At 68.4% G+C, this 54,973-nt stretch carries 58 protein-coding genes (2 of these 58 only partly in view); 31 read left to right on the top strand and 27 right to left on the bottom strand.

The annotated features are described in order from the left end of the window. Positions 1–198 carry the 5' portion of a DedA family protein gene (locus FHS97_RS01815; protein WP_184032724.1) on the bottom strand. 366 nt of this gene lie to the left of the window's left edge, so 198 of the gene's 564 nt are visible here — the first part of the coding sequence; it begins with the start codon at positions 196–198; the stop codon falls past the left edge of the window. A 7-nt stretch (positions 199–205) separates the two neighbouring features. Further along, a complete protein-coding gene (locus tag FHS97_RS01810; protein ID WP_184032723.1) occupies positions 206–2,266 on the bottom strand; it encodes a S9 family peptidase in 2,061 nt (686 codons plus the stop codon). Positions 2,267–2,341: 75 nt separating this feature from the next. Here FHS97_RS01810 and gluQRS point away from each other — a divergent pair, with 75 nt between their 5' ends. From gluQRS to egtD, 5 genes are all read left to right on the top strand, one after another. Then, positions 2,342–3,145 carry a tRNA glutamyl-Q(34) synthetase GluQRS gene (gene gluQRS / locus FHS97_RS01805; RefSeq protein ID WP_184032721.1) on the top strand — a complete coding sequence of 268 codons (804 nt, stop codon included), beginning with the start codon at positions 2,342–2,344 and terminating at the stop codon, positions 3,143–3,145. 259 nt (positions 3,146–3,404) lie between these two features. Then, the gene (locus tag FHS97_RS01800; protein WP_184032720.1) at positions 3,405–3,632 is read left to right on the top strand and encodes a twin transmembrane helix small protein; all 228 of its coding nucleotides are present in this window, start codon (positions 3,405–3,407) and stop codon (positions 3,630–3,632) included. Continuing rightward, on the top strand, positions 3,632–4,189 hold the full coding sequence (locus FHS97_RS01795; RefSeq protein ID WP_184032719.1) for a cob(I)yrinic acid a,c-diamide adenosyltransferase: 558 nt from the start codon (positions 3,632–3,634) through the stop codon (positions 4,187–4,189). Before FHS97_RS01800 ends, FHS97_RS01795 begins: the two co-directional genes overlap by 1 nt. Before the next feature lie 54 nt (positions 4,190–4,243). Then, complete coding sequence (gene egtB, locus FHS97_RS01790) at positions 4,244–5,503, top strand: ergothioneine biosynthesis protein EgtB (protein ID WP_184032718.1); 1,260 nt, start codon at positions 4,244–4,246, stop codon at positions 5,501–5,503. Then, a complete protein-coding gene (gene egtD, locus FHS97_RS01785) occupies positions 5,503–6,480 on the top strand; it encodes an L-histidine N(alpha)-methyltransferase (RefSeq protein WP_184032717.1) in 978 nt (325 codons plus the stop codon). Before egtB ends, egtD begins: the two co-directional genes overlap by 1 nt. A gap of 215 nt (positions 6,481–6,695) precedes the next feature. Here the strand turns inward: egtD and FHS97_RS01780 are convergent, their stop codons facing one another. Together FHS97_RS01780 and sppA are read right to left on the bottom strand one after the other, a co-directional pair. Continuing rightward, positions 6,696–7,259: a GNAT family N-acetyltransferase gene (locus FHS97_RS01780; RefSeq protein ID WP_184032716.1), complete on the bottom strand. Its 564-nt coding sequence runs from the start codon at positions 7,257–7,259 to the stop codon at positions 6,696–6,698. Further along, on the bottom strand, positions 7,259–9,127 hold the full coding sequence (sppA, locus tag FHS97_RS01775) for a signal peptide peptidase SppA (RefSeq protein ID WP_184032715.1): 1,869 nt from the start codon (positions 9,125–9,127) through the stop codon (positions 7,259–7,261). The genes FHS97_RS01780 and sppA overlap by 1 nt, the downstream gene beginning before the upstream one ends. A gap of 269 nt (positions 9,128–9,396) precedes the next feature. Here sppA and FHS97_RS01770 point away from each other — a divergent pair, with 269 nt between their 5' ends. From FHS97_RS01770 to FHS97_RS01750, 5 genes are all read left to right on the top strand, one after another. After that, entirely contained in the window at positions 9,397–10,800 is a 1,404-nt protein-coding gene (locus FHS97_RS01770) for an MATE family efflux transporter (protein ID WP_184032714.1), read from the top strand. A gap of 145 nt (positions 10,801–10,945) precedes the next feature. Beyond that, positions 10,946–11,233, top strand: coding sequence for a co-chaperone GroES (gene groES, locus FHS97_RS01765; protein ID WP_028966046.1), 288 nt, complete (start codon positions 10,946–10,948; stop codon positions 11,231–11,233). Positions 11,234–11,286: 53 nt separating this feature from the next. Further along, positions 11,287–12,930: a chaperonin GroEL gene (gene groL, locus FHS97_RS01760; protein ID WP_184032713.1), complete on the top strand. Its 1,644-nt coding sequence runs from the start codon at positions 11,287–11,289 to the stop codon at positions 12,928–12,930. Between the two features lie 191 nt (positions 12,931–13,121). Next, a complete protein-coding gene (locus FHS97_RS01755; RefSeq protein ID WP_184032711.1) occupies positions 13,122–13,682 on the top strand; it encodes a Uma2 family endonuclease in 561 nt (186 codons plus the stop codon). A gap of 25 nt (positions 13,683–13,707) precedes the next feature. Beyond that, positions 13,708–14,160 carry a DUF3429 domain-containing protein gene (locus FHS97_RS01750; protein WP_184032709.1) on the top strand — a complete coding sequence of 151 codons (453 nt, stop codon included), beginning with the start codon at positions 13,708–13,710 and terminating at the stop codon, positions 14,158–14,160. Between the two features lie 34 nt (positions 14,161–14,194). Here the strand turns inward: FHS97_RS01750 and FHS97_RS01745 are convergent, their stop codons facing one another. Next, on the bottom strand, positions 14,195–15,223 hold the full coding sequence (locus FHS97_RS01745; protein ID WP_184033032.1) for a mannose-1-phosphate guanylyltransferase/mannose-6-phosphate isomerase: 1,029 nt from the start codon (positions 15,221–15,223) through the stop codon (positions 14,195–14,197). A 140-nt stretch (positions 15,224–15,363) separates the two neighbouring features. Between FHS97_RS01745 and FHS97_RS01740 the strand changes: the two genes are divergently transcribed. Next, positions 15,364–16,176 (top strand): DUF815 domain-containing protein, encoded by an 813-nt coding sequence (locus FHS97_RS01740; protein ID WP_184032707.1) that lies wholly within the window; start codon positions 15,364–15,366, stop codon positions 16,174–16,176. Positions 16,177–16,186: 10 nt separating this feature from the next. On the opposite strand, the gene FHS97_RS01735 is transcribed toward FHS97_RS01740, so the two are convergent. The 3 genes from FHS97_RS01735 to FHS97_RS01725 form a co-directional block, all read right to left on the bottom strand. After that, a complete protein-coding gene (locus tag FHS97_RS01735) occupies positions 16,187–17,110 on the bottom strand; it encodes an alpha/beta hydrolase family protein (RefSeq protein ID WP_184032705.1) in 924 nt (307 codons plus the stop codon). A gap of 421 nt (positions 17,111–17,531) precedes the next feature. Further along, the gene (locus tag FHS97_RS01730) at positions 17,532–18,983 is read right to left on the bottom strand and encodes a globin-coupled sensor protein (protein ID WP_184032704.1); all 1,452 of its coding nucleotides are present in this window, start codon (positions 18,981–18,983) and stop codon (positions 17,532–17,534) included. 68 nt (positions 18,984–19,051) lie between these two features. Next, the gene (locus tag FHS97_RS01725) at positions 19,052–20,836 is read right to left on the bottom strand and encodes an ABC-F family ATP-binding cassette domain-containing protein (RefSeq protein WP_184032703.1); all 1,785 of its coding nucleotides are present in this window, start codon (positions 20,834–20,836) and stop codon (positions 19,052–19,054) included. A 115-nt stretch (positions 20,837–20,951) separates the two neighbouring features. Between FHS97_RS01725 and FHS97_RS01720 the strand changes: the two genes are divergently transcribed. The 3 genes from FHS97_RS01720 to FHS97_RS01710 all read left to right on the top strand — a co-directional run bounded on the left by FHS97_RS01720 (position 20,952) and on the right by FHS97_RS01710 (position 23,378). Beyond that, positions 20,952–21,248 (top strand): hypothetical protein, encoded by a 297-nt coding sequence (locus tag FHS97_RS01720; RefSeq protein ID WP_246346363.1) that lies wholly within the window; start codon positions 20,952–20,954, stop codon positions 21,246–21,248. A 98-nt stretch (positions 21,249–21,346) separates the two neighbouring features. Further along, on the top strand, positions 21,347–22,012 hold the full coding sequence (locus tag FHS97_RS01715; protein ID WP_022686661.1) for a response regulator transcription factor: 666 nt from the start codon (positions 21,347–21,349) through the stop codon (positions 22,010–22,012). A 58-nt stretch (positions 22,013–22,070) separates the two neighbouring features. Further along, positions 22,071–23,378 (top strand): sensor histidine kinase, encoded by a 1,308-nt coding sequence (locus FHS97_RS01710; protein WP_184033031.1) that lies wholly within the window; start codon positions 22,071–22,073, stop codon positions 23,376–23,378. A 132-nt stretch (positions 23,379–23,510) separates the two neighbouring features. Here the strand turns inward: FHS97_RS01710 and FHS97_RS01705 are convergent, their stop codons facing one another. The 8 genes from FHS97_RS01705 to FHS97_RS01670 form a co-directional block, all read right to left on the bottom strand. Next, positions 23,511–23,930: a SufE family protein gene (locus FHS97_RS01705; protein WP_184032701.1), complete on the bottom strand. Its 420-nt coding sequence runs from the start codon at positions 23,928–23,930 to the stop codon at positions 23,511–23,513. Between the two features lie 40 nt (positions 23,931–23,970). After that, entirely contained in the window at positions 23,971–24,204 is a 234-nt protein-coding gene (locus FHS97_RS01700) for a hypothetical protein (RefSeq protein WP_184032700.1), read from the bottom strand. Positions 24,205–24,233: 29 nt separating this feature from the next. Continuing rightward, the gene (locus FHS97_RS01695; RefSeq protein WP_311770236.1) at positions 24,234–24,479 is read right to left on the bottom strand and encodes a hypothetical protein; all 246 of its coding nucleotides are present in this window, start codon (positions 24,477–24,479) and stop codon (positions 24,234–24,236) included. Between the two features lie 30 nt (positions 24,480–24,509). Further along, positions 24,510–24,791: a hypothetical protein gene (locus FHS97_RS01690; RefSeq protein ID WP_184032699.1), complete on the bottom strand. Its 282-nt coding sequence runs from the start codon at positions 24,789–24,791 to the stop codon at positions 24,510–24,512. Between the two features lie 26 nt (positions 24,792–24,817). Beyond that, positions 24,818–25,198: an envelope stress response membrane protein PspC gene (gene pspC / locus FHS97_RS01685; protein ID WP_184032698.1), complete on the bottom strand. Its 381-nt coding sequence runs from the start codon at positions 25,196–25,198 to the stop codon at positions 24,818–24,820. Further along, on the bottom strand, positions 25,198–25,479 hold the full coding sequence (pspB, locus tag FHS97_RS01680; protein ID WP_159759638.1) for an envelope stress response membrane protein PspB: 282 nt from the start codon (positions 25,477–25,479) through the stop codon (positions 25,198–25,200). The genes pspC and pspB overlap by 1 nt, the downstream gene beginning before the upstream one ends. Before the next feature lies 1 nt (position 25,480). Beyond that, positions 25,481–26,143 carry a phage shock protein PspA gene (gene pspA, locus FHS97_RS01675; protein WP_184032697.1) on the bottom strand — a complete coding sequence of 221 codons (663 nt, stop codon included), beginning with the start codon at positions 26,141–26,143 and terminating at the stop codon, positions 25,481–25,483. 86 nt (positions 26,144–26,229) lie between these two features. Then, positions 26,230–26,367 carry a hypothetical protein gene (locus FHS97_RS01670; RefSeq protein ID WP_184032695.1) on the bottom strand — a complete coding sequence of 46 codons (138 nt, stop codon included), beginning with the start codon at positions 26,365–26,367 and terminating at the stop codon, positions 26,230–26,232. Positions 26,368–26,523: 156 nt separating this feature from the next. Between FHS97_RS01670 and pspF the strand changes: the two genes are divergently transcribed. The 5 genes from pspF (at position 26,524) to FHS97_RS01645 (ending at position 32,437) form a co-directional block, all read left to right on the top strand. Next, on the top strand, positions 26,524–27,585 hold the full coding sequence (gene pspF / locus FHS97_RS01665; RefSeq protein ID WP_184032693.1) for a phage shock protein operon transcriptional activator: 1,062 nt from the start codon (positions 26,524–26,526) through the stop codon (positions 27,583–27,585). Positions 27,586–27,646: 61 nt separating this feature from the next. Next, entirely contained in the window at positions 27,647–28,258 is a 612-nt protein-coding gene (locus FHS97_RS01660) for a superoxide dismutase (protein WP_184032691.1), read from the top strand. Between the two features lie 250 nt (positions 28,259–28,508). Then, a complete protein-coding gene (locus tag FHS97_RS01655) occupies positions 28,509–30,620 on the top strand; it encodes a TonB-dependent siderophore receptor (protein ID WP_184033028.1) in 2,112 nt (703 codons plus the stop codon). A 69-nt stretch (positions 30,621–30,689) separates the two neighbouring features. Further along, a complete protein-coding gene (locus FHS97_RS01650) occupies positions 30,690–31,112 on the top strand; it encodes a DUF2231 domain-containing protein (RefSeq protein ID WP_184032690.1) in 423 nt (140 codons plus the stop codon). Beyond that, a complete protein-coding gene (locus FHS97_RS01645; RefSeq protein WP_184032688.1) occupies positions 31,109–32,437 on the top strand; it encodes a PQQ-dependent sugar dehydrogenase in 1,329 nt (442 codons plus the stop codon). The genes FHS97_RS01650 and FHS97_RS01645 overlap by 4 nt, the downstream gene beginning before the upstream one ends. Positions 32,438–32,516: 79 nt before the next feature. Here the strand turns inward: FHS97_RS01645 and FHS97_RS01640 are convergent, their stop codons facing one another. The 3 genes from FHS97_RS01640 to FHS97_RS01630 are packed head-to-tail and all read right to left on the bottom strand — an operon-like array spanning position 32,517 to position 35,325. Beyond that, positions 32,517–33,221: an inner membrane-spanning protein YciB gene (locus FHS97_RS01640; RefSeq protein ID WP_184032686.1), complete on the bottom strand. Its 705-nt coding sequence runs from the start codon at positions 33,219–33,221 to the stop codon at positions 32,517–32,519. After that, positions 33,218–34,150, bottom strand: coding sequence for a signal recognition particle-docking protein FtsY (ftsY, locus tag FHS97_RS01635; RefSeq protein ID WP_028966018.1), 933 nt, complete (start codon positions 34,148–34,150; stop codon positions 33,218–33,220). The genes FHS97_RS01640 and ftsY overlap by 4 nt, the downstream gene beginning before the upstream one ends. Continuing rightward, positions 34,147–35,325 (bottom strand): MiaB/RimO family radical SAM methylthiotransferase, encoded by a 1,179-nt coding sequence (locus tag FHS97_RS01630; protein WP_184032684.1) that lies wholly within the window; start codon positions 35,323–35,325, stop codon positions 34,147–34,149. Before FHS97_RS01630 ends, ftsY begins: the two co-directional genes overlap by 4 nt. A gap of 16 nt (positions 35,326–35,341) precedes the next feature. On the opposite strand from FHS97_RS01630, the gene FHS97_RS01625 reads away from it, so the two are divergent. The 5 genes from FHS97_RS01625 to rimM all read left to right on the top strand — a co-directional run bounded on the left by FHS97_RS01625 (position 35,342) and on the right by rimM (position 38,941). After that, positions 35,342–35,896, top strand: coding sequence for a DUF924 family protein (locus tag FHS97_RS01625; protein ID WP_246346362.1), 555 nt, complete (start codon positions 35,342–35,344; stop codon positions 35,894–35,896). A gap of 331 nt (positions 35,897–36,227) precedes the next feature. Further along, entirely contained in the window at positions 36,228–37,736 is a 1,509-nt protein-coding gene (ffh, locus tag FHS97_RS01620) for a signal recognition particle protein (RefSeq protein ID WP_184032680.1), read from the top strand. A 121-nt stretch (positions 37,737–37,857) separates the two neighbouring features. Continuing rightward, positions 37,858–38,283, top strand: coding sequence for a 30S ribosomal protein S16 (gene rpsP / locus FHS97_RS01615; protein WP_184032678.1), 426 nt, complete (start codon positions 37,858–37,860; stop codon positions 38,281–38,283). A gap of 54 nt (positions 38,284–38,337) precedes the next feature. Next, complete coding sequence (locus tag FHS97_RS17335) at positions 38,338–38,478, top strand: hypothetical protein (protein WP_246346361.1); 141 nt, start codon at positions 38,338–38,340, stop codon at positions 38,476–38,478. Position 38,479: 1 nt separating this feature from the next. Continuing rightward, positions 38,480–38,941: a ribosome maturation factor RimM gene (gene rimM, locus FHS97_RS01610; RefSeq protein ID WP_343053344.1), complete on the top strand. Its 462-nt coding sequence runs from the start codon at positions 38,480–38,482 to the stop codon at positions 38,939–38,941. A 124-nt stretch (positions 38,942–39,065) separates the two neighbouring features. Here rimM and FHS97_RS01605 read toward each other — a convergent pair whose 3' ends face one another. Continuing rightward, positions 39,066–39,974 carry an NAD(P)/FAD-dependent oxidoreductase gene (locus FHS97_RS01605; RefSeq protein WP_184032673.1) on the bottom strand — a complete coding sequence of 303 codons (909 nt, stop codon included), beginning with the start codon at positions 39,972–39,974 and terminating at the stop codon, positions 39,066–39,068. A gap of 63 nt (positions 39,975–40,037) precedes the next feature. Between FHS97_RS01605 and FHS97_RS01600 the strand changes: the two genes are divergently transcribed. Genes FHS97_RS01600 through rplS form a run of 4 tightly spaced genes read left to right on the top strand, consistent with a single transcriptional unit; the run spans position 40,038 to position 41,807 of the window. Beyond that, positions 40,038–40,307: an antitoxin gene (locus tag FHS97_RS01600; protein ID WP_184032671.1), complete on the top strand. Its 270-nt coding sequence runs from the start codon at positions 40,038–40,040 to the stop codon at positions 40,305–40,307. Further along, positions 40,304–40,696, top strand: coding sequence for a type II toxin-antitoxin system VapC family toxin (locus FHS97_RS01595; protein ID WP_184032669.1), 393 nt, complete (start codon positions 40,304–40,306; stop codon positions 40,694–40,696). Before FHS97_RS01600 ends, FHS97_RS01595 begins: the two co-directional genes overlap by 4 nt. Then, on the top strand, positions 40,693–41,427 hold the full coding sequence (trmD, locus tag FHS97_RS01590; RefSeq protein ID WP_184032667.1) for a tRNA (guanosine(37)-N1)-methyltransferase TrmD: 735 nt from the start codon (positions 40,693–40,695) through the stop codon (positions 41,425–41,427). Before FHS97_RS01595 ends, trmD begins: the two co-directional genes overlap by 4 nt. Beyond that, positions 41,424–41,807, top strand: a complete 384-nt coding sequence (rplS, locus tag FHS97_RS01585) for a 50S ribosomal protein L19 (protein ID WP_159759602.1) — start codon at positions 41,424–41,426, stop codon at positions 41,805–41,807. The genes trmD and rplS overlap by 4 nt, the downstream gene beginning before the upstream one ends. 327 nt (positions 41,808–42,134) lie before the next feature. Here the strand turns inward: rplS and FHS97_RS01580 are convergent, their stop codons facing one another. The 4 genes from FHS97_RS01580 to FHS97_RS01565 all read right to left on the bottom strand — a co-directional run bounded on the left by FHS97_RS01580 (position 42,135) and on the right by FHS97_RS01565 (position 46,394). Then, positions 42,135–43,223 carry an NAD(P)/FAD-dependent oxidoreductase gene (locus tag FHS97_RS01580; RefSeq protein WP_184032665.1) on the bottom strand — a complete coding sequence of 363 codons (1,089 nt, stop codon included), beginning with the start codon at positions 43,221–43,223 and terminating at the stop codon, positions 42,135–42,137. Beyond that, positions 43,205–43,891 carry a methyltransferase domain-containing protein gene (locus tag FHS97_RS01575; protein WP_311770238.1) on the bottom strand — a complete coding sequence of 229 codons (687 nt, stop codon included), beginning with the start codon at positions 43,889–43,891 and terminating at the stop codon, positions 43,205–43,207. The genes FHS97_RS01580 and FHS97_RS01575 overlap by 19 nt, the downstream gene beginning before the upstream one ends. Next, positions 43,888–44,943, bottom strand: coding sequence for a type III polyketide synthase (locus FHS97_RS01570; RefSeq protein ID WP_184032664.1), 1,056 nt, complete (start codon positions 44,941–44,943; stop codon positions 43,888–43,890). Before FHS97_RS01570 ends, FHS97_RS01575 begins: the two co-directional genes overlap by 4 nt. A 122-nt stretch (positions 44,944–45,065) precedes the next feature. Then, positions 45,066–46,394, bottom strand: coding sequence for a replication-associated recombination protein A (locus tag FHS97_RS01565; RefSeq protein ID WP_184032663.1), 1,329 nt, complete (start codon positions 46,392–46,394; stop codon positions 45,066–45,068). 125 nt (positions 46,395–46,519) lie between these two features. Between FHS97_RS01565 and FHS97_RS01560 the strand changes: the two genes are divergently transcribed. Next, entirely contained in the window at positions 46,520–47,146 is a 627-nt protein-coding gene (locus tag FHS97_RS01560; RefSeq protein ID WP_184032662.1) for a PadR family transcriptional regulator, read from the top strand. Beyond that, the gene (locus FHS97_RS01555) at positions 47,143–47,433 is read left to right on the top strand and encodes a DUF2218 domain-containing protein (RefSeq protein WP_184032661.1); all 291 of its coding nucleotides are present in this window, start codon (positions 47,143–47,145) and stop codon (positions 47,431–47,433) included. The genes FHS97_RS01560 and FHS97_RS01555 overlap by 4 nt, the downstream gene beginning before the upstream one ends. Positions 47,434–47,620: 187 nt before the next feature. On the opposite strand, the gene FHS97_RS01550 is transcribed toward FHS97_RS01555, so the two are convergent. Continuing rightward, positions 47,621–48,796 carry a glycosyltransferase family 4 protein gene (locus tag FHS97_RS01550; RefSeq protein ID WP_184032660.1) on the bottom strand — a complete coding sequence of 392 codons (1,176 nt, stop codon included), beginning with the start codon at positions 48,794–48,796 and terminating at the stop codon, positions 47,621–47,623. A 48-nt stretch (positions 48,797–48,844) separates the two neighbouring features. After that, positions 48,845–50,626: a cation:proton antiporter domain-containing protein gene (locus tag FHS97_RS01545; RefSeq protein ID WP_184032658.1), complete on the bottom strand. Its 1,782-nt coding sequence runs from the start codon at positions 50,624–50,626 to the stop codon at positions 48,845–48,847. 143 nt (positions 50,627–50,769) lie between these two features. Here FHS97_RS01545 and FHS97_RS01540 point away from each other — a divergent pair, with 143 nt between their 5' ends. Then, entirely contained in the window at positions 50,770–52,584 is a 1,815-nt protein-coding gene (locus FHS97_RS01540; protein ID WP_184032656.1) for a DUF885 domain-containing protein, read from the top strand. A 148-nt stretch (positions 52,585–52,732) separates the two neighbouring features. On the opposite strand, the gene FHS97_RS01535 is transcribed toward FHS97_RS01540, so the two are convergent. Further along, positions 52,733–54,973: the 3' portion of a TonB-dependent receptor gene (locus tag FHS97_RS01535; protein ID WP_184032654.1), read on the bottom strand. Its footprint extends 486 nt past the window's final position; 2,241 of the gene's 2,727 nt are visible here — the last part of the coding sequence; its start codon lies off the right edge, out of view; the stop codon is at positions 52,733–52,735.

Here is a 54,973-nt window from a genome sequence, read left to right as displayed (position 1 = left end):
GAAACGGCGGCCGGCGTAGAACCACGCCTGATCCGCTGTGTACGAACCCAGTCCGGCGGCGAGCATCGCGAGCGGGAGCGACAGCAGCCCCTTATGCGCGAGTATACCGCCCGCCATCACCGCAGCCTCGCCCTCCAGCGCCGCACCCGCGAAGAGGGCGGCGAGCCCGTAGCGCGCGACGATCGCCTCGATCGTCATGCGGGGGTCACGCCTCGACCCCCAGCTGCCACAGCACGAAGGCATGTTCCTCGGCTGCTTCGCGCAGGCTTTCGAAGCGGCCGGACTTGCCGCCATGGCCCGCGCCCATGTTGGTCTTGAGCAGCAGCAGGTTGGTGTCGGTCTTGGTCGCGCGCAGTTTCGCGGCCCATTTGGCGGGCTCCCAATAGGTCACGCGCGGATCGTTGAGACCGCCCGAGATGAGCATTGGCGGATATTCCTGAGCCCTTACATTGTCATATGGCGAGTAGCTGCGGATCAGTTCGAATGCTGCCCTGTCCTCGATCGGGTTGCCCCACTCGGGCCATTCGCCGGGCGTGAGCGGCAGCGTCTCGTCGAGCATCGTGTTGAGCACGTCGACGAACGGCACGTCGGCGATCACCGCGCCCCACAGCTGCGGATCGGAATTGACGACCGCGCCCATCAGCTCGCCGCCCGCCGAGCGTCCCGCGATCGCGATCCGTCCTGCACTGGTCCAGCCCTGTTCGACCAAAGCCTTCGCGACATCGACGAAGTCGTTGAAGGTATTGGCGCGCTTTTCGAGCTTGCCGTCGTGGTACCATTGCTGGCCAAGGTCGTCGCCGCCGCGGATGTGCGCGATCGCATAGGCGAACCCACGGTCGAGCAGGCTGAGGATGCCGGTCGAGAAGCCCGGCGCGATCGCATGGCCGTAGGCGCCATAAGCATAGAGGAACAACGGGCGCGAGCCATCGCGCGGGAAGTCGCGCGGGTAGACGATCGAGACCGGCACCGCGGTGCCGTCACGCGCGGTGATCTTCAGCCGCTGCGTGTCGTATTTGCCCGCGTCATAGCCGCTGGGGATTTCCTGCACCTTCAAGGTGGTGAGGTCGCCAGTCGCAGTATCATAGTCGTAGACGGTGCCCGGGGTTACCATCGATTCATAGCCGAGCCGCAGACCCGTCTGTTCATACTCGGGATTATCACCGAGCCCCGCGGCGTAGCTTGCTTCCGGGAAGGGGATGCGGCGCGGTGTGGCGGCGGGGTCGTAGGCGTGGATCTCGATCTGGTCGAGCCCGTCCTCCCGCCCCTCGACGATGAAGAAGTCGCGGAAACATTCGACCCCGGTCATGTAGAAATGCGGGCTCGGCGCGATCCGCTCGGTCCATTCGCCGGGCGACGCGATCGGCGCGGTGACCAGCCGCCACATCGGATCGGTGTCGTTGGTGTGGATGAACAACGTGTCGCCGTGCGTGTCGACGTCATATTCGCGCCCCGGCTGGCGCGGCGCGATCAGGATCGGGGAGGCGAACGGATCGCTTGCCGGCAGGAGCCGGATCTCGCTGGTGACGTGATCGCCGGTGCCGATCACGATCCACTTGCGGTCGCTGGTCTCGCCGACCGCGACGCGATAGCCCTCGTCATCCTCGTGATACAGCTCGACGTCCTCCGCCGGGTCGGTGCCGAGCCGGTGGAAGCGGGCATTGTCCGTGCGCCATTCCTTGTTGGCGAGCCCATAGAGAAAACCGCTGTCGTCTGCGGTCCAGACGATCTCGGACAACATGCCGGGGATCGTGTCCGGGAGCAGGGCGCCGGTGATCAGGTCCTTGACGTGGATCGTGAACCGCTCGGAGCCGTTGTCGTCGATGGCATAGGCCAGCTTGCTTGCATCGTTCGAGATCGAGAACGCGCCGAGCCGGAAATATTCCTTGCCCTCCGCCAGCGCGGGTTCGTCGAGCAGCAGTTCGTCGGGGCCGCCCGCGACGGGCTTGCGCCACCATTTGCGATACTGGCCGCCCGTTTCGAACGCGGTCCAGTAGAGATGGTCGCCATCCTTTTGCGGGACGCTGCTCTCGTCCTCCTTGATGCGCCCCTTCATCTCTTCGTAGAGGCGGTCGATCAGGGGGCGGTGCGGTGCCATCTGCGCCTCGAAATAGGCGTTCTCTTCCTCGAGATAGGCGAGCACGTCCTTGTCGGTGACGTCGGGATAGTTCGGGTCCTTCAGCCATGCCCAGGGATCGTCGATCGTGATGCCATGCATCGTGAAGCTATGCGGGCGGGTGGCGGCGACGGGGGGCGTGGGTTCGGTCATGGCGCTTCCTAACGCGCGATATTGCCAAACGTCACCCTCTTGTCGGCACGCGCGGCACGGCGCACATCGCGCGGCATGAGCGTCGTCACCCGTTTTGCGCCTTCGCCGACCGGGCGGCTGCACATGGGGCACGCGTTTTCGGCGATCCGGGCGCACGATGTCGCGCGTGAGCGGAACGGGCGGTTTCTGCTGCGGATCGAGGATATCGACGGCACGCGGAGCCGGCCGGAGCATGTCGCGACGATCGTTGATGATCTGCGCTGGCTGGGGCTGACGTGGGACGGCGAGGTGGTCTTCCAGTCGGCACGCTTGTCCAACTATGCCGCCGCACTTGAGCAATTGCGTGAGATGCGACTGCTATACCGTTGTTATTGCACGCGTGCGGAGATTGCGGAGGCGCTCAGCGCGCCGCACGGCGCGGTGGCGGTCTATCCGGGGACGTGCCGTCATTCGCCGGCGCGTGACGCGCCGCATTGCTGGCGGCTCGACATGGCGGCGGCGTTGGCGCGCTGCGGCGACTTGTCGTGGACCGACCACGGGCGGGTGGTGGCGAACGAAGCGCTGGCGCAGGGCGACGTGGTACTGGCGCGCAAGGATGCCCCGGCCAGCTATCACCTCGCGGTGACGGTTGACGATGCTGCGCAGGGGGTGACCGACGTGGTGCGCGGGCGCGACCTGTTCGAGGTGACGCATGTGCACCGGGTGGTGCAGGCGCTGCTGGGGCTGCCGGTGCCGAGATACTGGCATCACGAGTTGCTGGTCGGGGCGGATGGCGAACGGCTGGCGAAGCGGCATGGTGCGCCGACCCTGGCGGCGCTGCGCGAGGCTGGGGTGGACGGGCGCGAGGTGGCGGCGAGGTTGCGGGCGGGGGTGGTGTAGCGCCTGTCACTCGCGCGTCGCCCCTGCGGGGGCAGGGGCCTATGGCTGTGTCGGCGTGGCGGGCGGTCTGACACAGGGGTGGACCGATGTGTGTCGGCCGATTTTCTTCGACTGGACAGACATGGGCCCCTGCCTGCGCAGGGGCGACGGCGTTCGGAAGTGGCGGCGTTGGCGGTCGAGGCGTCGAGGGGCGGCGGCGGGCGACGGACGCGCCGCGACGGCCATTGCCGTTTGCCCTTTCGCGTCTTAGCTTCGCTTCATGAATACCTTTCTCGTCATCCTGCTGGTCGCGGCGATGATCGCCACGGTGGTCGCGCTGGTGCGCGGCATCGTCTCCTTCCTCCAAAGCGCCACCGCCGAGGCGCGCGGCGAGGGGCCGACCGCAGCGCAGCTCAAATCCAACCGGATGATGCAGATGCGCATCTTCTATCAGACACTGGCGGTGCTGATCGTCGTCGTCATCCTGTTCGCCGCCGGGCGCAATTGATGGTCCGGCTCAACCGCATCTACACGCGCGCCGGCGACGAGGGCACGACCGGGCTGTCGGACGGCAGCCGCGTCGCCAAGACCGATGCGCGGATGCAGGCGATCGGCGATGTCGACGAGGCGAACAGCGCGATCGGGGTGGCGATTGCAGGGCTCGGCGACGCCGCGCTGGCCGAGCAGCTGACCCGCGTCCAGAACGATCTGTTCGACCTCGGCGCCGATCTCGCGACGCCGGGCGACGATTACGAGCCCGGCGAGATGACGCTGCGGATCGTGCCGGCGCAGGTCGCGCGGCTGGAGGCGGAGATCGACGCGCTCAACGAACATGTCCCGCCGCTGACCAGCTTCGTGCTGCCCGGCGGCGCGGCGGCGTCGCTGCATCTCGCGCGCGCGATCGTGCGACGCGCCGAACGCGCGGCGGTCGCGCTGGCGCCGCACGCCAACCCGCAGGCGCTGATCTATCTGAACCGCCTGTCGGATTTTCTTTTCGTCGCCTGTCGATCGGTGAACCTTAACGCAGGTGGGGACGTTCTGTGGGTAGCAGGGGCAAACCGATAACATAGGGCAGTCCCGTGCGCGCCCGATCTCCCGGGTGGCTGCAGGAGGACGACCATGGAAGCGCTCCCCCGGCCCGATGCCGGGCTTGATCCGCTGGCGCGGCGCTATGCGCAGGTGCGGCGGCTGAGCGAGGCGCTGGTCGCCCCGCTGTCCGACGCCGATGCCACCGTCCAGTCGATGGACGACGCCTCGCCGGCGAAATGGCACCTGGCGCATACGACGTGGTTCTTCGAGACCTTCGTGCTGCGCGACCATGTGCCGGGCTATGCGCTCCATGACGCGCGCTTCCCATTCCTGTTCAACAGCTATTACGAGGCCGAGGGGCGGCGGCACGCGCGCGGGCGGCGTGGCATGATCACCCGTCCGACACTGGACGAGGTGCTGGCCTATCGCCGCGCGGTCGATGCCGCGTTGCTGGCGAAGTTCGCCGAGCTGCCCGCGGCGGCGCTCGAGCTGGTCGCGCTCGGCTGTCATCACGAGGAGCAGCATCAGGAGTTGCTCGTCACCGACGTGCTGCATCTCTTTTCGGAAAATCCGCTGGAGCCGGCGGTGTGGCCGGCAGAGCGCAAGGTGCCGGTCGCGATGCCGGGGCCGATCGCGTGGATCGAGAGCGGCGAGCGCGTCGTCGAGGTCGGGCATAACGGCGGCGGCTTCGCGTTCGATTGCGAGGGGCCGCGGCATCGCACCTTGCTCCACCCCCATGCGATCGCCGACCGCACCGTCACCAACGGTGAATGGGCGGCGTTCATCGCCGATGGCGGCTATCGCGACGCGCGGCTGTGGCTGTCGGACGGCTGGGGATGGGTGCAGCGCGAGCGTGTCGGCGCGCCGCTCTATTGGGAGCATCGCGAGGGGGCGTGGACGCGCTTCGGGCTCGACGGGCGGCGCGCGATCGATCCGGCGGCGCCGGTGACGCATGTCAGCTTCTACGAGGCGGATGCCTATGCCACCTGGGCGGGCGCGCGGCTGCCGACCGAGTTCGAATGGGAAGCCGCCGCCGCACCGCACGACGCCAGCGCCGGCAACCAGCTCGACGGCGCGGGCGCGATCGAGCCGCGGCCGTTCGACGACGGGCCGGCGTTCTTCGGCGACGTCTGGGAATGGACCGGCTCGGCGTATCGCCCCTATCCGGGCTTCCACCCGGTCGAGGGCGCAGTCGGCGAGTATAACGGCAAGTTCATGAACGGGCAGTTCGTGCTGCGCGGCGGTAGCTGCGCGACCCCGCGCGGCCATGCGCGCGCCTGCTACCGCAACTTCTTCTACCCGCACCAGCGCTGGCAGTTCACCGGCGTGCGGCTGGCAAAGGACCTTTGATGCTGAAGCCTGAGATCGAGGACGGGCAGGTGACGCTCGCCGACCCGCAGTTCCGTGCCGACGTGCTCGCCGGGCTGGAACGCCGCCCGCGCGCGATCCCGGCGCGGTGGTTCTACGATCATCGCGGCTCGGAATTGTTCGAGCAGATCACCGATCTGCCCGAATATTATCCGACGCGGACCGAGACCGCGCTGCTCGAAGGACTGTGCCCCGAGTTGCGGGAGATCGTCGGCGAGGGGCGCGCGGTGGTCGAGTTCGGGTCGGGCTCGTCGACCAAGACGCCGATCGTGCTGCGCTGCGTGAAGCCCTCCTCCTATGTGCCGATCGACATTTCGGGCGACTTCCTGCGCCAGTCGGCGCGCGAGCTGTCGGATGCCTTCCCCGAATTGCTGGTGCTGCCGTTCGAGGCCGATTTCACGCGCCCGCTGACGTTGCCGCACACGATCAGCGACGCGCCCAAGCTGGGGTTCTTTCCGGGGTCGACGATCGGCAATCTGATCCCGCTGGCGGCGATCGACCTGCTGCGCGCGATGCGCGCGTCGCTGGGGGAGGGTGCGATGCTGCTGATCGGGATGGACCGGATCAAGGACCCGGCGGTGCTGGTTCCGGCCTATGACGATGCGCAGGGCGTCACCGCGGCGTTCAATCGCAATCTGCTCGAGCGGATCAACCGCGAGCTGGACGGGACGGTGCCGGTGGACGCCTTCGCGCACGAGGCGCGCTGGAACGACGATCGCGCGCGGATCGAGATGCATCTGGTCGCGACGCGCGATGTCGCCTTCACGGTCGAGGAGCGCGAGTTCGTCGTCGCGGCCGGCGAGACGATCCATACCGAGAACAGCCACAAATATGGCGAGCGCGACGCACGCATCCTGCTGCGCGCGGGCGGATGGACGCCGGTGCGCGAATGGACCGATGCCGAGGGCAAGTTCGCGGTGATCCTCGCCGAGGCGCAGGCGGAGCGGCCGGCGCCGTAACGCGATCCCGCGCTCTTTTCGTCGTCGGGGCGGCCTTCAAGGACCTAAACATCGTCGCCCCTGCGCAGGCAGGGGCCCATGTCTGTCGCGGCTTGGCGAGGCATCTGACACAGACATGTCGGTCGTGTGTCAGTCGGCTCGACGCACGATACAGTCATAGGCCCCTGCCTGCGCAGGGGCGACGGTGGCAGGTAAAACCTTCATCGATCGCGACGTCAGTCGCGGCGCACGCCCGTGACACTGAACGGCTTCGGCTCGACCGGCGGGATGGCGCTGTCGTTCAGCTCGCACTGCCAGAAGCCGACGTCGATCCAGCGGCCCTGTTTGTAGCCGACTTCGCGATACACGCCCGCGCGGCGGAAGCCGACCGCTTCGTGGAGCGTGATCGAGGCGTCGTTGGGCAGCGTGATGACGCCGATCGCCTGCGTGAAGCCCTGCGCGCGCAACGTGTCGACCAGCGCCTCGTAGAGCAGTCGCCCGACCCCCTGACCGTGCGTCGCGCCGCCGACATAGATCGACGTCTCGACCACATAGCGGTACGCCGGACGATCGCGGAACTGCGTCGCATAGGCATAGGCCAGCACCGCGTCGCCGCTGGTCGCGACCAGCCACGGATAATAGCCGTCAGACGCCGCGATGCGGTCGCGCATCGCCGCCGCGTCGGGTGCGTCGCTCTCGAACGAGACGGTGCCCGACAGCACGAACGGCGCGTAGATCGCGGCGATCGCCGCGGCATCGTCGCCGGTCGCGGCGCGGATCGTGATCGGGCCCTGCGGCATCACAGCCCGATCCGCGCGACGACGAGTTGCCACAGGTTGCGATCCTCGGCGCGCGCCGCGATTGGGCCGAGCCCGACGCATTCGAGGCATTGCGCGCGCACCGCCGCGCCGCCCAGCATCCGCTTCGCATCGCCCAGCGCGGCGGCGAATGCCTGCTGACGCTGCCACGTCAGCCGCGACAGCGCGTCCGGCGCGCTGGCATCGTCATCGTCCTCCTGGCTGGCGACCTGCTGCGCGATCTGCGCCGCGAAGCCGGGCTTCTTCTCCAGCCACACCGGCTGCGCATCGTCGAGCTTCGCGCGCTTGCCCGCCTCGGCGATCGCATCATCGAGCCCGCCGAAGCGGTCGACCAGCTTCAGCTGCTGCGCGATCCCGCCGACCCAGACGCGGCCCTGACCGATCTCGTTGACGCGCGCGACCGGCAACTTGCGCGACTGCGAGACGCGGGTGAGGAATTGCAGATAGCCATTCTCGATCCCGGCCTGGACGATGCGGTCCAGCTCCGGCGTGGTGCCGCCGAGCACGTCGGGCTGGCCGGAAAGCGGGGTGGTCTTCACGCCGTCGGTCGACAGGCCGATCTTCTTCAGCGTGTTCTCGAAGGTCGGGATGATCCCGAAGATGCCGATCGAGCCGGTGATCGTGCCGGGCTCGGCGAAGATCACGTCGGCGGGGGTCGATACCCAGTAACCGCCCGAGGCGGCGAGCCCGCCCATCGAGACCACCACCGGCAGCCCGCGGCGTTTGGCCTCCACGATCGCCAGCCGGATCTTCTCCGACGCCAGCACCGACCCGCCGGGCGAGTCGACGCGCACCACCAGCGCCTTGAGGTCGTTGTCGACGAGCCCGTCGTAGAGCAGCTTCGACACGGTATCGCCCGCCGCCTTGCCGGGGCCGGCCTCGCCGTCGACGATCTCGCCCGCGATCGTCAGCACGCCGACCTTGCCCTTCTTGGGCAGCGGGTTGGCGGCGACATAGGCGGTGTAGTTGATCGTCTTGAACCAGCCCGCGACCTTCTTGTCGTCGCCGCCCGCGAGCTGCGCGACGCGGCGGCCGAACGCGACACGATCGCCGAGCTTGTCGACCAGCCCGGTCGCGAGATTGGCGCGCGACACGTCGCCCTGTGCCTGCGTGACGAGCTGCGCCGGGTTGCCGAGCCACGGCGCGAGCTGCGCCTTGGGCCGCGCGGTCGACACCGCCTCGCGCCACTGGTCGAAGAGCGTGCCGTAGAGCGCTTGGCTTGCCTCGCGCGCTTCGGGGCTCTGGTCGGTGCGGGTATAGGGCTCGACCGCCGACTTGAACTTGCCGACGCGATAGACGTGCGCATTGACGCCGAGCTTGTCGATCAGGCCCTTGTAGAACAACTGGTTGCCGCCGGGGCCGGCGAAGAAGGTCCCGCCGAGCGGGTCCATCCAGACCTCGCTCGCCGCCGAGGCGAGGCGATAGCCGCCGTCGGTATAGGCGGTGGCATAGGCGAGCACCGGCTTGCCCGCGGTGCGCGCGCGGAGCAGCGCGGCCTGCACCTCGCCGAGTACCGCCGGATAGGCGCCGCCGAACCGATCGAGGTCGAGGACGATCGCCTTAACGCGGTCGTCGGTGCGCGCGGTGTCGATCGCGCGCAGCACGTCGCGCAGGCGATATTGCTTGCCGACCTGCTGCCCGCTGACCAGCGCGGTGAGCGGCACTTCCTCGGGCTGTTCGACGATCGGGCCGTCGAACTTGAGCACCAGCGCGCCGTCGCCGATCGCCGCCGGGCGCTGCCGCGCGTTGAGCGCGGCGAAGATCACCGCAAAGAACAGCAGCATCGCGACGAGCACCAGCGCGTCCTTGATCCCGACCAGCAGCTTCCAGGCGCCGCGTACCAGCTTCATCGTTTCTGCCACCTTGCGTTACGTGGCGACGACCGTAGCGCGGCGTGTATGACCGGGGCAATACGCTTTAAGGGTAAATGGCGGGGGGCGACCATGGGCGCCGACCCACCAACAACCGTCATTTCCGCGGGGCCGTTGCGCTTCCATCGCCAGACCTGCGCGTCTGGATCCCCGCCTGCGCGGGGATGACGGTGGAGGGGCAGGGTCGCCATGGATGACGGTGGCAGGGCGGGTCGCCATGACGGACCGGCTCGGCTAGGGCTCCACCGATGACCGCCCACGCCACCCTTGCGCCGCTGACGCAGGCGCCGCCGCCCACATGGGCGGTGGAGCTGCGCGCGCTGGGGGCGCTGGCAGGGCCGCTGATCGGGGCGAACCTGCTCCAGATGGCGGTGTTCGCGGTCGACGTGGTGTTCGTGGCGCGGCTCGGGCCGGTCGAGTTCGCGGCCGCGACGCTGGGCGTGTTCTTCTTCCATATCCTCGGCTTCGGACTGATCGGGATGGTCGGTGCGGCCGAGCCGTTGATCGCCGCCGCGCTCGGGCGGCGGGTCGGCGCGGTGCGGCAGGTGCGGCGGTCGTTCCGGATGGCGATGTGGCTGGCGGTGCTCGGGTCGCTGGTGGTGATCGCGGTGCTCAACTGCGCCGCGCCGCTGCTGCGGCTCGCGGGTCAGGACCCGGCAGTGGCGGCGCGCGCCGGGTCGTTCTGCCGCGTGCTGTCGCTCGCCGTGCTGCCCGCGGTGTTCGCGGCGCTGATCCGGCTGACCGCGGCGGCGCTGGGGCGACCGGGCTGGGCGTTGATGGTCACCGCGCTGGCGCTGGGCGTCGCGGTGCTCGCCAATTGGTGTCTGGTGTTCGGCAATGCCGGCTTCCCGGCGCTCGGGCTGGAGGGATCGGCGCTGTCGAGCGTGATCGTATCGACCGCGACCTGCGCGGCCTATGTCGTGATCCTGCTGACCGATCGCCGGCTGCGCCGCTATCGCCTGCTCGGCAAATGGTGGCGCGCCGAATGGTCGCGGATGGCGGAGATCGCCCGGCTCGGTACGCCGATCGCGCTCGGCTGGATGGCGGAGGGCGGGCTGTTCGGCGGCGCGGGGCTGCTGATGGGGCTGATCTCGGTCGCAGCGATCGACGCGCATGCGGTGGCGCTCAACATCGCCGCGATCGCCTTCCAGATTCCGTTCGGGCTCGCGCAGGCGGCGATGATCCGCGTTGGCTTCGCGTTCGGCGCGGGCGACCGGGCGTGGGTAGCGCGCGCCGGCAATGTCGCGATCGTGACCGGGATCGCGGTGATGGCGCTGAGCGCGATGGTGTTCTGGGCGGTGCCGCACTGGCTGGTGCGGCTGTACGTCGACCCGGCGCGCGAGGGCGCGGTGGCGTCGCTGGCGGTGGCCTTGCTGGGGATTGCGGCGATCTTCCAGCTCGTCGACGGCGCGCAGGCGGTCGCGGCCGGCGTGCTGCGCGGCGTGCAGGATACGCGCGTGCCGATGCTCATCCAGATCGGCGGCTATTGGGGCGCGGGGTTCGGGACCGCGCTGCTGCTCGGCTTCGGGCTGGGGTGGGGCGCGGCGGGGATCTGGTGGGGGCTGGCGGTCGGCCTCGGCGTCGTCTCCGCGCTGCTGATCTGGCGGTGGAACGCGCGCGAGCGGCTGCACCTGTCGCCGCACGTCGCCTGATCGCACGCACGTCCCGCCGGGCGGTTCCCAAAAATTTGCGGCGGGGCGTTGACCACAGCCGGGGGCACCCACATATGCGAACCGCTGGCACTCGACCGGGTTGAGTGCCAAATAAGTGTCACATACCTTAGAGGGGTAAAGAGCAATGAACTTTCGTCCGTTGCACGACCGTGTTCTCGTCCGCCGCGTCGAGGCGGAAGAGAAGACGGCCGGCGGGATCATCATCCCCGACACCGCCAAGGAAAAGCCGCAGGAGGGCGAAGTCGTCGCCGCCGGCGCGGGCGCCAAGAACGACAAGGGCGAGGTCGCCCCGCTCGACGTCAAGGCCGGTGATCGCATCCTGTTCGGCAAGTGGTCGGGCACCGAGGTCAAGGTCGACGGTGAAGACCTGCTCATCATGAAGGAATCGGACATCCTCGGCATCATCGCCTGAGCCGTCCGGCCACCTCAACTTTCTCAACATTCGTCATCTGAAAGGGTAGCCACATGGCAGCCAAGGACGTGAAATTCGGCCGCGACGCGCGCGAGCGCATCCTGCGCGGCGTCGACATCCTCGCCGACGCGGTGAAGGTCACTTTGGGGCCGAAGGGCCGCAACGTCGTGATCGACAAGAGCTTCGGCGCGCCCCGCATCACCAAGGACGGTGTGTCGGTCGCCAAGGAAATCGAGCTCAAGGACAAGTTCGAGAACATGGGCGCGCAGATGGTGCGCGAAGTGGCCTCGAAGACCAACGACATCGCGGGTGACGGCACCACCACCGCCACCGTGCTGGCGCAGGCGATCGTCCGCGAGGGCATGAAGTCGGTTGCGGCCGGCATGAACCCGATGGACCTGAAGCGCGGCATCGACCTGGCGGTCGTCAAGGTCGTCGCCGACATCCAGGCGCGCTCCAAGCCCGTCTCGGGCTCGCAGGAAGTCGCCCAGGTCGGCATCATCTCCGCCAACGGCGACCGTGAAGTCGGCGAGAAGATCGCGGAAGCGATGGAGAAGGTCGGCAAGGAAGGCGTCATCACCGTCGAGGAGGCCAAGGGTCTCGAGTTCGAGCTGGACGTCGTCGAGGGCATGCAGTTCGATCGCGGCTATCTGTCGCCTTACTTCATCACCAACCCGGAGAAGATGCAGGTCGAGCTCAACGACCCGTACATCCTGATCCACGAGAAGAAGCTGTCGTCGTTGCAGGCGATGCTGCCGATCCTCGAGGCGGTGGTGCAGTCGGGCCGTCCGCTGCTGATCATCGCCGAGGACATCGAGGGCGAGGCGCTCGCCACGCTCGTGGTCAACAAGCTGCGCGGCGGCCTGAAGGTCGCGGCGGTCAAGGCACCGGGCTTCGGCGATCGCCGCAAGGCGATGCTCGAGGACATCGCGATCCTCACCAAGGGCGAGGTCGTCAGCGAGGATCTCGGCATCAAGCTCGAGAGCGTCACGCTCGGCATGCTCGGCACCGCCAAGCGCGTGACGATCGACAAGGACAACACCACCATCGTCGACGGTGCGGGTGATGCGGAGTCGATCAAGGGCCGCACCGAGGCGATCCGCCAGCAGATCGAGGTGACCACCTCCGACTACGACCGCGAGAAGCTCCAGGAGCGTCTGGCGAAGCTCGCGGGCGGCGTCGCGGTCATCAAGGTCGGCGGGTCGACCGAGGTCGAGGTGAAGGAGCGCAAGGATCGCGTCGACGACGCGCTGCACGCGACCCGCGCCGCGGTCGAAGAGGGCATCGTCCCGGGCGGCGGCACCGCGCTGCTGTACGCGTCGAAGGCGCTCGACGGTCTGACCGGCGAGAACGACGACCAGACGCGCGGCGTCGACATCGTCCGCAAGTCGCTGACCTCGCTGGTCCGCCAGATCGCGCAGAACGCCGGTCACGACGGTGCGGTGGTGTCGGGCAAGCTGCTCGACGGCAACGACACCTCGCTCGGCTTCAACGCTGCGACCGACACCTACGAGAATCTGGTGGCGGCCGGCGTGATCGACCCGACCAAGGTCGTGCGCACCGCGCTCCAGAACGCCGCGTCGGTGGCGGGTCTGCTCATCACCACCGAGGCGACCGTCTCGGAGCTGCCCGAGGACAAGGCTCCGGCCATGCCCGCCGGCGGCGGCATGGGCGGCATGGGCGGCATGGACTTCTAAGCCGAAGGTGGCCTGCGCCAGCGTGGCTGGCGCAGGACTCGCCGCGGCGCGGACAGCCGGTCGGCAGCGCCGATCCGGTCTGACGTCCAGGGCAGCGGCTTTGCCGCTGCCGCCCAAGCGTATAGCAAAGGGCCGGTGGAGCGATCCACCGGCCCTTTGTTTGCGTGGGGCGAGCCGCTATATTCGGCCGCATGGCCACGCTGCTCAGCCTCGGTGAACCGCGCTTGCTGACCGCAGCGGAGTTCCTGCAAATCGACTTCGGCCCGGACCTGAAGGCCGAACTCGATAACGGCGTGATCCGTATGATGGCGGGCGGCTCGCGCGATCATGCGCGCATACAGGCCAATATGCTCATCGCGCTGGGCACCCGACTTCGCGGAACAGGCTGCCGCCCGTACGGATCGGACATGGCGATCCTCACGCATGACGCGTCGGTGCGATATCCAGACGTCACCGTTGATTGCGGGCAGCCCGGCGACAGCGGCGCCGATCGTTATCTTTCGGCACCGCGGATCATCGTCGAGATATTGTCGCCATCGACGCGCACCCTCGATCTGGGATCGAAGAAGGCGGAGTATCAGGCGCTTCCGAGTGTCGAGGCGATCGTGTTCGTCGATCCTGACGCAGAAACATTGGTCATCAGCACGCGCTCGGAAACGGGATGGTCCGATAGCCTCCCCGCGCGACGGGACGTCGACCTCTCCGCCATGAACCTCACCATCCCGCACGAGGAAATCTTCGCACGCGACTGACAGGGACGCCGTGCGTTCAGCGCGCATGAACCAGCGTGCGCGCATTCCCACCGCCAGCATCGTTTTCGGCTACGGCCCGATGCTCCCCCTCGTCGCCGCCGGGGTCGGCGCATGGATGCTCGCACCCGGCTGGGGACTGATCGCGGTGCGGCTGGCGATCGTCTGGGGCGCGTTGATCCTGTCGTTCATCGGCGGAGTGCGGCGCGGATTCGGGTTCGCGACGCCGCGCGCGTCGACCCCGGTCGAGATCGTCGCGGCGGTCGGCTATTTCACGATTGCCGGGCTGGCGCTGGTGGTGCCGTTCGTCAGCACCTCGCTGGCGTTGCTGGCCGCAGGCTATGCGCTGGCGGCGCTGCTCGACCGGCGCGCGGCGCTGGCGGGGAACGCGCCGGCACATTTCGCCCGGCTCCGCCCGCCGCAACTGTTGCTGGGCTGCGCGGGGCTGGCGGCATGCTGGGCGTGGGTGATGCTGGCATAGGTCACCCCGGACATAATCCGGGGCGACCCGGCGTTCAGCCCTTCATCGCCTCCAGCAGCAGCTTAACGTCCTGGCTGCGCCCGCGCGGCAGGATCAGCACGTCGTTGCCGCTGGCGACGACGATCAGATCCTCGACCCCGACCATCGCGACGCGCACGCCGTCGCTACGCGCGAGGCAATTGCTGCTGTCGAGCATGATGACCTCGCCATTGACGACATTGCCGCGCTCATCGCCTTCGCTGATCGCGTGGAGCGCATCCCAGCTGCCGACGTCGCTCCAGCCCATCGCCACCGGCACCACTGCGACGCGATCGGCCTTTTCCATCACCGCATAGTCGATCGAGTCGGATGGCGAGACCGCAAAGGCGGCGGCATCGGGATAGACCCGCACGCCCTCGCGCCGCGCGCACGCACAGGCCTTCCGGACCGAGTCGACGATCTCGGGTGCGAATTGCTCGAGCGCCGCCAGATAGGCGTCGGCGCGGAAGAGGAAGATCCCGCCGTTCCACGCATGGTCGCCCGACGCGATCATCGCCTCGGCGACGTCGCGCTTCGGCTTCTCGACGAAGCGCGCGACGCGGTGGACCCCGGCGGCGATCTCCTCGCCGACCTTGATATAGCCGTAACCGGTCTCGGGCGCGTCGGGGGTGATCCCGAAGGTGACGAGCCAGCCCTGCTCGACGAGCGGCAGCGCGGCGTGGATCGCGGCGTGGAACGCCTCGCGGTCGGCGATGACGTGGTCGGACGGCATCACCAGCATCGCCTGATCGGCGTCGGCGCTCAGCGCGGCGAGCGCAATAGCCGGCGCGGTGTTGCGCCCGGCCGGTTCGAGAATCAGCGCGCTGGGCGCGGTGCCGATCGCGCCGAGCTGTTCCTCGACCGCATCGGCGTGCGCGGCATTGGCGACCACGATCGGCGCGGCAAATGCGTCACCGTGCGCGCGCGCCGCGGTCAATTGCAACATCGTCTCGCTCGCGGTCAGCGCGAGCATCTGTTTCGGCTTTTCAGGCCGCGACATCGGCCACAAGCGAGTACCTGATCCGCCTGAAAGGATCACCGGCACGATTTCGGTCAATTGCTGCTCCTGTTCCCCCGCGGGAGCACAATTCGGCCCCCGACGCTCAACACGCCTGATCGTGCAAGGTTTCCTTATGCACGATATTGCGTTGCGGCAACGTGACGACCGGATTAGCCGGGGCGGCGATGACAGACGCCCTCGACCGGATCGCCGCCGCGCTGGAGCGGCTCGCCCCGCCGCCGCCCGCCAGCGCCGATCCGCTGGCGCATCCCGCCTATGTCTGGCGCGACGACGCGCTGGCGGCGGCGCGGGCGTTCGCGCCGCTGCCGCTGGCACTGTTGCAGGGCGCGGAGGCGCAAAAGGCGGCGCTGCTCGCCAATCTCGATAGGCTGGCGGACGGGCTGCCGGCGCAGGATGCCCTGCTGTGGGGTGCGCGCGGCACCGGCAAATCGGCGCTGGTGAAGGCGGCGGTCGGCGCAGTGCAGGCGGCGGGCCGCGCGCTCGCGCTGGTCGAGGTCGCGGCGGACCGGCTCGAGACGTTGCCGCGGCTGTTCGACGTGGTCGCGGGGCAGCAGCGGGCGTTCGCGATCTTCCTCGACGATCTCGGCTTCGATGTCGCGGCCGAGGCGCGGGTACTGCGCTCGCTGCTGGAGGGCGGGGCGGAAGCGCGGCCGGCCAATGCGCGGCTGATCGTCACCTCCAACCGTCGCCATCTGGTGACGCGCGACATCAAGGAGCAGGAGAGTGCGATCAATCCCCGCGACTCGGTCGACGACCAGATGGCGCTGGCGGATCGCTTCGGGCTGAGCCTCGGCTTCCATGTCGTCGATCAGGACGGCTACCTTGCGATCGTGCGCGGCTATGCCGAGCGATATGGACTGCCGTTCGATGCCGCGGATGCGGTGCAATGGGCGACGCGGCGCGGCAGCCGCTCGGGGCGTGTGGCGTGGCAGTATGTCGTGGAGGTCGCCGGGCGCGAGGGAAGGCGGCTGGCGTGAGCATCGACGCTCAGCGTTTCGTCGCCGCCGCCGTGCGGACGATCAGCGACACCGTCCCTGCGCCTTCGGGCTCGGTGGGGTTGATGATGCGGAAGTGCGAGGGGCGTTCGGTCCGGTAAACCGCAAGCGGATCGCCGGCCCGGCGGACACGCGCGATATAGGGTGCCATCAGATCGGCAAACGCACCTACCGCAATCGCCTGCGGCACGCCGAGCGGCAGATGGTCCTGCGCCGAGGCATCGCGATAGCGTTGCGGCACCTGCGCCGGGGTACCGCCCATCAGCGGCACGATCACCGGCTTGTCGCAGATCTCCTGATCCTTGCCGATGAACTCGGCGAGGCTGCTCGGTCCGTCGATCGCAACGACCGCCGCGGGGCTGACCGGTGTCGGCGCATGGATGTCGCTGGTCGGAGCGAGGCGCGGGCGGACTGCGCTCCAGGTCGCGAGCAGCGCGCCCGCCGAATGGCCGACCACGATCACGCGCGAAAGGTCGAGCGGGTAGCGTCTCGCGAGCGGCCGGAGCGTGTCGATCGCCGCGCCGGTGTCGCGGAACGTACCGGGCCAACCGCCGCCGGGCTGGCCAAGCTGGCGATATTCGATGTTGAGCGACGCGATACCGCGTTGCGTCAGCGCGTCGGCCAGCCCGGCGATGCCGCGAGCGGTGCCGCCGATCGATGCGTCCCAGCAGCCGCCATGGATCACGACCGCGACCGGGAATGGGCCGGCGCCCTCGGGCAGCCGTAGCTCCTCGACCTGTTGCGGGGCCGGGCCGTAACGAAGGATCGCGACGGGCTTGCTGACGGGCAGACGTTCAAGGGCGGGCGGTCCGTGCCAATAGACCATCCACAGCATGTAGGCGAACGGGCCGGCGAACCAGAGCGCGGCGCCGGCCACCGCCACGCCGCCAACGATCAGCCACCGCCGCTTCGTCATGATCGATCCCCCTCAAGGCGGGAGATTACGACCCGGCGACGGACGAGTCGAGCAAGCGGCAGCGGATTGTAAGGATATCCGCGACCTCGAAAACAAGGCGCAGCGACGATGTGTCGTGTCGCACATTCCTTGCGTCGTCGGTCGACTGTCACTCCTGCCACGATCCGCGAACGGCAACGACGATCTGGGGGGCTAGAGCGGATCGACATCCGCCGGGTGCCCGCCTACCTCCGTCATCCCGGCTTTGATCCCGGATCCCGCTCTTATCGTGGGGGCCGAAGAAGCCGAACCAGGATCAGGCTCTGCGCGACGCAGGAGGAAGGCGGCGGGTCAAAAAGCGAACCGACCGGCTCCCAAGCGACAATCGCGGGATTGTTACGCGACGATCGGCACTTGCACCACGCCGCTCCGGCAGGCCGGATCAGGCCGCCGCCAGCCGCTGCTGCAATCGGTGGACCGGGTTGCCGTCGCCCTCACCGAGCCGGAACCGTGCCACTTCGCGCGACAGGACTTCGGCTTCGGCAGCGAGGTTGCGCGCGGCGGCGGTGGCCTGTTCAACCATTGCGGCGTTGCGCTGCGTCACGTTGTCCATCTCCGACACCGCGGTGTTCACCTGGCCGAGCCCGATCGACTGCTGGCTGGCCGAAGTGGCGATCCGCGAGACGAGGTCGCTGATCTCGCCGATCCGGCCGATGATGCGCTGGAGCGCCTGACCCGCCTCGTTGACGAGGTCGACCCCGACGCCGACCTGCTCCGAGGAGGCGAGGATGCGCGTCTTGACGTCCTTGGCCGCGTCCGCCGAGCGCTGCGCCAGCGCACGGACTTCGGAGGCGACAACCGCGAAGCCCTTGCCCGCCTCGCCGGCGCGCGCCGCCTCGACGCCGGCGTTGAGCGCGAGCAGGTTGGTCTGGAATGAGATGCCGTCGATGACGGTGATGATCTCGCTGATCTCCGCCGAGGAACGCTCGATCCCGCCCATCGCCTCGACCGCGCGGCGGACGATCTGGCCCGATTCCTCGGCCTCGCCGCGCGCCTCGCCGACGATACGGTTGGCCTGGGTCGCGCCGTCGGCGGTCTGGCGGACGGTTGCGGTGATCTCGTCCATCGCCGCGGCGGTTTCCTCCAGCGAGGCGGCCTGCTGCTCGGTGCGCTGCGAGAGATCGTCGGACGCCTGACGGATATCGCCGGAGCCGGTGCGGATCTGCTGGCTGGAGCGGGTGACCACGCCGAGCGTGGTCGACATCTGCGTGCGCATCGCCTCGAAACTGTCGGCGAGCGCCTGATATTCGGCCGGAAGGCCGTCGAGTGTCGCGGTCAGATCGCCATGCGCCATCCGCTCGAACACCTGCCCGCAGCGCTCGATCACCGCACGGCGCCCGGCCTGTTCGGCCTCGAAATAGGCGGCAAGCGCGATGTCCATGTCGATCAGCGACGCCTTGACCAGCGCGGTCGCGGCGCGCGCGCGGCGACGCGCGCCGAACGGCGAGAGCAGCCGGCCGAGCATGAGTTTCGGGAGCACATGCTCAAGCATCCGGGCATAGCCGCTGATATACCAGGTCGGCGCGAGCCCGATCCGCGCATGGATCTGCCCGATGTGCGAGGCCGCGGCGGCGTAGTTGCGGTCGATCGGTCCCGAGAAGAGCTTGCGCCAATGTTCGAGCTGCTTGTCGCGGGCATGGTCCATCCGCGCCTGCGACTGGAACATCCTCGCGATCGCCGGGGTGCTGGCGATATGCCGGTAGAGCGCGACCAGCGCGGTGGGGGCGTGACGCTCGATCGCACGCCGGATCAGCGGAAAGGTGGCATAGCTGCGCTCGTTGTAGCCGAACGCTGCCAGCCGCTGTTCGAAGTCGATCGAGTCCTGTCCGCTCATTTCACTACCTCCCGTACGGCAGCAATAAAACGGAAACAGTTAAGGTCGGGTAAGCTTGCCGGGTGAGGTTACGAGCTGTTTTCTACAATTTCGGCCAATTCCAACCACCTGAGCTCGGCGGTTTCCTTTTCGTCGCGCAGCGCGGCGATGGCGCGGCTCAGGCGATCGAACGCGGCCGCGTCGCGCGCATAGAGGCCCGGATCGGCCATCGCCGCCTCGTCGGCGGCGATCCGCGCGTCGAGTTCCTCGATTCGCTTCGGTAGCAGATCATAGTCGCGCTGATCCTTGTAGCTCAGCTTGACGCGGGTCGGGGCAGGGGGGGGCGGTGCGGCGGCGGGTTTGGCGGCGGCCTTCTTCGCGGTTTCGACGCGCGGGCGCCGCTGGCGCTCCCAATCCTCATAGCCGCCCGCGACGACATCGACCTGCCCCGAGCCGTCGAGCCCGAGCGTGATCGTGACGGTGCGGTCGAGGAAGTCGCGATCGTGGCTGACGATCAGCACGGTTCCGCCGTAGTCGGCAATGACTTCCTGCAACAGATCGAGCGTTTCGAGATCAAGATCGTTGGTCGGCTCGTCAAGGATCAACAGGTTGGACTCGCGCGCAAATTCGCGGGCGAGCAGCAGCCGTGAGCGCTCGCCGCCCGATAGCGTCCCGACCTTCGCCTCGGTCAGCGAGGGGTCGAACAGGAATTCCTTGAGATAGCCGTGGATGTGCTTGCGCGACCCGAGCACGTCGATCCATTCGCCGCCGTCCGCCAGCACCTCGCGCACCGTCTTCTGCGGCGCCATCAGGCTGCGCTGCTGGTCGATGAAGATGCCGTCGAGCGTCTTCGCGCGCTTGACGGTGCCGGTGTCGGGTTCCAGCTCGCCGGTCAGCAGCTTGAGCAAGGTCGTCTTGCCCGCGCCGTTGCGCCCGACCACGCCGATCCGGTCGCCGCGCGCAACGCGCAGGTTGAGGTCGCGGATGATCGGGCGATCCCCGAAGCTCTTCGAGACATGATCGACGTCGATCACGATTTTGGTCTTGTTGTCGTCGCTGGCCATCTGGAGCGCGGCGGCGCCCTGCGGCCCCATCATCGCGGCGCGTTCGGCGCGCATCTCCTTGAGCTTCGACAGCCGGCCCTGGTTGCGGCGGCGGCGGCCAGTGACGCCGCGTTGCAGCCAATGTTCCTCGATCTTCAGCTTGGCGTCGAGCCGCTGGGCGTTGCGCTCCTCCTCGGCATAGACCTGCTCGGTCCACGCGTCGAAGCCGCCGAAGCCGACCTCGGCGCGGCGCAGCTCGCCGCGATCGAGCCACAGCGTCTGCTTCGTCAGCCGCGTGAGGAAGGTACGGTCGTGGCTGATGACGACGAACGCGCCGGTGAAACGCTTCAGCCAGTCCTCGAGCCATTCGATCGCGGCGATGTCGAGGTGGTTGGTGGGCTCGTCGAGCAGCAGCACGTCCGGGCCCATCGCCAGCGCGCGGACGATCGCGGCGCGACGCCGCTCGCCACCCGAGGCGGACGAAGCTTCGCGCGACAGGTCGATGCCGAGCTGGTCAGCGATCGCATCGGCCTGATAATGTTCGGGCGCGTCGTTGCCGGCCAGCGCATAGTCGCGCAGCGTCGTGAAGCCGCTGACGTCAGGGTCCTGCTCCAGCATCACGACCTTGGTGCCCGGCACGATCGTCCGCCGGCCCTCGTCGGCGTCGATGACGCCCGCGATCAGCCTGAGCAGGGTCGACTTGCCCGCGCCGTTGCGCCCGATCAGCGCCAGCCGGTCCCGTTCGCCGACATAAAGGTCCAGATGGCGGAACAGCCATCCCGCCCCCTGAACGAGCCCGAGGTTCTCATACGACAAGATAGGTGCGGCCATGCGCAGCGACCTAGGGAACCCCAGCGGCAGGGGCAAGTTGCGCGGAGGACACATGCGCCGCTTTCCTCATTCACAGGCTGTTCAAGCCGCTTTGCCTATGCCAGCACCGGTGAGAATGCTTCCTTCGCTTCTTCTGTGCGGGCTGGCCGCCCCGGCGATCGCCCAGCCGCCGCCCGCCGACCAGGCGCGCGACGGGGCGGTGGCGTTGCAGGCGCGTCGGCAGGGGCGGTTGCTGCCGCTGCCCGAGATCGAGCGGCGCGTGGTGCCGACGATGCGCGACGCGCAATATATCGGGTTCGACCTCGAGATGCCGAGCGGCATCTACACGCTCAAGTTCCTCAAGAAGGGCGCGGTGATCTGGGTCGATGTCGACGGGCGTACCGGGCAGATATTGGGACGCACCGGGCGCTGAGCGCGTTCAGGACCATGAAAGCCGCAATTCCATAGCGCGCGGCTTTCGTGCTAGCCCGACGGCTAGATACTTCGTTTTCCAAGGGAGCCCCACCAAAGATGCGCGTGCTGATCGTCGAGGATGAGCCCAATCTGGGGCAGCAGCTGAAATCAACGCTGGAAGGCGCGGGTTATGCCATCGATCTGGCGACCGATGGCGAGGAAGGGCATTTCCTCGGCTCGACCGAGAATTACGACGCGATCGTGCTCGACCTCGGCCTGCCGGAGATCGACGGGCTGACCGTGCTCGACCGCTGGCGCAAGGAAGGCAAGGTCACCCCGGTGCTGGTGCTGACCGCGCGCGACAGCTGGTCCGACAAGGTCGCCGGGCTCGACGCCGGCGCAGACGATTATGTCGCCAAGCCCTTCCAGACCGAGGAGCTGATCGCCCGCCTGCGCGCGCTGATCCGCCGTGCCTCGGGCAACGCCTCGTCGGAGCTGATCGCCGGCGACGTGCGGCTCGACACGCGCTCGGGCAAGGTGACGCGCGCCGGCGAGCCGGTGAAGCTGACCGCGCAGGAATACAAGTTGCTCAGCTACCTGCTTCACCACAAGGGCAAGGTGGTGAGCCGCACCGAGTTGATCGAACATATCTACGATCAGGATTTCGATCGCGATTCGAACACGATCGAGGTGTTCGTGACGCGGATTCGCAAGAAGCTCGGCCAGGACGTGATCACCACGATCCGCGGCCTCGGCTACAGCCTGGAAGACCCGGACGCCTGACGCCGTGACCGAGGGCGAACCCGGCAAGCCGCGGGCGAGCGGGTCGCTCTCGCGGCGGATGATCCTGATCGCGTTCGCGTGGATCTCGGCGCTGCTGGTCGGCGGCGGGTTCGCGCTCGACCGCGTGCTGGTCGGCGCGGTGACCGCCAATGCCGACGACCAGTTGCAATATGTGCTGCGCTCGTTGCTGGCATCGGCCGAGATCGACCCGATCGGCGAGGTACGCTTCAACCGCCAGCCTGCCGACCAGAGCTTCCTCGAACCCTATTCGGGGCAATATTGGCAGGTCTCCGCGCCGGGGCACGAGACCTTCCCGTCGCGATCGCTGTGGGATCGCGAACTGGCCTATGGCAAGCCGCACAGCGGCTCCGAGGTGCGCAAATACGATAGCAGCCAGTTCCCCGACGAGAAATTGCGCGTGATCGAGCGCGACGTGACGCTGCCGGGATCGAACGTCCGCTGGCGCTTTCAGGTCGCGAGCCGCGGCGACGCACTGGAGGCGCAGATTGCGGTGCTGCGCCGGACCTTGGTGCGTAGCTTCGTGCTGCTCGGGGTCGGGCTGGCGGTGCTGGCGACGTTGCAGACCTTCTACGGACTGTTGCCGCTGCGGCGGCTGCGGCTCGAGATCGCGAAGATGCGCGCCGGTCGGTCGAACCGGATCAGCGGGGCGATGCCGCTGGAACTGTTGCCGATGGTCGAGGAGCTGAACGCGCTGGTCGCGCATAACGAGACGCAAGCCGAGGAGGCGCGGCGCCACGCCGGCAATCTCGCGCACGCGCTCAAGACGCCGCTGACCGTCATCATGAACGCCGCGACCGCGCAGTCCGACGATCTCGCCGATACGGTAATCCGCGAAGCGCGGACGATGCGGCGGCAGGTCGACCACCATCTGGCGCGCGCACGCGCGGTCGGGCGGCGCGGCTCGGCGCACAGCCGCGCGCAGGTGTGGCCGAGCGTCGAGTCGGTCGAGCGCGCGGTGCAGCGCCTCTACCCGCACGTCCGGATCGACATGAGCGGGCCGAAGGATCTGGTCGCGCATATCGAGCGGCAGGACCTTGACGAGATCATGGGCAATCTGGTCGAGAATGCCGCCAAATACGGCGGCGGCAGCGTGTTCGTGACGGTCGGTGCGCAGGCCGGGTTCGTCGAGATCCAGGTCGAGGACGATGGCATGGGCATCCCGGAGGCGGACCGGATCCGCATCTTCGATCGCGGGGTGCGGCTGGATACCGGCAAGCCAGGGACCGGGCTTGGGCTGGCGATCGTCCGCGACGTGGCAGAGATTTACGACGGGACGGTGACGCTGGAGGAGAGCGAGGATCTCGGCGGATTGCTGGTGCGGTTGCGGTTGCCGATGGCGGGGTGAGGGTCTTCGGATGGCGACCGCACATCACCCATCACCGTCATTCCCGCGAAGGCGGGAATCGAGAACCTCTGATCTAGCGCTTCTATCGAGCGACCTGCCCGTCTGGATTCCCGCCTTCGCGGGAATGACGAATTAGGCTGCGTAGCGGGCGGCGGTCTCGCGGATGAGGGCGATCATGTTTGGGATGCCCTGCGTACGATTCGAGCTGAGCTGCGCCTTCAGGTCGAACGACGCCAGCTCGCCTTCAAAGTCGGTCTTGAGGATCTCCGCAGGCGTACGGTCCTGCACCGTCAGCAGCACGAGCGCGATGATGCCTTTGGTGATATGCGCGTTGCTGTCGGCGAGGAAGTGGAGCCGGCCATCGTCGCGGACCGCGGGATAGACCCAGACCGAGGCGGAGCAGCCGCGCACCAGCGTCGCATCGGTCTTGAGCGCCTCCGGCATCGGCTCCAGCGCGCGCCCGAGATCGACGAGCAGGCGGTAGCGGTCGTCGCCTTCCAGAAAGGCATATTCGTCGCGGACGTCGTCGAGCGTGGCAGCGGCTTCGGTCATGCCGGGCGCGCTACCGCCCCGGCGCGCTGCCCGCAACCGTTCAGAGGTCGACCCCGGCGGCGATCGCCTCCAGCTTGCGGATGCGCTCCTTGAGGTCGGCGATCTCGATACGCGCGCCGGCCGGCGGCGCGGGGGCGGGCGCGCTCGCCAGTCGCAGCTCCTGGCTTTTCAGCTGGAGCCAGCCGCGCCAGCCGTTGAGCGCGGCGAAGACCAGCATCGCCAGCCCGGCAAGCGATGCGACGGCGAGAGTGAGGGTGATCTGGGGATCGGACATGGCTGCCTTCTCCTGTGCTGGCGTTGGGGTCAGCGGTCGCGCAGCTCTTCGATCTGGCGTTCCAGATCGCTGCGTCCGTGGTGATCGGTGATGACGCGCTCCAGAACCGCAATGCGTTCCTTGAGCTGGCGGATCTCGTCATAGGCGCGCGGGTCGGCGCCGGTCTCTGAGAGCCGCGACTGCGTGCGCCCGGTGCGATATTTCTCCCGGCTGACGCGCCCGATGGTGACGATCATCACGATCAGGACCACCATCATTGCTACGGACCACGGCACGATATTTCCTCCCTCTTTCTTCTACGTTGTTCAGTTCAGTGGACGCTGATCGGGGACGCTGCGCAGCGCGTCGATCTCGTCGGCGAGCGCGACGCCCTTGTCGGTGGCGATCCGTTCGAGCACCCGGACGCGCGCCTCGAGCCGTTCGGTCTGCGCCGCATATTGCGCGGCCTTTTCGGCGGTGCGTTCGGCGTCGATCTCCAGCCGGCGGCGCTGGATCTCCAGCCATGGGCGGACGACCGTGGTGGCGATGATCGCGGTGATCGGGATCAGCAGCGCGAAGATCGGGATGAGCAGCGGACTGATTTCCATGAGCGAACTCTCCGAAGTTGCCGCGCTCAGCGCAGGCTGTCGATTTCCTTGGCGAGCGACGAATTGCGGCTCGTGTAATGCAGTTCGATGTCGGCGAGCCGGCGGTCGATGTCGCGGAACTTGGCGCGGACCTCGGCGGTGGACCGCTTCGGATTGGCGCGGACGCCCTGCCAGAACTTCTGGTCGTCATGATCCTGATAGAGCCCGGTCGGCTTCGGATCGACGATCCAGGCGACGACCATGTAAGCGAGCAGGATCCACCATTGCTGCGCGACGATCGTCAGCCCGGCGATTCCGAGACGAACCCAGAGGACGTCGATCCCCACGTAATCGGAAATCCCGGCACAGACGCCCTTCCACTTGCCGTTCTGCGGATCGAGGTAGAATTGGGTGCGGCTGTCGGACATCAGTTCCTCCGCTGCGACGTGGGGTGATCGAGACGATAGTCGGGTGCCGAGCGATAATCGGCGACGCCGGGGCGGAAATCGGGATTGTCGGCGGCGACGATCCGTTCAACCGTGTTGACGCGGTCCTCGAGCCGGCGCGCGAGATTGTACATCTCGTCGAGCAATTGCTCGTCCTCGCCGGTCATCTTGGGCGCGGTCTTCCACTTGGTCACATAGTGCAGGATCAGCCACGGCAATCCGATCATGAACGCCAGAATGGCGATGACGCCCGTCAAATCCATCTCAACCCTCCTTGTTCAGGCGCTTCTTGAGCGCTTCGAGCTCGGCGTCGATCTTGTCGTTCGATCGCAGCTCGTTGAATTCATCCTCCAGCGAACGGGGCGTGAGGCCCATCGCCTCGGCGCGTCCCTCCGCTTCGTCGGCGCGGCGTTCCAGCACCTCGAAGCGGCTGAACGCCTCGTGGGTCTTGGGGCCGTTCCACATCTCGCGCAGCCGCGCCTTGGTGTTGGCGCTCTCCAGCCGCGTCGCGATCGCGTTCTGCTTGGCGCGCGCCTCGCGCAGCTTGTTCTGCAGCTTGGCGATGTCCTCTTCGGAGGAACGTAGCGCCTCGTCCAGCCCGGTCACTTCCTCGCGGAGCTGTGCGCCCATGTCGGCGGCCTTGCGGCGTTCGACCAGCGCCGCCTTGGCGAGATCCTCGCGGTCCTTGGAAAGCGCCAGCTCGGCCTTTTCGGTCCAGCTCGCCTCCAGTTCCGCCAGCTTGGCGATGTGGCGGCGCATCTCCTTCTGGTCGGCGATGGTGCGCGCGGCGGAGGCGCGAACCTCGACCAGCGTATCTTCCATCTCCGCGATGATGATGCGGACCATCTTGGCGGGATCGTCCGCACGGTCGAGCAACTCGGCCATGTTGGCGGCGACGATGTCGCGAGTGCGGGAGAAAATGCCCATTCGATACGGACTCCTTGGGTATTCGCGCCTTCTTAGCGGATTGGACGGGGTACGGGGAGGGTCTGTTCCCGCACCCCGTCCTCCGCTCACGCCGTCGCGTGGGCGGAAACGGTGGGGGCGTTCGCCAGCGCCGTGGCCGGGCCGACCGCGCCGAGCACCATCGTGGCGCTGACGAGGACGGTAAGGGCGAGGGCGGCGAGCTTGCTGGTGAAGGTGGTGGTCATGGTGGAAACTCCCTGAATGCGTTGTCGCAGAAAGCATTGCAGGAGCCGTGCCAACTCGCGTTTTGTCGCGGAAATGCTGGGTTTTTTGGTGCTTGGGGTGGAATTGCAAAAACTGACGGTTGCTATCGTCTGGCGATTTGCGCCAATCCTTGGTGCATGAAGCGCAGCACGCAGGTGATCGGACAGTCGGGCGTCTTCCTCGACGCGCTGGAGCGCGCGAGCCGCGCCGCCGCGCTCGATCGTCCGGTGCTGGTGATCGGCGAACGCGGCACCGGCAAGGAGCTGGTCGCCGAGCGGCTCCACCACCTCAGCCCGCGCTGGGACCAGCCGCTGGTGACGATGAATTGCGCCGCATTGCCCGAGACGCTGATCGAGGCGGAATTGTTCGGCCACGAGGCGGGCGCGTTCACCGGCGCGTCCAAGGCGCGCGCCGGGCGGTTCGAGGAAGCGGACGGGGGCACCTTGTTCCTCGACGAACTCGGCACGCTGTCGATGGGCGCGCAGGAGCGATTGCTGCGCGCGGTCGAATATGGCGAGGTGACGCGGATCGGTGCGTCGCGCCCGCTGCGCGTCGACGTGCGGATCGTCGCGGCGACCAACGAGCATCTGCCCGACCGCGTCGAGGACCATACGTTCCGCGCCGACCTGCTCGACCGGCTGTGCTTCGAGGTGGTGACGCTGCCGCCGCTGCGCGCGCGTAAGAGCGACATTCCGGTGCTCGCCGATTTTTTCGGCCGACGCATGTCGTCGGAACTCGGGCGCGACGAATGGCCCGGATTCTCGCCGGAGATCGAGGAGGCGATGCGCGACTATCGCTGGCCCGGCAACGTCCGCGAGTTGCGCAACGTCGTCGAGCGCGCGGTCTATCGCTGGGAGCGCGCGGGGCCGGTCGGCGCGATCGAATTCGATCCGTTCGATTCTCCCTATCGTCCGGCCGGCGCGAACGGCCGGCGATCGGCCGCACCGCCGCCGCCGGCCGCCGCGCCGACCTCGGCGGCCGCGCCGCCCGGCGGTGAGGCGGACGACGAGGTCGCCGCGTGCGAGGTCGGCCCGTCCGACTTCAAGAGCCGCGTCGCGTTGTTCGAGCGCGAGCTGCTGACCAAGGCGCTCGCCGATCATCGTTTCAACCAGCGCGCGACCGCGGAGGCGCTTGGGCTCAGCTACGACCAGTTGCGCCACGCGCTGCGGCGGCACGATCTGATCGGAGCGGTTGCGTAACGAGTGCGGCGGAGCCATTTGAGGCGCGTCGCGTTGCCGACGCGAACCTTGAGGAGGATTTATGGCTTTCGAACTGCCGCCGCTGCCCTATGCCTATGACGCGCTGGAGCCGGTGATCTCCAAGGAGACGATGACCTTCCACCACGACAAGCACCATGCGGCATATACCGCCAAGCTGAACGAGGGCGTGGCGGCGGATGCGTCGCTGGCGGGGCTGTCGATCGAGGACATCCTGGCGCGCGTCTCGTCGCTGCCGCCGCTGATCCGCAACAATGGCGGCGGGTTCTGGAACCACGATTTCTTCTGGAAGATCATGGGGCCGAAGGGCGCGACCCAGCCGTCGGGCAAGCTGGCCGAGGCGATCGACGCTTACGGCGGGCTCGACAAGCTGAAGGAAGATTTCAACGGCAAGGGCGCGGGCCAGTTCGGCTCGGGCTGGGCGTGGGTAATCGCGGATTCGTCGGGGGCGCTGAAGGTCACCTCGACCCCGAACCAGGACAATCCGCTGATGGACGACGCCAAGGAGAAGGGCACGCCGATCCTTGGCAACGACGTGTGGGAACACGCTTACTACCTCACCTACATGAACGACCGCCCCGGCTATCTGAAGGCGTGGTGGGACGTGGTGAACTGGGACGAGACCGGACGCCGGTACGACGCCGCGACCGCCTGACCCGGTCGACCTCGTTGACGAAGGAGGCTCGGGGTTACTCCCGGGCCTTTTTCGTGCGGGCGGCGCACGCGCCCTTCCTGACGAGACACCAGACGAGCGCATTGATGTTACAAGATATCATTTGCAATGATACATCGTCACCGGCATGGAGCTCCGCGAGCGGTGCGGCGGGGGCGATGAGGCGCCCCCGCGACGACAAGGGGAAGAGATCGTGCGTGATATCAGCGGCAAGGCCGCCATGCTCGGCGGCATGCCGATCGCTTTGGCGCTATCGGTCGCGCCGACGCCGGTCGCTGCCGAGGCAGAGCCGCCTGCCGAGCACGACGAGGTGACGGTCGAGGGCGTGCGGCAGCCGTATCGCGGCAATTTCACGCTGCGCGAGATCCCGCAGGCGATCACCACGATCGACGCCGGCACCCTGCAGGAGAACAACATCGTGCGGCTGACCGATGCGCTGGACCTGAACGCCTCGGTGGCGCGGCAGAACACGCTGGGTGGATTGTGGGACAGTTTCGCGGTGCGCGGCTTCGCCGGCGACGAGAATTTGCCGAGCGGCTACCTCGTCAACGGCTTCAACGCCGGGCGCGGGTTCAGCGGACAGCGCGACGTGGCAGGAATCGAGCGGGTCGAGGTGCTGAAGGGACCGGCGGCGGCGGTGCTGGGGCGAGGCGAGCCGGGCGGGTCGATCAATCTGGTCACCAAGCAGGCCGAGATCGGCCGCAGCTTCGGTAGCGCGTCGCTGCAATATCGCAGCTTCGATACCGTCCGCGCCGAGGGCGACGCGAACGTCGCGCTGACCGGCAATCTGACCGCGCGGCTGATCGGCTATGCCGAGAGCGGCGACACGTTCCGCGATACGGTCAGCCAGCGACGCTGGGGGTTCCTGCCGTCGGTCGGGCTGGCGATCGGCGATGCCACGCGGCTGATCTACGACATGGAATGGACGCGCGTCGCGGTGCCGTTCGATCGCGGGATCGTCGTGCTCGACGATGATTTCCGTACCGTGCCGCGGTCGCGCTTCCTCGGCGAGCCGGGCGACGGCGATACGGTCGCGCGCGCCTTCGGGCACCAGCTGCGGCTCCAGCACGATTTCGGCGGCGGGTGGAGTTTGCTGCTCGGCGCGAGCCACCGCGACACGAAGCTGACCGGCGCCTCCTCCGATGCCGAAACCGCCGCGGCGCGCCAGAAGCTGTTCGTCGACGGACGCACGCTCTCGCGGCAGCGCCGGACGCGCCGCTACACGTCGATGCACAGCGTGTTCCGTGCCGAGCTGGCGGGCGAGTTCATGACCGGCGCGATCCGCCATCGCGTGCTGATCGGCGGCGACATCGATTATTTCGATACCGATCAATATTTCACGCGCTTCCGCGGCCCGGTCGTCACCGCGGCGACCAGCGACCGGCAGGGTTACGCGATCGACATCGAGGATCCGGTCTATGGCCGCTGGCCGGTGCCGACGGGCGTGCCGATCACCGACCGGCTCGACGTGCAGCGAACGCTCGGCGCGTATGTGCAGGACCAGATCAGCCTGTCCGACCGGTTGCAGGTGCGCGTCGGCGGGCGGGTCGACAGCTTCCTGCTGCGCGTCGACAATCGCCTGCTCGACACCGAAGGTCGCCGCAGCCGCGCGCGCTTCAGCCCGCAGGCCGGCGTCGTCTACGACCTCGCCGCGCCGCTGTCGCTCTATGCGGCCTATGGCGAGGGTTACCGCGCCAATATCGGCACCGATGCGCGCGGCAATGTCTTCGCGCCCGAGACGAGCAAGTCGATCGAGGCGGGGGTCAAGCTGACTGCGTTCGGCGGGCGGCTCAACGGCACGCTGGCGGTCTATCAGCTCGACAAGTCGAACGTGCTGGCGACCGACACCGCCAATCCCGGCTTCTCGGTCGCGATCGGCAAGGCGCGCAGCCGCGGGGTCGAGTTGGACGTAACCGGGCAATTGCCGGGGCGCGTCGACGTGCTGCTGAGCTACGGCTACACCGACGCCGAGGCGCGGTCGCGGGTGCGCGATCCGAATTTCTCGTTCGAGATCCTGCCCGGCGATCCGCTCATCAACATCCCCGCTCACAATGGCAATGTGCAGCTCGCCAAGCACCTGACCGTCGGCGCGCGCGCGGCATTGCTCGGGGTCGGGGTGCAATATGTCGGAAAGCGCAGCGGCGAGACCGGGACACGCTTCGCCTTGCCTTCGCATACGCTGGCGCGGGTGTTCGGGGAGGTCGATCTCACGCCACGAACGACGCTGTTCGGCTCGGTCACCAACCTGTTCGACACGCACTGGTATGCCAACAGCTATGCGCCCGTCTGGGTGCAGCCCGGCGCGCCGCGCACCGCGACGGTCGGGGTGCGCGCGCGCTTCTGAGCGGGCAACCATGCGGCGGTCAGATCATTGTGAGTCCGAGCGCCCGCGGCCGGGCGCGCGGAGGTCCTCATGCTCGCACCCACCGCCGCGCCGTGGCGCATCCATCCACTGCACGGCGTGCTGCTCGCCTTTCCGGTGGCGCTGTTCCCCGCGGCGCTGGCGGCGGACCTGACCTATCTGGGCAGCGCCGAGATGCAATGGTCGAACATGGCGGCCTGGGCGATCACCGGCGCACTGGTCTTCGGCGCGCCGGCGTTGGCGTTGAGCGTGTTCGCGGCGCTGCGGCGGCGCGCGACCTGGGCGTATCCGCTGCTGCTCGCGCTGGCGTGGGTCGCGGGGCTGGTCAACGCCTTCCAGCATAGCCAGGACGCCTGGGCCTCGGTCGGGATTGGCGGGCTGTTGCTGTCGCTGGTGTCGAGCGGCGCGGTGCTGGCGGCGGGATGGCTGGCGCTCGGCGCGCGCAGCGTGGTGGTGCGGGAGACGGTGCGATGATCCGTGTCGCCGCCACTGCCGCCGCGCTCACGCTGCTGTCCGCGTGCGGGAGCCAGCCGAGCGATGTCCGCCAGACCGGGCCGAACCCGCAGCTGCCCGGCCAGCAACCGTCGCTGATCCCGGCGATGAAGATCGCCAAGCCGACCGGCTGGGGCGACACCCGTCCGACCGTGCCGAAAGGATTCGCGATCACTGCGGTCGCGACCGACCTGAAGGTGCCGCGGCAGATGCTGGTGCTGCCCAACGGAGACCTGCTGGTCGCGGAGGGCAAGGGCGGCCATGCACCGAAACTGCGGCCCAAGGATGTGATCGCCGGCTATATCAAGAGCCTCGGCACGACGAGCGTCAAGGGCGGCGACCGCATCACCTTGCTGCGCGACGCGGATGGCGATGGCCGGCCGGAGCTACGCACCACGTTCATCGGCAAGCTCGACGCGCCCTACGGCATGGCGCTGGTCGGTAACGAATTGTTCGTCGCCGAACAGGGTGCGCTCAAGCGTTTCGCCTATGTGCCGGGCGCGACCAGCATCACCACGCCGGCGGCGGTGGTGACCAGACTGCCGTCGCGGATCAACCACCATTGGACCAAATCGCTGGCGGCGAGTGCCGACGGATCGAAACTCTATGTCGGGGTCGGCTCGAACAGCAACGTCGGCGAGCGCGGGATGGAGGTCGAGCAGGATCGCGCGGTGGTATGGGAGATCGACCGCCAGACCGGCGCGCACCGTGCAATTGCGACCGGCATCCGCAATCCGACCGCGCTGGCGATCGAGCCGGTCACCAATGCGTTATGGAGCGTCGTCAACGAGCGCGACGAACTCGGGCCGCGGCTGGTGCCCGACTATCTGACGCAGGTGCGCGACGGCGCCTTCTACGGCTGGCCGTACAGTTACTATGGGCGCAACCTCGATCCGCGCGCGCACCCGCAGCGCCCGGATCTGGTCGCGACCGCGGTCGCGCCGGATTATGCGCTCGGCTCGCATGTCGCGGCGCTGGGGCTGTCGTTCGTGACCGGCGGCGGCTGGGGCGGGGCGTTCAGCGAGGGCGCGTTCGTCGGCGAACATGGCAGCTGGAACCGGCAGGATCTCGCGGGCTACAAGGTGGTGTGGGTGCCGTTCGCGGGCGGGCGTCCCTCCGGTGAGCCGCGCGATCTGGTGACCGGGTTTATCGGTTCTGACGGGAAAGCGCGCGGGCGGCCGGTCGGGGTGCTGTACGATGCGCCGCGCCGGGCGTTGTTCATCGCCGACGATCTGTCGAACACGGTGTGGCGGGTGACGCCGGCGGTGACGACAGCAGCGGCGGGGAGCGGTCGGCCGCGTGGCTAAACCGTCATTGCGAGCGTAGCGAAGCAATCCAGGGCGCCCTCGTCCGTCTCTGGATTGCTTCGCTATGCTCGCAATAACGTTAACCCTCCGGCGGCACCGGCGGGGTGTCGTCGCCAAGCGTCAGTCCGTGGCGCATCAGCATCGGCACGTTGGCGATCGCGAACAGCATCGTCGCGGGGATCACCACCCACACCTTGTAGATCGCCCACAGGTCCCAGCCGCGTTGCGGACCGACCGCGACCGCCGCGCCGCGCCACACCGCCTCGTTGAGGAACGCCATGACCACGAAGAACCACACCCAGTTGAGCGTCAGCCGCCGCCAGCCGCTCTCGCGCAGGCCGGGATAGCTGCTGCCCATCAATTGCTGGAGCAATGGCCGCCCGGTCACGACCCCGAAGCCGAGCACCGCGGCGAGCAGGGCGTAGACGATCGTCGGCTTCATCTGGATGAAGCGCGGATCGCGGAAATACATCGTCAGCCCGCCGAACACGATCACCAGCCCGGCCGAGATCAGCAGCATTGGCGGGACGCGCCCGAGCTTCACACGCGCGATCACCAGCGCGACGACGCTGGCAAGCACGAACACTGCGGTGGCGAGGATCACGCGCGCGAGCAACAGCGCCTCGACCTGTTTCAGCGTCGAGAGCATCGGGGTGAAATGCGCGACGATCCCGCGCGCCGTTTCGGCGGGAACGAGGAAGTTGGCGGCGAAGAACAGCGCGAGCGGGCCGTAATCGACCAAGGCGCGGATGCCGCCATGGCCTTCGTTCTGCTGCGTGGTCATCGTTGCTTGCCCCCGTCGATGCCGGCGATGATCCGGCTGACCTCGCGCGCGTCAAACGGGCGCAGATCGTCCATCTGCTCGCCGACCCCGATCGCGTGGATCGGCAATCCATAGCGCTCGGCCGCGGCGACCAGCACGCCACCGCGCGCGGTGCCGTCGAGCTTGGTCATTACCAGTCCGGTGACGCCCGCGACCTCCTTGAACACCTCGATCTGGCTCAGCGCATTCTGCCCGGTGGTCGCGTCGAGTACCAGCAGCACGTCGTGCGGCGCGGCGGGGTTGAGGCGGCCGAGCACGCGGCGAATCTTGGCGAGTTCATCCATCAGCTCGCGCTTGTTCTGGAGGCGACCGGCGGTGTCGACGATCAGCACGTCGGTGCCGATCGCGGTCGCCTGCTTGACCGCGTCCCAGACGATCCCGGCGGCGTCACCGCCCTCCGGCCCGGTGACGATCGGCACGCCGATCCGCTCCGCCCAGGTCTTGAGCTGACCGATCGCGGCGGCGCGGAACGTGTCGCCTGCCGCGAGCATCACCGCATAATCCTGTTCGAGGAACAGATGCGCCAGCTTGGCGATCGTGGTGGTCTTGCCCGAGCCGTTGACGCCGATCACGAGGATCACCTGCGGGCGCGGGAAGGCGTCGATGCCGATCGGCTTGGCGACGTCGCGGAGCACCTTCTCGACCTCCTCGGCGACGACGAGCCGGATGCCGAGTTCCTCCATGTTGCGCTCGAACGTCCCCTCGGCCAGCCGGTCGCGGACCTTGGCGGCGGTGGCAGGGCCGAGGTCGGAGGCGATCAGCGCTTCCTCGACGGTGTCGAGCGTCTCCTCGTCGAGCCGCGCGCCGCCCAGCCCGGCGAGGTTGCCGACCAAGCGGTCGGAGGTGCGGCGGAAACCGCCCAGCAGCTTGTCGTGCCAGCTCGTGCTCATGCGATGGTTCCGGTCAGATGGTCGGGGGCGGCGGCGGTGATCGTCACCGCGACGATGCCGCCGATGGGAGAAGGGGCGGGCAGGCGCACCGCGGTGAAATCGGGCGCATGGCCGCGGTCGCCGGGTTTTTCGACCAGCACCGGCTGAACGGTGCCGACCTGTGCGGCGAGCCGGCACGCGAGCCGCGCGGCGGCGGCGGCGCGTAGCTGCGCGGCGCGGTCGCGTGCGACGGCGGGAGCGACCTGCGGCATCCGCGCCGCCGGGGTGCCGCTGCGCGGTGAATAGGGGAAGACGTGCGCGTGGGTGATGTCGGCTTCGTCGATCAGCGCCAGCGTGTTGGCGAACATCGTCTCGTCCTCGGTCGGAAAGCCCGCGATCAGATCGGCGCCGATCGCGATATCGCGCGTCGCTCTGAGCCGCTCGACCAGTTGCAGCACGTCACCGCGGGTGTGGCGGCGGCGCATCCGCTTCAGGATCATGTCGTCGCCGGCCTGCACCGAGAGATGAACGTGCGGCATCACGCGCGGCTCCTGCGTGAGCAATGCTAGCAGATGGTCGTCGATCGCGGCGGGGTCAAGCGAGGAGAGGCGCAGGCGTTCGAGCGTCGGCACCTGGCTGAGCAGGCGCTCGACAAGCACGCCCAGCCGTGCGCCGCGGTCGTCGTAGCTGGCGAGATCGACCCCGCTCAGCACCACCTCTCGCTGCCCGCGCTCGACCAGCGCGGCGATCTGCGGGATCACCGCCGCGATCGGCTCGGCGCGGTTGCGGCCGCGGCCCTGCGGGATCGCGCAAAAGGTGCAGTGATGGTCGCAGCCGTTCTGGACGCCGACGAAGGCGCGGGTCTGCGGGATCGGGCGCGGCGCGTTGGCGCGTGCGCCCCATGTGGCGGGGAGCAGCTTGGCGGCATTGCCGATCACGCGGTCGACCTCGGGCATCGCCGCGAAGCTCTCGCGGTCCATGTCCGAGGCGCAGCCGGTGACGATCAGCTCGGCCTCTGGGCGCGCGCGGCGCAGCCGGCGGATCGCGGCGCGGGTGTCCTTGACCGCCTGGTTGGTGACGCCGCAGCCGTTCACCACCACCTGCCCGCGACCCGCCAGCTGGCGGATCGCCGCGCTTTCGGCGATGTTGAGGCGGCAGCCGAGCGTCACGACCTCTGGCTGGGTGGAGAAGGACATGGCGGGCGATCTAGTTATGACGAGGGATGAAGTCGACTCCGCCGCGCGCGAAGTGCGCGACTTCTGGTTCGGGCTGACCAGCGAACAGCAGTTCGCGAAGGACGATGCGCTCGATGGCGTGATCCGCGCGCGATTCGCGGCGCTGCGCGAGCGGGTGCTGGCGAGCGGAGCCGCGGCGTGGCGGGACGATCCGCACACGCTGCTGGCGGCGGTGATCGTACTCGACCAGTTTTCGCGCAACCTGTTCCGGGGTGAGGGCGAGGCGTTCAGGGCCGACCCGCTGGCGCGGGAGCTGACGGAGCTGGCGATCGCGCGCGGCTGGGGCGCGGAAGTGGTGAAGGAGGAGCGGGTGTTCCTCTACATGCCGCTGATGCATGCCGAAGACGCGGAGGGGCAGGCCAAGAGCGTCGCGATGTTCGAGGCGCTCGGGATCGAGGAGAATATCCGGTTCGCGCGCGATCATGCCGAGGTGATCGCGCGCTTCGGACGCTTTCCCTCCCGGAATGCGGCGCTTGGGCGGGAGACGACGGAAGAGGAGCGGGCGTATCTGGCGGCGGGCGGGGGCTGGTAGGCGAACCGCACGTCCCGTAGGCCGGCACGTACGCAAGACGCTGCTACCGGCCTCCGCCCGTCATTGCGAGCGCAGCGAAGCAATCCAGTGTTCCGCGCGCCGCCCTGGATTGCTTCGCTGCGCTCGCAATGACGGATCATGCGTGAGGGCTGACGCCGCTACCTCTGCGCAACGTCCGAACAACCTTGCCTCCCGCATCGCTTTCCGCTAGGCGGCCAACCAAGTTCCGTTGAGGGACGCGAAGGATCAAGCGCTCCTGTGGCGCACGCTGGCCGGCGAGGTTTCGCCCGCCGGCGTATTTTGCGTTTTGCGGCGGGTGAAAGGAGTTTCGATGTTCGATAGCCTCAGCGATCGTCTTGGCGGCGTCTTCGACCGGCTGCGGGGGCGTGGTGCGCTCACCGAAGCCGACGTGCGTCAGGCGATGCGCGAGGTGCGCGTCGCGCTGCTCGAAGCCGATGTGGCGTTGCCGGTCGCGCGGCAGTTCGTCGACGAGGTCACCGAAGAGGCGATCGGGCAGAACGTGCTCCGCTCGGTCACGCCGGGGCAGCAGGTCGTCAAGATCGTCAACGACGCGCTGGTGCGGATGCTGGGCGGCGACGATCCCGAGGCCGCCGAGCTGAACCTCGCCGTCACGCCGCCCGCGATCGTGATGATGGTCGGCCTGCAAGGCTCGGGCAAGACCACCACCACCGCCAAGATCGCCAAGCGGCTGTCGACCGGATCGATGACCGGCCGCACCGCCAAGAAGGTGCTGATGGCGTCGCTCGACGTCAATCGCCCCGCCGCGCAGGAGCAGCTGGCGACGTTGGGTACGCAGGTCGAGGTCGCGACGCTGCCGATCATCGCCGGGCAGCAGCCGGTCGAGATCGCGCGCCGCGCGGTGCAGGCCGCGAAGCTGCAGGGCTTCGACGTGCTGATGCTCGACACCGCCGGCCGCCTGCACGTCGATCAGGCGCTGATGGACGAGATGAAGGCGGTCGCCGATGTCGCGAAGCCGCAGGAGATCCTGCTGGTCGTCGACTCGCTGACCGGTCAGGACGCGGTCAACGTCGCAACCAACTTCTCCGAGCAGGTGCCGCTGACCGGCGTCGTGCTGACCCGGATGGACGGCGATGCGCGTGGCGGCGCGGCGCTGTCGATGCGCGCGGTCACCGGCAAGCCGATCAAGTTCGCGGGTGTCGGGGAAAAGCTCGATGCGCTGGAGGCGTTCCACCCGTCGCGCGTCGCCGGGCGCATCCTCGGGATGGGCGACGTCGTCTCGCTGGTCGAGCGCGCCGCGGAGTCGATCCAGCAGGAAGACGCCGAGCGGATGGCGAACCGGCTCGCCAAGGGCCAGTTCGACATGAACGACCTGCGCAGCCAGCTTGCGCAGATGAAGCGCATGGGCGGGCTCGGTGCGCTGGCGGGGATGCTGCCGGGCATGAAGAAGGCGCAGGCCGCGATGGACGCGACGCCGGGCAGCGACAAGATGCTGGTGCATCTCGACGCGATGATCGGCTCGATGACCGTCAAGGAGCGCGCCAAGCCCGAGCTGATCAACGCCAAGCGCAAGATCCGCATCGCCAAGGGTTCCGGCACCACGGTGCAGGAGGTCAACAAGCTCCTGAAGATGCATCAGGAAATGTCGACCGCCATGAAGAAAATCAAGAAGATGGGCGGCCTGAAGGGCATGATGGCGATGCTCGGCAAGGGCGGGCTCGGAGGGCTCGGCAACGCGATCGGTGGCGCCGACATGGGCGACATGATGGGCAAGCTGGGCGGGCCGGGCGGTGGTCCGGGGCTCCCCGGTCTGCCCGGCAACCTTCCTGGTGGCCCCGGCGGATTCAAGTTCAAGAGATAGCGATCGTCGCTCCTGCGGAGGCAGGGGCCTATGTCTCTCCACGACGAGGGGCGCCGATTGTTGAAGCAGAAATGGGCCCCTGCCTCCGCAGGGGCGACGGATTAGAAGGCAAGGAAGAACAATGGCACTCAGCATTCGCCTGTCGCGTGGCGGCTCGAAGAAGCGTCCGTACTATCGCATCGTGGTCGCCGACGCGCGCAGCCCGCGTGACGGCAAGTTCATCGAGAAACTCGGCAACTACAACCCGCTGCTCGCCAAGGACGACGAGAAGCGCATCGTGCTCGACGGTGAGCGCGCCAAGCACTGGCTGGCGATGGGCGCGCAGCCGACCGACCGCGTGGCCCGCTTCCTCGACGCGGCCGGCGTGAAGGAGCGCGCGGCGCGCAGCAACCCGAAGAAGGCCGAGCCGGGCGAGAAGGCCAAGGAGCGCGCCGAGGAGCGTGCCGAGAAGCAGAAGGCCGCCGAGGAGGCCGCTGCCGAGAAGGCGAATGCGCCGGCGGCTGAGGCGGAAGCTCCTGCGGCCGAGGCCGAAGCGACCGCCGAATAAGCATCCGATCGCGGTCGTCGTGCGTTGCCTCCGTTCACTCGAACAGGAGAGCGCATGATGACCGCCGATCCCGATCCGCGCACCGCACCCGAGGACCATGAAGACGCGACCAACCAAGGCGTCTCCGCCGACGACCCCGCCGAAGGGCGCGACGACGCCCCCGACGGCGACGGCGGGTCACCCGACCGCGAGTGAGGTGCCGCCCGGCGCGATCGTGCTCGCCGCGGTTACCGGCGCGCACGGCGTGGCGGGCGAGGTGCGGCTCAAGGTCTTCGCCGACGATCTGGCAGCGCATCGTTCGTTCAACGGTGGGGCGCTGAATCTGGTTAAGCTGCGCGACGGCACGATCGCGCGCTTCGCCGAGGTCGCGGATCGTACTGCGGCAGAGGCATTGCGCGGAACCGTGCTGACCGTCCCGCGCGATGCGCTGCCGCCGCTGGGCGACGGCGAATATTATCATGCCGACCTGCTCGGGCTCGCGGCGGTTTCGACGACCGGCGAGGATCTGGGTGTCGTCGCGGCGGTCGAGAATTTCGGTGCCGGCGACGTGGTCGAGGTCCGGCGTGCGAGCGGCAAGACCTTCATGGTGCCGATCTCGGCGGTGCCGGAATGGAATGAGGAGCGGCTGGTGATCGAGGCCGATTTCGTCGAGCCGTAAGCATTTCCGCCTCCTCCGTTCGCCCTGAGGAGAGGCTGAGCTTGTCGAAGCCTCGCCTCGATGGGCCGGTGCTTCGAGACGGCATTTCGACTTCGCTCAATACTTCCCTCAGTACGAACGCGATTCAGCGGCGCAGCGGCCTTCGTTCCGCCAGCAGGTTGCGGATCGCGGTCGCCGCCACCCCGGCTTCGCCCATCGCATGGCTGATCTGGTCGAGCCCCTTCACGACATCGCCGGCGGCGAACAGCCCCGGCACGCTGGTACGCTGGTGGTCGTCGACCTCGAGGCAACCTTCGTCGCTGGCGCGCGCGCCAGCTTCGACCGCCAGCCGCGAGCGGATTCGCGAGCCGAGCGCGGGATAGACGCTGTCGAACGCCATTCGCCCGCGCGCGGTGTCGAAGGCGAGCTGGTCGCCCTCGATCGCATAACCGCCGCACGGTCCCTCGATCCGTACCACGCCGGCATCGTCGAGCGCCTGCGCGCACGCCGGGTCGAGCGCATGTTCCGCCTCGGGCGACACCAGCGTCACGTCGCGGGTAAAGCCGCGCAAGAACAATGCCTCGCGCATCCCGTGGTCCCCGGTGCCGATGATCGCGACGCGGCGATCCGTGACCTCATATCCATCGCAAACCGGACAATAGCGGAGCAGTCCGCGCGCTAACGCCGGGTCATGAACCTCGGGCAGCAGGTAAGCGGGCCGATGGTTCACCACCCCGGTGGCGAGCAGGACGGTGCGCGCGTGGTGCGTGCCATGGTCGGTGCGGACGATGAAGTCGTCGCCATCGCGGGTGAGACCGGTGACTTTCACCTGCTCGCGCCGGGCGCCATATTTCTCGGCCTGCGCCTGCATGAGCGCGAGCAGGTCTTTGCCTGCAATTCCATCGGGATAGCCAGCATGGTTGTGGGTGCACGGGATCATCGCCGCGCGGCTCGATCCGCTGTCGAACAGGCGGATGTCGAGATGGTAGCGCGCCAGATAGATGGCGGCGGTCAACCCTGCCGGCCCGGCGCCGATGATGATGCAATCGTCCACGAACCCTCCGCCTTGCACGCCGCACCGCCCGTATATACATGCCGTACATACAGGAGGCCGGCGATGGGTAACGAATATCGCGCCAAGGTGTTCAAGTCCGGCAATTCGGTGGCGTTGCGGCTGCCGAAGGGGATGGGGTTCAGCGAGGGCGACGACGTGGTGATCGCGCCGCATGAGGACGGCTCGTTCAGCCTTTGGCGCGAGAGCGAGGGCGCACAGGTGTTGATGAGGCTGTACGGCAGCGTCTCGGAAGGCTTCATGGCGGATGGACGCGGCGACACCCGCGCCGACATCCGCGACTGGAACGCGCGGCCCGGCGCGGCGGCGGCATGAACAATTACCTGCTCGACACCAATGCCTGTATCGACTTCCTGCTCGGGCGCAGCGATCCGCTGGCACGCCGAATGGGCGCGGCGTTCGGGCAATTGCATGTCTCGGCGATCACGGCGGGCGAGCTGCTGGTCGGCAATCGCACCTCGCGCGAGCCCGACAAGGACGCCAAGCGGATCGACACTTTTCTGGCGGCGCTCGCGGTGCTGGCTTTCGACGGTGAGGCGGCAATCGCTTACGCGCGGATGGTGCGTGCGGTAGGAATGCGGCGCGGGAGCTTCGACCGGCTGATCGCGGCGCAGGCGATCGCCGGCGGACTGACGCTCGTCACGAACAACGAACGCGACTTCGCCGACATTCCCGATCTGAAGATTGAAAACTGGACCCGATGACCTTTCGCGCCACGATCCTGACGCTCTATCCCGAAATGTTTCCCGGCCCGCTCGGCACCTCGCTGGCCGGGCGGGCGCTGGCGGAGGGCAAATGGTCGCTCGATGCGGTCAATATCCGCGACTTCACCACCGACCGGCATCGCACCGTCGACGACACGCCGGCCGGCGGCGGCGCGGGGATGGTGCTGCGCGCCGACATCCTTGCGCGTGCGGTCGACGCTTATGCCGATGGCCGCCCGCTGTTCGCGATGACGCCGCGTGGGGCACCGCTCCGGCAGGCGCGCGTGCGTGAGCTGGCGGCGGGGCCGGGTGCGGTGATCCTGTGCGGCCGGTTCGAGGGCTTTGACGAGCGGCTGCTGGAGGCGCGCGGGGTCGAGCAGGTCTCGATCGGCGACTACATCCTGTCGGGCGGCGAGATGGCGACGCTGGTGCTGCTGGATGCTTGCGTTCGGCTGCTTCCCGGCGTAATGGGCGCGGCTTCCAGCGGAGTCGAGGAAAGCTTCGAAAGCGGCCTTCTCGAATATCCGCATTATACCCGACCGGTCGAATGGGAGGGGCGCACGATCCCTGAAGTGCTGCGATCGGGGGATCATGCGAAGATCGCGGCCTGGCGGCAACGCCAGGCGGAGATCGACACACGGCTACGGCGGCCAGACCTTTGGGAGCGTCATGAGGGCGCTCGGGTCGGCTCGCCCTCTGGCGCGCGGCAACGGACTGAGGACGAACAATGAACCTGATCCAGACGCTCGAAGCCGAGCAGATTGCCAAGTTCAACGAAACCAAGAAGATCCCGGAATTCCGCCCCGGCGATACGCTGAAGGTCGGCGTGAAGGTGGTCGAGGGTGAGCGTACCCGCGTCCAGAACTACGAGGGCGTGTGCATCGCGCGCTCGAACAAGGGCATGGGCTCGTCGTTCACCGTCCGCAAGATGAGCTTCGGTGAGGGCGTGGAGCGCGTCTTCCCGCTGTACTCGCCGAACGTCGATTCGATCGAGGTGGTGCGCAAGGGCGCGGTGCGTCGTGCCAAGCTGTATTACCTGCGTGGCCGCACCGGCAAGTCGGCGCGTATCGCCGAGCGTCGCGACACGCGTCCGGCCGCCGCAGCCGAGTAATCGTCGCGGCCCTACGGGCTTGCGAAGGGGCGTGGCGGGTGACCGCCGCGCCCCTCTTCTTGTCGGGGCGTCGGGCTCTCGTTGCGCGCTCAGCAATCCGGCGGCGGATCGTGACGCCCTGGATTGCTTCGCCACGCTCGCAATGACGAGTAAATATGACGGGGCAAACGGGCTACTTTTCGTTTCTTTTCGACGGATCGCGAACCTTCTACCGAGACTTCTTTCGTCCGTCGCCCCGGACTTGATCCGGGGCCCCGCTTTTTCTGAGCGACGGAAGTAAGAAGAAGCGGGATCCCGGATCAAGTCCGGGATGACGAGAAGAGGCAGTCACTTCATACGCCAATCCTTGGCGATCCGCGTCGCGGCGGCCACCGCGTCGATCAGTCCGAGGCGCGCCGCGAGCGGAAGGAGCGGCGCGATCATCGGCGGGCGTTCGGCCAGCGTGCGGATCGCGCCGGCGATCGTCACGGGGCGGGCGGTCTGGCGGGCGAAGCGGCTCTGCCATGTCGACGACGGCTCGCCAGACAACCACGCCTGCGCTGCCGACACGCCGCTCGTCAGCGCGATCCCCATGCCTTCGCCCGCCAGCGACGGGATCACCGCGGCCTGATCGCCGAGGCGGTAGCAGCCGTCGCTGCCCTCAAGGGCCCGCCAGCCATAGGGCACGTTCGCGATCGCTTCGGTCGGCGTCGCGTCTCCGGTCAGGCGATCAGCGAAGGCAGGCAATTCCTTCGCCAGCGCGGTGAGCAGCGCGTCGGGGCTGCCCGTCTCGGTCAGGCGCGAGCGGCGGATTGCGAGGCATATGTTGGCGCTGCCATCCTCCTGCAGCACGACGCCGGCATAGCCGCGGTCGAAGAGGTGCAGCTCGATCGCGTCCCCCACGCAGCGCGCGATGCCTGCACCGCGGCGGCGGGTGCGCAGGCCGAGCGTCGGATCGGCGCCGCGCGCCGCGGCCGGGCGGGCCACGCCGCGTACGTCGTGCTTGCCGCTGGCGAGGAACAGCGCGTCGCTCGCGAGCAGCGCGCCGTCGCCGGTGCGTACCGTCCCGTCCTCGATCGTGCGCGCCACGACGCCGCGTTCGATCGCGGCGCCGTTTGCCCTCGCCTGATCCAGCAATAGCGCGTCGAGACGCGCGCGCGACACGCCGATCGCGGGGGCTGGTAGGGCCGTCTCGACGACGCGCCGACGCGCGAAGATGCGCACCCGTGTCACGCGCGTGCGGTTGAGCGCGTCGGCCGCGAAGCCGAGCGAGGCGAGCGTTTCCAGCGTCCGCCAGCTCAGGAATCCGCCGCACAGCGCATCGCCGGTTTCGTGCGTGCGCTCGATCACCAACGGTCGCGCACCGCCCCGCGCCAGCGTGATCGCCGCGGCGCTGCCCGCCGGGCCGCCGCCGAGGATCAGCGGCTCGCGACACATAGCCGGAACGGGAAGGCGCGGAACACGCGAGCGTCGTCGATCCCGGCGTCCTTGAGCAGCGGCTGCCATTCGGCGGGACGGTAGCTGCGGGCGATCGAGAGCCGTCCGTCATGCCGCACGATCAGGTGCCAGCCGAACAGCCCGGCGAGCAAAGGCCAGCCGTGATAGGCGAAACCGTGGCGGTGCAGATCGTTGACCAGCCAGCCGACCCGCGCCTCCTGCGCCATGAAGCGCAGGAAGGCGATCAGTTGCGACCGGGTCATGTGATGCGCGACGAGGCTGGAGATCACGAAATCCCAGCCTTCGCCGCCAAGATCGGCATAGTCGCCGGTGCGCCAGTCGATCGACAGGTCAGCAGCGGTATGTGCGCGCGCCGCGGCTTCGCTGCGCGGGTTGAGGTCGATGCCGACCAGCTCGAAGCTGACCCCCCGCCGCGCGCCCCAGCGCGCGATCCGCCGCAGCATGTCGCCGTCGCCATAGCCGACGTCGAGCAGGCGGTAGCGTGCGCCCGGCGTCGTCAGGCGCCTGAGGAACGCCAGCGTCGGACGTGCCGCCAGCGTCACGACATTGACGCGCGCCAAATCGGCGACCACCGCGGCATAGACGTCCGCGGGCAGGTCGTCGGCATCCATCAGCTCTTCGGCGGTGGCGCGCTGGTCGAGCATCACGCCGCGCTCGCAAAGGCCAGCCCTTCGGCGGCCAGTCCGGGGCCGAAGGCGAGCGCGATGCCGTGCTCGACCGGCGGTCCGGCGAGGACGCGCGCCAGTACGAACATCAGCGTCGCCGACGACATGTTGCCGTTCGCGGCAAGCACCGCGCGTGAATCGTCGAGCGCGGCGGCGGGCAGCGCGAGCGCATGTTCGACCGCGTCGAGGATCGAGCGCCCGCCGGCATGAACCGCCCAGCGATCGACCCCGCGTCCATCGGTGAGCGTCGCGACCAGCGCAGGATCGCGCAGCGCGCCGGTGATCCGGCCCGGCACTTCGCCCGACAGATGCATCGCAAAGCCGTGATCGGTGATGTCCCAGCGGATCAGCTCGGCCGCGGCGGGCAGGGTGGCGCTGAACGGCCGATCGATCGCCAGCCCCGCGTGCGATGCACAGACCAGCGCCGCCGCGGCGCCGTCGCCGAATTGCAGCATCGCCAGCAGCGGTTCGAGCGCGCGCTCGGACTGGAGGTGGAGCGTCGAGAGTTCGACCGTCACGACCAGCACCCGCGCCGCCGGTTCCGACCGGACGATGTGGCGGGCGGTGCGCAGCGCGGCCACCGCGGCATAGCAGCCCATGAACCCGATCAGGACGCGCTCGACGCTGCCCGGCAGTTCGAGCGCGCGCGCGACGATCTGGTCGATGCCGGGCGCGACAAAACCCGTGCAGCTCGCGACCACCAGATGCGTGATGCCGTCGAGCGCGGCCTGCGTGCGCAGGTCGGCGATTGCCGCCAGCGCCAGCGTCGGGGCGGCTTGCGCATAGAGCGCCATGCGCGCGCCGGTGCCGGGATGCGGCTCGGCGGCGTAGAAGCCGTTGCTCCCGACCGGCGAGCCACGTTCGGCGGGGAGCACCGACCAGCGATGCGCGATCCCGGCGCGCGCAGCCATCCGCGCGAACACCCGCGCCTCGCGCACGGGGAGGCGTCGCTCCGCCCAGTCGACGAAGGCGGCGTGAATGTCATGGGTCGGGACGGCGGTGCCGATGGCGGCGATATGGGGCGTGACACGCATTACGCGTGCTCAACGCATGTGCGTGGCTTTCGGCCCGGCGCTGACCGGATGGCGGGGATGAAGCGGCGGCGACTCACTCGCCCTTGATTATCCGACCCGCACGGCGAAGCAATCGACCGTGCTCACTCCGCGCGGCGTTCGCGCGCGGCCGCCCAGAAAGCGAGCCGCTTGCGGATCTCGCGCTCGTAACCGCGCTCGTTCGGCTCGTAGAACGAATGGTCGTCGCCGATCTCCGCCGGAAAGAAATCCTGCGCGGCATAGGCATCGGGGTAATCGTGGTCGTAGCGATAACCCTCGTGATAGCCGAGCTCCTTCATCAGCTTCGTCGGCGCGTTGAGGATGTGCTTGGGCGGCGGCAGCGAGCCGGTGTCGCGCGCCAAGGCGCTGGCGCGGTCGAAGGCCACATAGGAGGCGTTCGACTTTGGCGCGGTCGCCACGTAATTAATGGCCTGCGCGAGGAACAATCGCCCCTCGGGCATCCCGACACGCTCGAACGCCTGCCACGCGGTCATCACCTGCACCAGCGCCTGCGGATCGGCCATGCCGACATCCTCGGACGCCGCGCAGCACAGCCGGCGGAAGATCACCCCGGCATCCTCGCCGCCGCGCACCATCCGCGCCGCCCAGTAGAGCGCGGCGTCGGCATCGCTGCCGCGCAGGCTCTTGTGGAAGCAGCTCAGCAGGTTGAAATGCTCCTCCTGCCCGCGATCGTAGAGGGGTGCGCGCTTCTGGACGATCGCCGCCAGCGCGGCGGTGTCGATCGGCGCATCGGACTCGATCAGGAACAGCGTCTCGCAAAGCCCGAGCAGATAGCGCGCGTCGCCATCGGCCATCGCGATCAGCGCGGCGCGCGCATCGGGGTCGAGCGGCAACGTCCGCTCCTGCTGCGCTTCGGCGCGCGTGATGACGGTGTCGAGTTCGGCGGCGGACAGCCGGTCGAGCGTGAAGACCTTGGCGCGCGACAACAGCGCCGCGACGAGGCTGAAGCTCGGGTTCTCGGTGGTCGCGCCGATCAGCACGATCGTGCCGTCCTCGACCGCGGGGAGCAGCGCATCCTGCACCGGGCGCGAGAAGCGGTGCAGCTCGTCGATGAACAAGGCGGTCGGCTTGCCCGCCGCCCGCAGGTCGCGCGCCGTGGCAAGCGTGCGGCGCAGGTCAGCGATCCCGGTCGACACCGCCGAGAGCTGGACGAAGGCATAGCCCGTCTCGGCCGCAATCAGCCGTGCGATCGTCGTCTTGCCGACGCCCGGCGGCCCCCACAGCACGAACGACGACAGCCGCCGCGAGCGGATCATCATCGCCAGCGGCGCGTCGGGGCCGAGCAGGTGGCGCTGCCCGATCACCTCGGCGAGCGCGCGCGGGCGCAGCTGGTCGGCGAGCGGGGCATGGGCATCGGAAGCAGCGGGGCTGGGGGGATCGACGGGATCGAACCCTGCAAACAGGTCGGCCATGCGCTCCCATGTAGGACGCTGCCCACGCTCCGTCATGCAGAAGCGAAAATATATCTTGAACGCTCTTGCCCCGGGCTGATGAAGATATATCTTGCTGCATCATGACACGAGACGGAGTCGATCGGATGTTCGGTTTTTCACACGGTGGCCGCGGCCACCATCATCATCGTTTCGGATCGCGCGGCGGGGGCGGGTTCGACCCCGAGCGCTTCTTCCACTGGATCGAGCGGCTCAACGACAGCGAGCATCGTCGCGGTGGCGGCGGCGGGGGCGGCGGGCGCAGCCGGCGGATGTTCGACGGATCGGAGCTGCGACTGGTGCTGCTCAAGCTGATCGCCGACACGCCGCGCCACGGCTATGAGATCATCAAGGCGATCGAAACGCTGACCGGTGGTGCCTATGCGCCGAGCCCGGGGGTGGTCTATCCGACGCTGACCTTGCTCGACGAGATGGAGCTGATCGCGGAGCAGGCCAGCGAGGGTGCGCGCAAGCGCTTCGCGGTCACCGACGCCGGGCGTGCGCATCTCGACGAACAGTCCGAGACGGTTGCGACGCTGATGGCGCGGCTGGAGGCGCTCGCGGCGCAGCGCGCGCAGGGCGAGGGCGAGGGCGCACCGGTGCGCCGCGCGATGCACAACCTCCGCCACGCGGTCATGGATCGCGTCAAGCGCGCCGACGCCTCGCCGGAATTGCTCCACGAGATCGCCGGGCTGATCGACGAAGTGGCGCAGAAGGTGGAGCGGCTCAAGTGACGGTGCGGGTGGCGCGCGTGCCGACGCATTCGGCGAGCCGCTATCTCCAGCAGCTTGCCAAACACTGGAGCCACAAGATGGAGGTCAGCTTCTCCGAGCAGGCGGCGACGATCGCCTTTCCAAACGGTGCGACGCTCGACCTGCGCGCGGATAGCGAGACGCTCGACGTGCGGCTGGCGGTGCCGGAGGACAGCGATGTCGTGCGGATGGAGGAGGTGGTGGCGAGCCACCTCGATCGCTTCGCGTTCCGCGAGGCACCGCTGACCTTCGAATGGCGGGCGGTGTGATGAGCAATCGACGGTAGGCGATTCAATTGGGGAGCGCCGCGATGATTGGGGCAACCTCCCCTCCGATCGTCGCCCCGGACTTGATCCGGGCCCCCGCTTCTTGCCGGTAGCGGAGAAAGGAAGCGGGATCCCGGATCAAGTCCGGGATGACGAAGTGGGGCAGCTAAGCGCCGGATGTCGCCTATCCTTAGACGGCTTCCCCTGCGTCGTTCAGGGTAGGCGACCGTTTCAGAACCTCCCGATACGCCTGCAACACCGCGCCGTTGGCGGTGTCCCAGCGGAAGTCCTGTGCGCGGCGATGCGCGGCGTCTCCCATCGCCGCGCGCAGCGCCGGGTCCGCGATCAACCGCGCGATCGCCGCGGCATAGCCGGCGAGGTCCGCCGGCGGCACGAGAAAGCCGGTGCGCCCGTCCTCCAGCAGGTCGACCGCACCGGTCGCGCACGCCGCGACAACCGGTACCCCGGCCGCCATCGCTTCCGACGTCACCTGCCCCCATGTCTCGGTGACGCTGGGGTTGAACAGCAGGTCCATCGACGCGACCGCGCGGCCGAGATCGTCGCCGCTCTGGAAGCCGGCGAACGCCGCCTGCGGTACGCGCCCCGCGAACCAGTCGCGCGCCGGCCCCTTGCCGACCACCAGCACGCGGTGGCGGACGCCCAAAGCGTCGAGCCGCGCCAGCACGTCGGCGAACACGCCTAGGCCCTTTTCGAGCACCAGCCGACCGAGGAAGCCGATCGTCACCTCGTCATCGGCGATCCCCAGCGACCGCCGCCACGCGAGGTCACGCGCGTCAGGATGGAAGCGGCGGTGGTTCACGCCGCGCCCCCAGAGCGAGATCGGCGTCGTAACCCCGAAGTCGCGGATCACCTCGGCCATCGATGGCGTCGGCACCAGCACGCGGTCGGCACGATTGTAGAAGCGGCGCAGGATCGCGACGATCAGCGGCTGGACCAGCGACAGACCGTAATATTGGAAATAAGTCTCAAAGCGGGTGTGAACGGTCGCGACCACCGGCACGCCGCGCCGCCGCGCCCAGGTGACCGCGGCATGACCGAGGAATTCGGGGGCGGAGACATGCACGAGGTGCGGGTCGAACGCCTCCAGATCGCGGCGCGGCCTGGTCGGCAATCCGCGGCCGAGCTTATATTCGCCGCGTCCGCCCGGCATCGGGATCGCGGGCACGTCGACCACGGTGCCGCGCGCCTCGAACGCCGGGGTCGGGGTGGTCGGCGAATAGACGCGCACCTGCACGCCCTGGTCGAGAAGATAGCCGACCAGCAGGTTCTGCGCCTGATTGGCGCCGTCGCGCACATAATTGTAGTTGCCGCTGAAGAAGGCGACGCGCAGCTCGGACGGGTTCATGCTTCGCCCGCTAGCCACGATGTGCGGCAAAATCGCGACCGTCCGGCCTCAAGCGGGTCGGATTTCATCGGTGCGCCGGATGCGCCGGATGCGCGGCTGCCGTTCGAGCATCGCGGTGCGGCGGATCGTCTCGCGCAATTCCTCGCGCTTGTCGTGGATCGAGGCGATCACCGGCCCCATCGCGACGCCGAGATCGACGAGCACCGCCTCCGACAATTGCAGCGAGCTTTCGAGCGTTTCGGGCACCGCATCGGTCACCCCGGCCTTGTAGAGTTCGGCGGCATGCGCGGTGTCGCGCGCGCGGGCGATGATCGGCAGCGCGGGGAAGGCGGCGCGCAGCCGCTTGGTCAGCCGCACCGTCAGCACCGGATCGTCCATCGTCAGGATCAGCGCGCGCGCATTGGTGAGATCGAGCCGGTCGAGCAATTCGGCGCGCGCGACATCGCCGAAGATGATCGGATAGCCGCCGGCGCGCGCCTGCGTCACCGCGTCGATGTCCGCCTCGACCGCGACATAGGGCTGGTCGTGGCGCGCCAGCATGTCGGCGACCATCCTCCCGACGCGACCGAAACCGAACACCACCGCGCGCTGCCCCTCGGCATGGTCGAGCGTGTCGGGGCGCGCGCCGTCGCGCTTCTCGATCCGCCGCGCGATCACGCGGCCGAGCAGCGCGAGCAGCGGGGTGATCGTCAGCCCGATCGCGGTGACGGTCTGCCAGAAGCTGGCGGTGGCGGCGGTGATGAGCTGCGCCTGCGCGGCGGTCGCCAGCACGATCAGCGTCGTCTCGGACGGGCTGCCCATCAGCATGCCTGTCTCGGCGGCGATGCCGGGGCGGGCGTTGGCGACGCGCAGCAGCAGATAGGTGACCACCGCCTTGACCGCGACCACGCCAAGCACCGCCGTGAGCAACGGCATCCAGTTGCGCGCGATCGCGGCGAGATCGAGGCTCATCCCCACGGTGATGAGGAACACGCCGAGCGCGAGGCCCTTGAACGGCGCGGTCATCACCTCGACCTCGGTATGATATTCGGTCTCGGCGATCAGCAGCCCGGCGAGCAGCGCGCCCACGATCGGCGACAGCCCGGCGGCAGTGGTCGCGACGCTGGCGACGATCACCACCAGCAAGGAGGCGGCGAGAAAGAGCTCGGGGCTCTTGGTGCGCGCCGCCTGTGCGAATAGCCGCGGCAGCACCAGCCGCCCGCCGACATACATCGCCACCACGGTCAGCCCGCCGCGCAGCGCCACGCCCGCGATCCCGACCCAGCCTTCGTCGCTGGCGGTCGGCGCCATCGCACCCAGCGCGAAGATGATCGGGACGAGCGCGAGGTCCTGGAACAGCAGGATCGCGAACGCGCCGCGCCCGACCGGGCTGGTCGTCCCCACCATTGGCAGCACCAGCGCGGTCGACGACAAAGCGAGCGCGAGGCCGAGCCCCGCCGAACCGCCCCAGCTCTGCCCCAGCAGATGCAGCGCGACCCCGACCAGCGCCGCGCAGCCGACCAACGCCGCCGGGCCGGTGCCGAACACCAGCTGCCGCATCGCCCATAATCGGCGGAACGACAGCTCGAGCCCGATCGAGAACAGCAGCAGCACGATCCCGAATTCGGCGAACGGCTCGATCGACTCCGGATCGGAGATCGTGAAATAATAGAGCCACGGCGCGCGCGGCACGAGCGCGCCGAGCCCGGCGGGACCGACCAAGGCCCCGACGAGAATGAACCCGATGACCGGACTGATCCGGAAACGCGCGAACGCCGGGATCACCAGACCGGCAGCGCCCAGCACCACCAATGCGTCCGAGAAGCCTTCGTTGTGCAATCCGATCGCCATGAGTGCGACTGTACGCAGGCGGGGCGGGCTTTGTCGCCCTTCGTGACCCGAAAAATGTGGATTGCCGCCGAAGTGGCTGGCCGCGCTCGACAAAGCTGCGGCTGAACGTCAGTCTGGCTGCCATAACCAGACCGGGAGTTCGCATGCGCCGTCGCCAGTTCCTTGCCTCCGCCAGCGCCACCGCCGCGCTCGCCGCGCTGCCCCGCGCCGCTGCCGCCGCAACGACGGGGCCGCGCGATGCCGAGCTGCGCGCGTTGCTCGATCGCTTCTTCTACGCACGGCTCGACGAGAGCCCCGAGCAGGCGACCTCGCTGGGGCTCGATACCGGCGCGCGCGCGCCGCTCAAGTCGCGGTGGTCGGATGCGAGCCGTGCCGGGGAGCTGCGCGACTTCGCCCGCGCGCGCGCCGAGCGCGCGGCGCTGCGCGCGATCCCGCGCGACGCGCTCGGCGACGCGGCGCGGCTCGACTATGACATCGTCGCCTACAGCCTCGACCGGATGCTGGCGGGCGAACGCTATGATTTCGGCGCGAGCGCAGGCCGCTACGCGCCTTATGTGCTGACGCAGCTGACCGGCGCGTATCGCGACGTGCCCGACTTTCTCGCCAACCAGCACCGGGTGCGCGACGCCGCCGACGCCGATGCCTATGTCGCGCGCGTCGCCGCCTGGGGGCCGGTGATCGACGCCGAGACCGAGCGCCAGCGCGCCGATGCGGGCAAGGGCGTGTTCGCACCCGACTACATCCTCGACACGACGCTCAGGCAGCTCGCGGCGGTGCGCGACAAGGCGGCCGACGCGACCGGCCCGGTCACCGATCTCGCCGCCAAGCTGAAGGCGGCGAACCTGCCCGCCGATCGCGCCGCAGCGGTGACGAAGCTGATGACCGAGCGCGTGTTCCCGGCACTTGATCGCCAGCGCGCCTTGGTGACCGAGCTGCGCGGGCGCGCGGTGCACGACGCCGGCGTGTGGCGGCTCCCGGACGGCGAAGTCTATTATGCGGCGGCGGCGAGCGCGGCGACGACCACCGACATGACCGGCGACGAGATCCACCGGCTCGGGCTGGCGCAGGTCGGCGAGATCGGCGCGCGGATCGACGGTATCCTGCGCAAGCAGGGGATGGCGCAGGGCACGGTCGGCGAGCGGCTGGTCGCGCTCAACAAGCGGCCGGATCAGCTCTATCCCAACACCGATCCGGGGCGCGAGGCGCTGCTCGAACAGCTGCGCGCGCAGGTTGCGGCGATGGCCAAGCGGCTCCCCGAGCAATTCGCGATCCTGCCGCGCGCGCCGGTCGAGGTCCGCCGCGTGCCCGAGGCGATCCAGGCGGGCGCGCCGGGCGGCTATTACCAGTCGGCGTCGCTCGACGGGTCGCGGCCGGCGATCTACTTTATCAACCTCCGCGATACGTTCGACCGGCCGAAGTTCGGGCTGGCGACGCTCAGCTATCACGAGGCGGTGCCGGGGCATCATCTGCAGGTGATGTCGGCGCTGGAGAGTCAGGACATTCCGCTGATCCGGCGGCGCGGCTTCTATTCGGGCTATTCGGAGGGCTGGGCGCTGTACTCGGAGCAGCTCGCCGACGAGATGGGAATGTATGACGGCGATCCCCTCGGGCAGGTCGGCTATCTGCAATCCCTGCTGTTCCGCGCGACGCGGCTGGTGGTCGACTCCGGGATGCACGCCAAGCGCTGGAGCCGCGAAAAGGCCACCGATTATCTGATCGCCACCACCGGGATCGCGCGCGGGCGCAGCCAGGGCGAGATCGACCGTTACACGGTCTGGCCGGGGCAGGCGTGCAGCTACAAGATCGGCCACACCGTCTGGACGCGGCTGCGCGACGAGGCGAAGCGCAAGGCCGGGACGAAGTGGGATCCGAAGGACTTCCACCGCGTGCTGACGCTCGGCGCGATGCCGCTGACGGTGCTCGAGCAGGTGGTGCGCGAGCGGATGGCGAGCAGCTAATCCGTCGTCGCGAGCGCAGCGAAGCAATCCAGTGCCGCATCAGGACGCCCTGGATTGCTTCGCTGCGCTCGTAATGACGGTCGATCTTTGATCGCAGTCTGCTGGCCAACGTACGTCGCCCCGGATCAAGTCCGGAGCGACGAAACGTTCAGAACCGCACGCGCACGCCGGCGGTGACGCGGCGGCCGTTGTCGACCACCCCGCGCAGCAGGCCGACCGCGGTGTCGTTGTAGATCTTCGCGTTGGTGGCGTTGGTGACGTCGGCGTTGAGCGTGATCATGCGGTTGAGGTCATAGCTCGCCGAGATGTCGAGCTGTCCGTACGACCGCTGGTAATCGCCGTCGCCGAAGGTGCTGATCGGATCGTTCACGAAGCCGTTGCGGTAATTGTACGAGGCGCGGATGCCGAAGCCGGCTTTCTCGTAATAGCCCGCGATATTGTAGCTGCGCGTCGACGCGCCCGAGATCGGGATCGCCGGCTGACCCTGTGTCACCACCACGTCGCCGAGATCGAGATAGGTGAAGTTGCCGAGCACGCCCAGGCCGTCGAGCGCGCCGGGCAGGAAGGTGAACGGCACCTGCGCGCCCAGCTCGAAGCCCTTGATCTTGCTGCTCGCGCCGTTGCGCGGCTGGCGCAACAGGAACACCTGCTCGCGGCTGCCGCCTTCCTCCAGCTGCACGGTCTGCGTCACCGAGGTCGCGGTGTTGACGATGAAGTTCTTCACGTCCTTGTAGAACACCGCCGCCGACAGCAGCCCCGAGCCGGCGAAGTAATATTCGAGCGACAGGTCGACCTGGTTCGACACATAGGGCCGCAGGTTCGGGTTGCGCGCGCTGATCGTGCTGGTGTTCGCATCGACGCTGAGCGTCGGGGAGAGCAGCCCGATGTCGGGGCGGGTCAGCGTGCGCGCCACCGCGCCGCGCACCTTCAGCTGCGGGGTGAGATCGAACGAAAGGTTGGCGCTGGGCAGCCATTCGGCATAGCTGTTGTCGATCGAAACCGGCGTGGTGCCCTGCACGACGGTGATGATCCCGCCGCGCCGCACCAGCAACGTCGACAGGTCCGCGGCATTGCCGTCCGAGGTCTGGTCGGTGCGGACGTAGCGCAGCCCGATATTGCCGTTGAACCGCTCGTCGAGCGCGCGGATGTCGACCTGTCCGTAAGCGGCATAGGATCGCTCGGTGACCTGGAAGTCGTTGGCGAGCTGCGCCTGCGGCGGCGCGAGCGCCAGCATCTCCGAGAGCGGCAGGCGATCGAAGAAGGCGTCGAGGTTCGGCGCGAGATAGGTGCCGAGCGACGACTGGACGAACTTCGAATAATCGACCTGCGACAGGATCGGCGCTGCCGAGGTGCTGCCGCCCTCGACGGTCGGGTTATAGGCCTGCCCCAGCGCATTGGCGAATTGCTGCGAAGTCAGGTTGAAGGTCCGCGAGCTGAATTCGCTCTTGCGGTTGGCGAACATCGCGCCCGCCTTGAGCACCAGCGACGCGTCCGCCAGGTCGAGGTCGCGCGCGATATCGAGCCGGCCGTCGTAATTGCGATCGATGCTCGGCGCGCGATAGGTGCCGCCGACCGCGAGCAGGTTGAAGGTCGACGGATCGAGCGGGTCGTAACCGCGGTTGAAGGCGACGGTCGGCTCGGCACCGAGATTGCCGCCGGTGTCATAGCCGACCCGTGCGCGCGAGTTGATCGCGAAGCCGTAATTGGTCGAGGTGCGGCGCGCTTTGGAGAAGGTGAATTCGGTCGACACCTTCAGCCGGTCGGCAGTCCAGATCCCGCCGATCGCGCCGCTGAACAATTGGTCGTGCGTGTCGATCGGGCGGGTGTCGGCGCGATGGTCGACCCCGTTCGCGTCGAGGGCGGTGAGATAGCCGTCGGCCACGGTGCTGCCGACCACGCCCGCGCCCGGACCCTGGATGTTGGTGAAACGAACCTGATGTTCGTTGTAGATCGAATAGTCCTTGAAGTCCGAGAAGAAGCCGTCGGCGTAGAAGTTGAGCGTGTCGGTCGGCTTGAACTGCAACCCGCCGATCATCGTCGCGCGTTCGAACTTGCCGTCCTGCGCGACGAGGTTGGTGGTGTGGATGAAGCGATACTGGTCGGCGAAGTCGCCATCGAGATTATAGTCGAGCGGCGGGTTGCGCCGCGCCTCGACGCCGTTCTCCGCGCCGTACCCGAGATAGCCTGCCGACAGCACGCGGCGCTTCTCGTAGTTGAAGCCGAAGCTGGCGCCGAAGCGATCGTTGATGACCTTGTTGACGAACAGCGAGGCGTGCGGCGTGACGCGGTTCGGGTTCTCCTCGTAAATCCCTTCGGCGGTGATCGCGACCACGTCGCGACCGGCGTCGAGCGGGCGCGCGACACGGACGTTGACGCTCCCGGCGAGCCC

Source organism: Sphingomonas endophytica (assembly GCF_014199415.1).
Lineage (GTDB): Bacteria > Pseudomonadota > Alphaproteobacteria > Sphingomonadales > Sphingomonadaceae > Sphingomonas > Sphingomonas endophytica.
Note: the sequence above shows the minus strand (reverse complement) of the source record. Positions and strands in the feature narration are given on the sequence as shown.

Coding starts and splice junctions, on each gene's coding strand:
- FHS97_RS01810 (WP_184032723.1), bottom strand. CDS start 2,266: ATGACCGAACCCACGCCCCCCGTCGCCGCCACCCGCCCGCATAGCTTC.
- gluQRS (WP_184032721.1), top strand. CDS start 2,342: ATGAGCGTCGTCACCCGTTTTGCGCCTTCGCCGACCGGGCGGCTGCAC.
- FHS97_RS01800 (WP_184032720.1), top strand. CDS start 3,405: ATGAATACCTTTCTCGTCATCCTGCTGGTCGCGGCGATGATCGCCACG.
- FHS97_RS01795 (WP_184032719.1), top strand. CDS start 3,632: ATGGTCCGGCTCAACCGCATCTACACGCGCGCCGGCGACGAGGGCACG.
- egtB (WP_184032718.1), top strand. CDS start 4,244: ATGGAAGCGCTCCCCCGGCCCGATGCCGGGCTTGATCCGCTGGCGCGG.
- egtD (WP_184032717.1), top strand. CDS start 5,503: ATGCTGAAGCCTGAGATCGAGGACGGGCAGGTGACGCTCGCCGACCCG.
- FHS97_RS01780 (WP_184032716.1), bottom strand. CDS start 7,259: ATGCCGCAGGGCCCGATCACGATCCGCGCCGCGACCGGCGACGATGCC.
- sppA (WP_184032715.1), bottom strand. CDS start 9,127: ATGAAGCTGGTACGCGGCGCCTGGAAGCTGCTGGTCGGGATCAAGGAC.
- FHS97_RS01770 (WP_184032714.1), top strand. CDS start 9,397: ATGACCGCCCACGCCACCCTTGCGCCGCTGACGCAGGCGCCGCCGCCC.
- groES (WP_028966046.1), top strand. CDS start 10,946: ATGAACTTTCGTCCGTTGCACGACCGTGTTCTCGTCCGCCGCGTCGAG.
- groL (WP_184032713.1), top strand. CDS start 11,287: ATGGCAGCCAAGGACGTGAAATTCGGCCGCGACGCGCGCGAGCGCATC.
- FHS97_RS01755 (WP_184032711.1), top strand. CDS start 13,122: ATGGCCACGCTGCTCAGCCTCGGTGAACCGCGCTTGCTGACCGCAGCG.
- FHS97_RS01750 (WP_184032709.1), top strand. CDS start 13,708: ATGAACCAGCGTGCGCGCATTCCCACCGCCAGCATCGTTTTCGGCTAC.
- FHS97_RS01740 (WP_184032707.1), top strand. CDS start 15,364: ATGACAGACGCCCTCGACCGGATCGCCGCCGCGCTGGAGCGGCTCGCC.
- FHS97_RS01735 (WP_184032705.1), bottom strand. CDS start 17,110: ATGACGAAGCGGCGGTGGCTGATCGTTGGCGGCGTGGCGGTGGCCGGC.
- FHS97_RS01730 (WP_184032704.1), bottom strand. CDS start 18,983: ATGAGCGGACAGGACTCGATCGACTTCGAACAGCGGCTGGCAGCGTTC.
- FHS97_RS01725 (WP_184032703.1), bottom strand. CDS start 20,836: ATGGCCGCACCTATCTTGTCGTATGAGAACCTCGGGCTCGTTCAGGGG.
- FHS97_RS01720 (WP_246346363.1), top strand. CDS start 20,952: ATGCTTCCTTCGCTTCTTCTGTGCGGGCTGGCCGCCCCGGCGATCGCC.
- FHS97_RS01715 (WP_022686661.1), top strand. CDS start 21,347: ATGCGCGTGCTGATCGTCGAGGATGAGCCCAATCTGGGGCAGCAGCTG.
- FHS97_RS01710 (WP_184033031.1), top strand. CDS start 22,071: ATGATCCTGATCGCGTTCGCGTGGATCTCGGCGCTGCTGGTCGGCGGC.
- FHS97_RS01705 (WP_184032701.1), bottom strand. CDS start 23,930: ATGACCGAAGCCGCTGCCACGCTCGACGACGTCCGCGACGAATATGCC.
- FHS97_RS01700 (WP_184032700.1), bottom strand. CDS start 24,204: ATGTCCGATCCCCAGATCACCCTCACTCTCGCCGTCGCATCGCTTGCC.
- FHS97_RS01690 (WP_184032699.1), bottom strand. CDS start 24,791: ATGGAAATCAGTCCGCTGCTCATCCCGATCTTCGCGCTGCTGATCCCG.
- pspC (WP_184032698.1), bottom strand. CDS start 25,198: ATGTCCGACAGCCGCACCCAATTCTACCTCGATCCGCAGAACGGCAAG.
- pspB (WP_159759638.1), bottom strand. CDS start 25,479: ATGGATTTGACGGGCGTCATCGCCATTCTGGCGTTCATGATCGGATTG.
- pspA (WP_184032697.1), bottom strand. CDS start 26,143: ATGGGCATTTTCTCCCGCACTCGCGACATCGTCGCCGCCAACATGGCC.
- FHS97_RS01670 (WP_184032695.1), bottom strand. CDS start 26,367: ATGACCACCACCTTCACCAGCAAGCTCGCCGCCCTCGCCCTTACCGTC.
- pspF (WP_184032693.1), top strand. CDS start 26,524: ATGAAGCGCAGCACGCAGGTGATCGGACAGTCGGGCGTCTTCCTCGAC.
- FHS97_RS01660 (WP_184032691.1), top strand. CDS start 27,647: ATGGCTTTCGAACTGCCGCCGCTGCCCTATGCCTATGACGCGCTGGAG.
- FHS97_RS01655 (WP_184033028.1), top strand. CDS start 28,509: ATGCCGATCGCTTTGGCGCTATCGGTCGCGCCGACGCCGGTCGCTGCC.
- FHS97_RS01650 (WP_184032690.1), top strand. CDS start 30,690: ATGCTCGCACCCACCGCCGCGCCGTGGCGCATCCATCCACTGCACGGC.
- FHS97_RS01645 (WP_184032688.1), top strand. CDS start 31,109: ATGATCCGTGTCGCCGCCACTGCCGCCGCGCTCACGCTGCTGTCCGCG.
- FHS97_RS01640 (WP_184032686.1), bottom strand. CDS start 33,221: ATGACCACGCAGCAGAACGAAGGCCATGGCGGCATCCGCGCCTTGGTC.
- ftsY (WP_028966018.1), bottom strand. CDS start 34,150: ATGAGCACGAGCTGGCACGACAAGCTGCTGGGCGGTTTCCGCCGCACC.
- FHS97_RS01630 (WP_184032684.1), bottom strand. CDS start 35,325: ATGTCCTTCTCCACCCAGCCAGAGGTCGTGACGCTCGGCTGCCGCCTC.
- FHS97_RS01625 (WP_246346362.1), top strand. CDS start 35,342: ATGACGAGGGATGAAGTCGACTCCGCCGCGCGCGAAGTGCGCGACTTC.
- ffh (WP_184032680.1), top strand. CDS start 36,228: ATGTTCGATAGCCTCAGCGATCGTCTTGGCGGCGTCTTCGACCGGCTG.
- rpsP (WP_184032678.1), top strand. CDS start 37,858: ATGGCACTCAGCATTCGCCTGTCGCGTGGCGGCTCGAAGAAGCGTCCG.
- FHS97_RS17335 (WP_246346361.1), top strand. CDS start 38,338: ATGATGACCGCCGATCCCGATCCGCGCACCGCACCCGAGGACCATGAA.
- FHS97_RS01600 (WP_184032671.1), top strand. CDS start 40,038: ATGGGTAACGAATATCGCGCCAAGGTGTTCAAGTCCGGCAATTCGGTG.
- FHS97_RS01595 (WP_184032669.1), top strand. CDS start 40,304: ATGAACAATTACCTGCTCGACACCAATGCCTGTATCGACTTCCTGCTC.
- trmD (WP_184032667.1), top strand. CDS start 40,693: ATGACCTTTCGCGCCACGATCCTGACGCTCTATCCCGAAATGTTTCCC.
- rplS (WP_159759602.1), top strand. CDS start 41,424: ATGAACCTGATCCAGACGCTCGAAGCCGAGCAGATTGCCAAGTTCAAC.
- FHS97_RS01580 (WP_184032665.1), bottom strand. CDS start 43,223: ATGTGTCGCGAGCCGCTGATCCTCGGCGGCGGCCCGGCGGGCAGCGCC.
- FHS97_RS01570 (WP_184032664.1), bottom strand. CDS start 44,943: ATGCGTGTCACGCCCCATATCGCCGCCATCGGCACCGCCGTCCCGACC.
- FHS97_RS01565 (WP_184032663.1), bottom strand. CDS start 46,394: ATGGCCGACCTGTTTGCAGGGTTCGATCCCGTCGATCCCCCCAGCCCC.
- FHS97_RS01560 (WP_184032662.1), top strand. CDS start 46,520: ATGTTCGGTTTTTCACACGGTGGCCGCGGCCACCATCATCATCGTTTC.
- FHS97_RS01550 (WP_184032660.1), bottom strand. CDS start 48,796: ATGAACCCGTCCGAGCTGCGCGTCGCCTTCTTCAGCGGCAACTACAAT.
- FHS97_RS01545 (WP_184032658.1), bottom strand. CDS start 50,626: ATGGCGATCGGATTGCACAACGAAGGCTTCTCGGACGCATTGGTGGTG.
- FHS97_RS01540 (WP_184032656.1), top strand. CDS start 50,770: ATGCGCCGTCGCCAGTTCCTTGCCTCCGCCAGCGCCACCGCCGCGCTC.